Origin of the sequence: Proteus sp. G2669, assembly GCF_009915245.1 — a bacterium.
Lineage (GTDB): Bacteria > Pseudomonadota > Gammaproteobacteria > Enterobacterales > Enterobacteriaceae > Proteus.
In genome coordinates, this window is the sequence record NZ_JAABLX010000055.1 from 403700 (window position 1) to 461370 (window position 57671).

A 57671-nucleotide genomic window follows, 5' to 3' on the forward strand; every position below is an offset into this window, starting at 1 on the left:
TACCTTTAATAACTAATATAATTATATTCCTATTTATTAGATAAGTAATTATTTTCAATACTTGATTAATTTATTTTCTTTCTGACAACGAAAGTTCATAAAGAATAACCTTGTTATAAAAACTAATCTATATTTTTTTACATAATAACAATCATTATTTCACGATTTACCCCCCCGTAAAGAAAAATATTTTTGTTATCATGCAATTACAAATAAATAGTCATTAGAAATATTTTTAATAGATATAATTATATTAATAAAGAAAAAATAATAAACCAACTAACTATAATAAATAACAAAAATGAATTAAAACAATACTTCATTTATTTTTCAAGATTAAAAAATAAGTGGAACATTTAAAATAAATTAAGTTGTTCATTTTCTTTTTCTATTGTCGCCCCTCCTTTTTTAAATGATCTTAAATAACGCTGCTGACAAAGGCGTAATACATTTCTTTTATCTTGTGTGCTCATTGTTGACCAATTAAATCGTTCTTGCCGATTACGATAGCATCCCATGCAGTAACCTTGAGCATTCATTTCACAACGTCCAATACAAGGGCTAGGAATATCAAAAAATTCTAATTGATCTTGCATTTGATTTCCCCCCCCTGTTGTTTGTTACTATAGAGTATAGTTAATGGAGAGATTATCTGCACAATGCACTGATTGAACTGTTAAGGGTGTAGTAAAATTGAACTTTAGGGCTCTAACGCGCTATAGTACTGCGCCATCAGTTTATCTGTAAGGTTTAACATTAAAAAACACGAGAGGTTTATATGCGAGTACTTCATACCATGATTCGTGTAGGCGATTTACAACGTTCTATCGATTTTTATACCAAAGTATTAGGTATGCAACTTCTACGCACTAGCGAGAATGAGGAATATAAATACTCGTTAGCTTTTGTTGGCTATGGTGATGAGAGCACCGGTGCGGTTATTGAGTTAACCTATAACTGGGGTGTAAACAGCTATGAAATGGGAACGGCTTTTGGCCATGTTGCGCTGGGTGTTGATGATGTTGCAGCAACCTGTGAAGCTATTCGTCAAGCTGGCGGTAATGTTACCCGTGACGCAGGCCCAGTTAAAGGAGGCTCAACTATTATTGCTTTTGTTGAAGATCCTGATGGGTACAAAATCGAACTCATCGAAAATAAAAGTGCAAGTCACGCACTAGGTAACTGATTTTTATTTAAACCAGAAAGATAATCTATTTATCTTTCTGGCCTTGCTTATTATTAATTTCCGATATTTTATTTTTATCGGATAAGTACAATTTGATGCCTGAAATAAATAATCCCAATAAGCTTTGTAACCGTTTTCGAGGTTACTACCCTGTTGTTATTGATGTTGAGACAGGTGGATTTAATGCAAAAACAGATGGTTTACTTGAAATTGCAGCCATTACATTAAAAATGGATGAACAAGGTTGGTTAAAACCTGATAATACGCTACATTTTCATGTTGATCCCTTTGAAGGTGCTAATCTAGAACCTGCTGCCTTAGAATTTACAGGCATTGACCCAACAAACCCACTTCGTGGCGCAGTCAGTGAATATGAAGCCTTGCATGCAATTTTTAAAATGGTACGCAAAGGAATGAAGGATGCTGATTGTAACCGCGCTATCATTGTAGCGCACAATGCAAATTTCGATCATAGCTTTGTCATGGCTGCGGCTGAACGAACAGGGTTAAAACGAAACCCTTTTCATCCTTTTGCCACCTTTGATACAGCGGCGTTAAGTGGATTAGTTTTGGGGCAAACTATTTTAGCTAAAGCCTGTATCACTGCAGGAATACCTTTTGATAGCAAACTCGCTCATGGTGCGTTATATGATACGAATCGCACATCATTACTTTTTTGTGAGTTAGTTAATCGCTGGAAAAAGCTCGGTGGATGGCCATTACCAACACCTTAATTCTATTATTTCAATGATAACAATATGAATAACAGAAAAAAGCCAGTTCATCACTGAACTGGCTTTTCTTATTGAATACTTAATTTATTTTTATTTCTTTTAATATCAATCTGTTAAAAGAAAAAATAATAATTAGGCTTCTTCTTCACCACGATATTTATCAGCAGTCTCTTTTAGTAACTTCTGTAATTCACCGCGCTGATACATTTCTAGAATGATGTCACATCCACCGACTAATTCACCATCTACCCATAATTGTGGGAAAGTTGGCCAGTGTGCATATTTTGGTAATTCTGCACGAATATCTGGGTTTTGCAGGATATCAACATACGCAAAACGCTCACCACAAGCAGAGATAGCTTGAACTGCCTGAGCAGAAAAACCGCAACTTGGTAATTTTGGTGAACCTTTCATGTATAAAATAATTGGGTTTTCATTGATCTGGCGTTCAATTTTTTCAATAGTCGTCATTTGTAAGTCCTTACAGCCTTTTATATTCAATATGCTTTATAGGGGAAAACATGAAAGAAGAATACCACTTTATATTGGAAAGCTCTATATAAGTTTAGTTATCAATATAAAACAATAGGTTGGTGTTAAATCGCAATACTATTGACGAGAAAGTGCACGATGATGCATAGAAAATAAATCAATACGTTACAGATGTTTATGAGTGTGTTTTATCTCATTATTTCACTACCTACTACCAACACATTTACGAGCTAAAATACGAATAAAATAAAAAGCCTCAATTAAGAGGCTGAGAACATTTCGATTGAGAAAACTCTCAGTGCTCGAATCGATTAGCTTAATTATATGAATTATTATTGTATGGTTCCGTTGTCTAAAAGGATCAAGCAACCCAGAGTATTAGCAATATCAGTTATTTCACCTTTTATTTTTGCAGTTTGTCCTTTCTTAATTTTAAGAACATTTTCTTCTTCACTTGGTTTTAAAGTATATGAAGCACTAGCTTTATTATTAAATGAAATAGCAATGACTTTAGGTGGTGTTGGTTTATAGAGGTCATATCTGACTACTTCTTCCAAACTTGCAATAGTGGTCACTCTTCCTTCAAAAATAACCCACTTTCCTCTCCATTTTTTCTTAGCTGCTATCTCATTATCACTAAAGTCCTTACATATTTCTGCATAAGTCGCTTCAGTTACTGGAGATTCCATCGATGGAACTATTTGGTTTACAGCACTATTAACAGAACGAATTGCCTCGTTTATTTTACACCCTGATAATAATGTGATTATAGATAATAATAACACCGTCTTCTTCATACAAATTCCTTTATAAAGTCAAAAAAAAATAGATAAAATATAAATCCAATAAGATAAAAATCTATTTTAATTAAATAAAACAACGCCCTCGCCAACATTATGGATAAATGTATGACTCTTTCTAAATAGCTTAATATTTTGATCTAAAAGTATAGAACATGAAAAAATAGTACTATAACTTTTCGTTATCTTATTTTAAATAAGAAAAATCTTGCCACCCTAGGCTTCCATAAATAAATAAAAACAAGCTAGTCATATTCCGATTTATTATCCCTATAAAATTAATATAATTATTTTTAGCTTATAGTTTAAAAGTAGAATTTATTATAAAATCCAAGATTAAATATTTAATTTATTTCTTTATTTGAATTATATTTAGCTATATATTCTTTCATATTAAAAAAATAGCAAGAAAAGAAATAACAATTTTCATATCAATATCAACACATTAAATTTCATAATCTATACATTAAGATAAAACGCTACCTTCTTAAAAGGATATAATGTATATAAATGAGTTTGTTATAAACCCTGATGAGTATTAATGATGGACATGATTTTACTGTTTCTTTTAGTGGGATGTATCACTGGCTTTTTTGCTGGATTACTTGGTATTGGCGGCGGTGCAATCATTGTTCCAGTGGTCATGTATGTGGTCAGCCAGCAAGCCATCCCAACAGATATGGTGATGAAGATAGCCTTATCTACCTCATTCTCTGTTATTATATTTTCCACTGCATCTTCGGCGTATTCCCATAACAAGCATAAAGCCATTTTATGGCAACAATTTCCTTTATTATCCATTGGCACTATCATTGGTATGCTTGTGGGGACATTTCTAGTACAAAAAATGTCAAACACGATATTGCAAATCGTGTTCTGTATTTTCATGGTATATACCATCTATGGTTTATTAACTAAAAAGAAAGAAGCGGAACGCATTGAAAACGTAAAAGATCCTGTTGTTTCAAAACCTGCCTTAACAAGTGGTGGCTCTTTAATTGGTTTTATATCCAGCTTTATCGGCATTGCTGGTGGCACTATTACTATCCCTCTTTTAAGTCATTGGGGATTTAATACACGTAAATGTATTGCAACCTCTTCAATGATTGGTGTCATCATTGCTTCTATCGGCACAATCATGGGTATTGTCTACGGTTGGAATCAAACAAATATTGATGATTATTACTTGGGTTTTATCTATTTACCTGCCTTTATCGGAATAAGCATAACTAGCATACTCTTCGCACCTATCGGTGTTAAAGTTGCTTATCGCCTACCAATTCCTAGAGTTCGTCAAATATTTGCATTATTCCTATTCTTAGTCGTAGTGAAAATGATGTATACGCTTATTACAGGATAAGCGCCTGTTCTGAAAATCATATTCCGTTAAATTATTCTATAAAAACAAGCAATACTAAAATCTAACATTTCTAATAATGTTAGATTTTAGTAAGTTAGGGTATTTATAGATAAAATAAAATGAACGAATCTCATTAGGTAATCTTCACCTAATTAAAACAAATATATTTAAGTATCACGGATAGCTTATTCTTTTCTCACTTTGACTTGTAAAGCAAAAACAGGATCCGTTGTACCACACATAGTACGCCCTACTGTGGCTTTTATTTTTATCCGTACATTGCCACTTTTAGGTGCTGTTCCTTGTAAATGAGCAAAAATGATAGGACGCTCGTCTTGATGCATGACATGCTTTTGCCAATCTTCATCTGTAATAAGAGAAAGCCACTCCCCATCTTTATTTTTGATCATTAATGTCACAGTAACCCATTCAGGACTTTCCACAATATAATATGGAGCTAAACCAGAAAATACCCCAATTTCAATCTGTTGATCATAATTTTGATTAACAACAGCTTCTGGCATATAGATTTTTTCTTGTGATTCTGACGGTGTAAATAAAATACTGGTACTGCATGCAATACCATAGAACATGCTACAGCCATTTAGCACACCACAAAAAATAAGCAAAAATAGACTCTGAACTAAATTTTTTATAGAAAAATACTTAAAAATTATACTTCCATGCATGCTTTTATCACTCCATTGAAAAAATTTAAACTATTATCGGAGAATTTAAATCAACCCTTATATCATCTCAAATATCATTTTATTGTTTAGCATTAAATACCGTTCCTTGCTGCCAATCAAGGACTGAAATTCCTATTTTATTTGCTAATTTAATAACCACAGGAAGAGTTTCATCTACTTTAGAGTAAACAAAACCAATAACTGGGATTTTGGTCATAAAGTTATTAATTAAAGGCCCATCACACCACACACTATCATCTATTTCATCATCAGGTAATTCGCAAAGGCATGGATATAAATAAGAAATTTCTTGATAAAAACGCAACATTGATGGGCTTAATTCTTGAATATCTTCATCTTCATATTTTTCGAAGTATTCACACGCTTTTTCAAAATCATCCGGAATAGGAAAATCAAATAATGCAATATTATAACTCATTTTAACTCCTACACTCTATTTGCGTAAATTTAATCTACAATATCGCTACGACGATAAATGTATAAATAATAAGGCTTATGTGAATACATTATTTCTATATCCCCTTCTTTAGCCTCAATACTCTCTATATCAGAAAATACAAATATTTTATTCTCACTTAATGACTCATATTCGATTACCTCTAACTCCTTACAGTTATTTACCTCTGTTAACAATGCTTTTTTATCTTTAACTAAAGGATAAATATTTTTCATTTTCTGAGCTAAAAGATCACAGACCGAATCAATGTCATCGCCACCAAAATAGGATAGCTCTACGCCAATTAATTTACCTTTATAAAATTTTAATGCATTTCTATCAGAGTCTTTCTCAAACGGAGGCTCATTATTAAAAAAACAAGTGACAATATCTTCCTCTGTTTCACACACGCCATTTTTTATAAAAGGAATATCATCAATTGATCTTCCAAAATCTAATTTCAAAGGTTCATTACTTTTAAAACCAAAACCAGATAAAAATACTATCATGCCAATAGCTATAAATAGCTTTTTCATATTGTATATTCCTTTAAAAACAAGTTCATTACCCTATATGAGCTGTAACTACTTCTCCTGAACCACACAATGTTAATTGATTCATTAAGCTATCGTAACAGCATTAAATTGTTATTTTTTTATTTTTACCTATCTCATTATAAATGCGATTTTGCTACTTTACGTGTAAGCAAGAGGGATATACTCTTATGAGTATTACTAATCTATATGGCTTATAACTATAGATAAAATATATTTAGCTGTTATTTCAGCAGGTTTTTGTTAAAATAATTAGCAAAATAGCAACAAATTAGTGATTCATTTGCCTCATTTTATCAATTTAGATGAAATGATTTCAGGCACAAAACCCGAAATAGATAGTATAAAGGAGTACGCAATGTCTTTCGAATTACCAAAATTACCTTATGCGTTAGATGCTCTTGAGCCACATATCTCTAAAGAAACATTAGAATTCCACTATGGTAAACATCACCAAACCTATGTAACCAACTTAAATAATCTGGTTAAAGGTACTGATTTAGAAAGCAAATCTTTAGAAGAAATCATTAAATCTACTGATGGTGGCATCTTCAATAACGCGGCTCAAGTATGGAACCACACTTTCTACTGGAACTGTTTAGCACCAAATGCAGGTGGCGCACCAACAGGTAAAATTGCTGATGCTATCAACAAAGCATTTGGCTCTTTTGAAGAGTTTAAAAAGCAATTTAATGATGCAGCCGCTAAAAACTTCGGTTCTGGTTGGACTTGGTTAGTTAAAAAAGCTGACGGTTCAGTTGCCATTGTTAACACCTCTAATGCGGCAACGCCAGTTTCAGGTGCAGACAAACCTCTGTTAACTGTGGATGTATGGGAACACGCTTACTACATCGACTACCGTAATGCCCGCGTTAAATATTTAGAAGAGTTCTGGGCACTGGTTAACTGGTCATTTGTTGAAGCTAACCTAGCTTAATTGAACTTAGTGATCAAAAGTGAATGATTGTGATTCATTTTTGGTGACATAATAACAAAGGGCCTTGAGCCCTTTGTTATATTCAGATATTCGATAATTTATTATTACAATTGATCGGATATTTTATAAAGCAGTGATTAGAACAACATAGTTGAAAATAAAACAATCATAACAAGCGCTGCTACTGCTGTGCTCAAACCAAATTTCAGATCCGTATCCATCTATATCTCCCTCAATATGATTATAATACACGTTATTAACCATAACCTTGTCATGGTTAATTATTATCACATATCAAAATTTGCTAAAATAGCGACCAGTGCACAATTTATAACATTGATTAATACTTTCACTTTTGAGCTAGATCATACAAAATTCATAGCTAATCGCTAAATTATTGCCAGTGTTTGCCCTATGTATGACTATACTGGCAGTTAAACCACAAAATTAGATAAAAGAGACCAATGAAGGTCAGGAGTTTTCCACACCATGGCAACAATAAAAGACGTGGCAAAACGCGCAGGCGTATCAACCACGACTGTTTCTCATGTGATCAACAAAACACGTTTTGTTGCTGAGAACACACGGGCAGCAGTTTGGGCCGCTATAAAAGAATTAAATTATTCGCCTAGTGCCGTTGCGCGTAGTTTGAAAGTCAATCACACCAAATCTATTGGCCTGTTAGCCACGTCCAGTGAAGCTCCTTACTTTGCTGAAGTGATTGAAGCAGTTGAAAACAGTTGTTATAGCAAAGGCTATACACTGATTTTATGTAATTCACATAATAATCTTGATAAACAAAAAGCCTATTTAGCGATGCTGGCACAAAAACGCGTTGATGGGTTATTAGTGATGTGTTCTGAATATCCCGATCATCTTCTGACTCTTTTGGAAGGCTATCGTAATATTCCCATGGTTGTCATGGATTGGGGTAAGGCCCGTGGCGACTTTACAGATACTATTATCGATAACGCTTTTCATGGTGGTTATATCGCTGGCCGTTATCTTATCGAACGAGGTCATCGTGATATCGGTATTATTCCTGGACCATTAGAGCGCAACACCGGTGGTGGTCGTCTACAAGGCTTTCTAAAAGCCATGGAAGAAGCCAAAATCACAGTAAAAGATGAGTGGATTGTACAAGGTGACTTTGAACCTGAGTCAGGTTATAAAGCGATGTATCAAATGCTAAATCAAAAACAACGCCCTACTGCAGTTTTTTGTGGCGGTGATGTGATGGCAATGGGTGCAATCTGTGCTGCAGATGAGCTAGGTTTACGTGTTCCTTTTGATATTTCAATCGTAGGTTATGACAATATTCGTAATGCACGTTATTTTACCCCTGCACTAACCACAGTCCACCAGCCCAAAGAACGTTTAGGTCAAATGGCCTTATCAATGTTGCTTGATCGCATCGTTAACAAACGTGAAGATGCCCAAACAATCGAAGTACACCCTCGATTGGTTGAGCGTCGTTCAGTTGCTGATGGTCCTTTTATCGACTATCGTCGCTAATTCCTATTCAGTTATCTGATGTCTAGCGAAGCCATTCCTCATTTAAGGTTTGGCTATTTCCAAGATAATCTAACAACCACGTTAAAGCAGGCGATTCACTTTTATCAACCCACGTCAGACAGCATGGACTGTCTGGCAATGGCTGTGCAAGTTTTAAAGTAACTAGCTTTCCTTGGGCTATCAATGGCTCAGCACGATGCCAAGGTACCATTCCTACACATAATCCTGCCAACAAACACTCAAGCCCCATATCCCATGTTGGTACAACCATTCTACGTTGGTTATTTAACGCCCAAGTGTCACGCTTTGGTAAACTACGTGATGTATCCTCTAAACATAAGCTAGGATAAGGTCGCATTTCATCATCGGTTAATGGATGTTCTGCTTTAGCTAATGGGTGATCAACATGACAAACACAGCGCCAAGGCATAAAACCCATATCCCTGAAACTATAACGTTCACCAATCGGTGACGCTCTTGTTGCACCAATGGCTAAATCAACACGACCATTAACTAAGGAGTCCCACACCCCATTAAACACTTCTGGGTAGACATACAACTCAATATCAGGAAAATGGCGATAAAAATCGAGAATAAGTTGTTGTGTTCTTTCGGGTTTAACAATGCCATCAACTGCTATACTAAATTGACCACGCCACCCATTGGAAACCTGTTGACATAGGTGTCGAGTGTCATTCATTTTTTTGATAACAGATCGCGCTTCTTTGATGAAAATTTTACCCGCATCGGTTAATTCTACATCACGGTGACGGCGCTCAAATAAAGGAACGGCGAGCCATTCCTCTAATTGCCGAACAGTATAACTAACGGCGGAGGGCACTCTGTGCAATTCTTGAGCAGCGGAGCTAAAACTTCCTGTTCTTGCGACTGCATCGACAACTTCTAAAGAGTATTCTGACCACATAGAGTTTATTCCTTTGAAAATTTTTCACAGCATTAACCAAATATTCCCGTTTCACAAGTAAAATAAGTCTTAGTTACAATACATAAAATGTTCTACATCACATAGCATAGAAAATAAAATGAATACTAAAACGTCCACACAATCAAAAACACCTATGAGCTTCATGGTGTACCTAGCAGGTTTGAGTATGCTGGGTTACTTAGCAATTGATATGTACTTGCCTGCATTCGGTATGATGCAGCGTGAACTTGCTATCAGCGAAAGCGCTATCAGTAATAGCTTAAGTATCTTTTTATTTGGTTTTGCTGTTGCTCAGTTACTTTGGGGACCACTTTCTGACAAAGTTGGTCGTAAACCTATTCTTCTTATTGGATTAAGCCTTTTCTCTTTAGGCTGCCTTGGTATGTTGTGGGTTGAAAGTGCAACGGGTTTACTTGCGATGCGCTTCTTACAAGCTTTTGGTGTCTGCTCTGCGGCTGTTATTTGGCAAGCATTAGTTATTGATCGCTTCGATGAATCTCGCGCTCAACACGTTTTTGCTTTAATTATGCCACTGGTTGCATTATCACCTGCACTCGCCCCTTTAATTGGTGCATCACTATTAAATCACGGCGGCTGGCGTATGATTTTTATGCTATTAATGGCAGTAACACTTGTTTTAATGTTACCAACATTAATGCTGAAAAATATTAAACAAAAATCAGTCTCCGATGCAAACCAATCTACTGCGTCATTTATGACATTACTGAAATCCCCTCTCTATACAGGTAACGTATTAGTTTACGCTTCTTGTAGTGCAGGTTTCTTTGCTTGGTTAGCAGGTTCACCTATTATTCTTGAGAAGATGGGTTACTCACCACAGGATATCGGTTTAAGCTATATTCCACAAACTATTGCCTTTATGGTCGGTGGCTATGGTTGTCGTATTTTACTGTCAAAAATGACGGGTAAAGCATTATTACCACTGCTGTTAATTGGCTATGCTGTTAGTATGACTGCATTATACCTTGTTGCTAAATTTACTGAGCCAACATTAACCACGATCTTAATTCCGTTCTGTATTATGGCTGCAATGAATGGTGCTTCTTATCCAATCGCTGTATCTAATGCTTTATCGGCTTATCCTGAAATCAGTGGTAAAGCAGCCGCATTACAAAATGCACTACAACTGGGTCTTTGTAGTTTAGCAAGTTTTATCGTGTCTGCATTTATCAGCCAACAACCGCTTATTAACACCACAGCAATTATGGCGTTAACAGCGATCCCAATGGCGGTTGGCTACTTTATTCAGCGTAATAAATCCGTTAGCAAACACACAGTTCAAACAGCAGAATAACCGCACCTCTCCTTTTAGGAATATTCTTAAAAAGGCCGTTTTATAAAAAATGGCCTTTTTCTTTTCTAGAGAAAAATAATCTACGTCTCTATACTTATCTATACGCTGTAGTGGCGTTTTATTTATTTTTCTTTCGGATTTTGAGGCATTAAACAGATTATTAGCTGATTATGTCAGATTAGTTGTCTTATTAATTCTATTCGTTCAATCCATATTGAACACAATACCATTTTAATACTGTCAATCTGTACACGTCCTTTTTTAGCTTTATGTCTCAAAACCCGCTTAGTTTACGCCGGAGAGTATATGAGTACATCTTGTGTAGAAGAAGGCCGAAAGACCTCTAATGATCCTTATAAAAGGATCGCTATAGAACTATTAACTCATGCAGATATTCGAGTAAATGGCTCTGAACCTTATGATATTCAGGTTCACAATCAAAATTTTTATAAAAGAGTATTGCAACAAGGCTCATTAGGTCTCGGTGAAAGCTATATGGACGGTTGGTGGGATTGTGAGCGACTTGATATATTCTTTCATAAAGTATTGCGTGCAGGCCTTGAAAATAAGCTTCCGCAAAACCTACGTGATATTTTCAAAATTGCAACGGCCCGTCTTTTTAATCTACAAACACAAAAACGTGCATGGATGGTTGGTAAAGAGCATTACGATCTTGGTAATGATTTATTTACATCTATGCTTGATCCTAATATGCAATATTCCTGTGGTTATTGGAAAAATGCAGATAACTTAGCACAAGCTCAAGAACACAAATTAGATCTTATTTGCCGGAAGCTAGATTTAAAACCCGGAATGACTTTATTAGATATCGGTTGTGGTTGGGGTGGGCTTGCCGCTTACGCAGCAAAACATTTTGGTGTTTCTGTCACAGGTGTCACCATTTCTGTTGAACAGCAGAAATTGGCACAGGCACGATGCCAAGGACTGGATGTTAATATTATTTTAGAAGATTATCGTGATTTACATGAACAATTTGATCGCATCGTTTCTGTTGGGATGTTTGAGCATGTTGGCCCTAAAAATTATGCAACCTACTTTAAAGTAGTTCGCCGTAACTTAAAAGAAGACGGTCTGTTTTTACTGCATACCATTGGATCTAATCGCGATAAAGTGAATGTAGATAGTTGGATAAGTAAATATATATTTCCTAATGGCTGCTTGCCATCAATTCAAAAAATTGCACATGCCATGGACGGTAAGTTTGTAATGGAAGATTGGCACAACTTTGGTGCTGATTATGATAAAACACTGATGGCATGGTATCAGCGCTTTTTAACCTGTTGGCCAGAGATTGAATCAAATTACACACCGCGCTTTAAACGCATGTTTAGCTATTATCTAAATGCCTGTGCTGGTGCATTTAGAGCCAGAGATATTCAATTATGGCAAATCATGTTAAGCCCTAAAGGGCAAATTGGTGGTTTACAAATTCCACGTTAATTTTTATTAAAAACAAAAAAGCCAGTTTAATCAATAGACTGGCTTTCTTTTTAATCTGGTTTAAAAAGCAATAAAGCTAATAAGTCATAATGTTATTATTACTCTTCGTTTTCACTTTGCTGTGCTGCTAATAAAGCTTGTTGCTGTGCTTGCTGTGCCATAACACGTTCAACTGTATCCACAATCGCTTGAGTTTGAGGATCAAGTTCAATATTCACTTTATCGCCAAGGCGTTTACGACCGAGTGTCGTTCTATCTCGTGTTTCTGGAATAAGATGAACACAGAATCGGTTATTAACCACATCACCAATAGTCAGACTAATACCATCAATACCGATAAAGCCTTTATGCAAAATATATTTCATCAACGATTTATCGAAGATGCGAAACCAAATTTGTAAATTGTTTTCTGAAGTAATAATTTTGGCAACTTCGGCGGTTGTGACAATATGGCCAGACATCACATGCCCGCCTATTTCATCACCATATTTAGCTGCGCGTTCAATATTAACTTCAGAGCCCACGTTTAATTCACCAAGGTTAGTGAGGCGTAACGTCTCTTTCACTAAATCAAAGCTAATGTGCGTACCTTCGATTTTAGTAACCGTTAAACAGCAACCATTGTTCGCAACAGAGGCTCCTGTCTCTAAGTTACCGACTAACTCTTTCGGTAATTCAATGATATGGGTACGAAAATCGCCTTTATCTTCTATAGCAATAACTCGCCCTTTTCCCTGAACAATACCTGTAAACATCTTACATCTCCTTGGGTAGATAAACTGGTAAACTCAATTTAGGCTTATGCTAGTTAGAATAACATAGCTCTTATTAATACAAAGGAACAATTATCGTATTTATTCCTTGCTGAGAATTGCCGTTAAATATAACGTAAAAACACCTAATAAATTATCAAAATCCTGTGTTTAAAAAGCTAAGCATCTTTCGTTGCTAATTAAACTTTTATCATTAGAATATGCCTTCTTGAGGATCTCTTTACGCCATTTTAACAATACGGCGTTTGTTCTCTTCCTTTCCTTCCTTTTTCTTATAATAAATAAAGGTGTATGCGTGCAGAAGTACATAAAAGAAGCGCGTAGCTTACTTGCTTTAGGTATCCCCGTTATCATCGCGCAATTTTCCCAAACGGCAATGGGTGTGGTTGATACTGTTATGGCGGGTGCTGTAAATGCGACAGAAATGTCCGCAGTGGCAGTAGGCACGTCTATTTGGTTACCAACGATTTTACTGGGTCAAGGCATATTAATGGCATTGACGCCAATCGTTGCACAATTAAATGGCTCAGGACAACGAAAACATATTGCGGATCGTACACAGCAAGGTTTTTGGCTCGCGACGTTCTTATCAATCATGGTTATAGCTATACTTTATAACAGCCGATTTATTATTGAAGCACAGCATGATATTGAACCTGAATTGGCGGAAAAAGCTATTGGCTTTATCCACGCCATTATGTGGGGTGCTCCTGGCTGTCTTTATTATCAAGTTTTGCGAAGTCAATGTGAAGGGTTATCCAAAACGAAACCCGGTATGATCATTGGTTTTATTGGTTTATTAATTAACATCCCTGTTAACTACGCCTTTATTTACGGTAAATTTGGTGCGCCACAATTAGGGGGGATAGGTTGTGGTGTTGCAACTGCCTCTGTTTTCTGGGCAATGTTCTTGATGATGCGTTATTACGTGCGTAGAGCACCAACACAGCGAGATGTAATGCCAGTAAAACGGTTAGTGCCTCCGCAATTCCACACTATAAAACGTATTACTTTTTTAGGCCTACCTGTTGGCTTGGCATTATTCTTTGAAGTAACACTTTTCGCCGTTGTTGCATTATTAGTATCACCTTTGGGCGTTACTGCAGTGGCAAGCCATCAAATTGCACTGAATTTTAGCTCATTGATGTTTATGTTCCCTCTATCATTGGGTATAGCAGCAACTATCCGTGTGGGTTATAACTTGGGGCAACGTTCTACAGAACAGGCTCGTATTTCAGCGATTACAGCCCTTGCAGTTGGTTTAATACTGGCAAGCTGTACCGCCGTTTTCTCTATTATCTTTAGAGAAAAAATTGCCTTAATGTATAACGATAATATTGAAGTTGTGACATTAGCCTCTCATCTAATGTTATTCGCTGCCCTTTACCAGTTATCAGATTCAGTACAAGTTATTGGCTCAGGTGTGTTACGTGGGTATAAAGATACGCGTTCTATCTTCTTTATTACTTTTATTGCCTACTGGGTCATTGGTCTGCCTTCAGGTTATATCTTAGGGCGTACTGATTATTTTGTTGAAGCGATGGGCCCTGCCGGTTTCTGGATTGGCTTTATTCTTGGTTTAACCGCATCAGCGATTATGATGGGTTCCCGTATTTGGTGGATCCAGCGTCAATCTGATGAAGTGGTGTTATTACGCTCAGAGCGTTAAACAAAAAGGTTAATTTGGCAAGAGAATGACACAAATATCAACAAATAGCTTTAAATACGAGCAGTTGAGTATAAATTTGTGTTTTTCCTCTTGCCAGAATCAGATCATCTCGTTAATATTCGTTCCCGTTGTTACCCAGAATAGATAATGCGTCCATAGCTCAGTTGGTTAGAGCACCACCTTGACATGGTGGGGGTCGGTGGTTCGAGTCCACTTGGACGCACCATTTATTTTTCAACAACATCTCAATACAGTGCGTCCATAGCTCAGTTGGTTAGAGCACCACCTTGACATGGTGGGGGTCGGTGGTTCGAGTCCACTTGGACGCACCATTTCTCTTTTTTTCTGATTTTTACTCATCTTACCTACCCTACGAAATAATTAATTCGGCTTGCAAAAATTTATTGCGCAACAAAACGTTTAAAAAACAAGCAATCAGCACCGTATTTTGATCACATCACTTAAATTTACCTTTTTTCGATTTTCTTCATAGAAATTAACCTCTATAATACGAAACATAATTTTGTTGAAAGGTTTCAGCGTATTGATTTACGGGCATCTTTAGAAAACAGAACAAATGAATCGTGATAGACTATAATGTAAGATGTCTACCAACCTTTGATACAAAATAGTGACAAGTTTTTTATGATGTTGCTGGATCATTAACATGTTGCGCAACTTATCCATTAGAGATGAGTTTACATATTCTGTTTCGCACAGTTGATTAAAAATAGCGACATTAATCCTTATTCATCCATTACAATACAACCATTAAATAGACTGCCATGAAAAAGACAAAAATTGTTTGCACCATCGGACCAAAAACCGAATCTGAAGAAAAACTGAATCAATTACTGGACGCGGGCATGAATGTTATGCGTCTAAACTTCTCTCACGGTGACTATGAAGAGCATGGCAACCGTATCAAGAACCTGCGTAACGTTTGCGCTAAAACAGGCAAAAAAGCCGCTATTTTATTAGATACTAAAGGTCCAGAAATTCGTACCATCAAATTAGAAGGTGGTAACGATGTCGCTTTAGTTGCTGGCCAAACTTTCACTTTTACTACAGACAAATCTGTTGTTGGTAATAAAGAGCGTGTAGCTGTAACTTATGAAGGTTTCGCAAAAGATTTAACCGTTGGTAATACTGTATTAGTTGATGATGGCCTTATCGGTATGAAAGTAACAAAAGTTACTGATACTGAAGTCGTTTGTGAAGTTTTAAACAACGGTGACTTAGGTGAAAACAAAGGCGTTAACTTACCTGGCGTTTCTATCGGTTTACCTGCATTAGCAGAAAAAGATAAACAAGATCTTATCTTTGGTTGTGAACAAGGTGTTGACTTTGTTGCAGCTTCATTCATTCGTAAACGTTCTGATGTTGAAGAAATGCGTGCACACTTAAAAGCACACGGTGGCGAAAACATCATGATCATCTCAAAAATTGAGAACCAAGAAGGTTTGAATAATTTCGATGAAATTTTAGAAGCCTCTGACGGTATCATGGTTGCACGTGGTGACTTAGGTGTTGAGATCCCAGTTGAAGAAGTTATCTTTGCACAAAAGATGATGATCGAAAAATGTAACGCAGCGCGCAAAGTGGTTATCACTGCAACGCAAATGTTAGATTCAATGATCAAAAATCCACGCCCTACTCGTGCTGAAGCGGGTGACGTTGCGAATGCTATCTTAGATGGTACTGACGCAGTTATGCTGTCAGGTGAAAGTGCGAAAGGTAAATACCCAGTAGAAGCGGTAACTATCATGGCCACGATTTGTGATCGTACTGACCGCATCATGAAATCACGTCTCGAAGTAAGCCAAAAAGGTGCAAAACTGCGTGTTACTGAAGCAGTGTGTCGCGGTGCGGTTGAAATGGCTGATAACTTAGATTCACCACTTATCGTTGTTGCTACTTTCGGCGGTAAATCAGCACGTTCTATCCGTAAATATTTCCCAACAGCACCAATCTTAGCATTAACAAACAATGAAGAAACTGCTCGTCAACTTCTGTTGGTTAAAGGTGTAACAACTCAATTAGTTAACGAAATTTCTTCTACTGATGACTTCTACCGTATCGGTAAAGAAGCCGCATTAGCGAGTGGTTTAGCTCATGCTGGCGATCGCGTTGTTATGGTAACAGGCGCATTAGTTGATAGCGGAACAACAAATACTTCATCTGTTCACGTTCTGTAATTCACATAGTACATTAATTATTCAAAACGCCACTTTTTAAGTGGCGTTTTTTATTATTCACCCATATTTTATTTATTTCTTCTCTTTTCTTTTCCACTTCTTCTATCCTTTTAGTAAGCCTTTTATTCATATACGCTAAATAAGGATATAAAATGTCTGATGACACAATAAATACTAATGTTTTTGCTTGTACTACCCTCGCGATTAAAGATAAAAAAAATCGTATTTACCATGGTAGAACAATGGAATTCTCAACAGACAAACCCGCTTCAATCTTTGCATATTATCCTAAAGCACATACTTTCCAACAGAATGCTCCTGACGGTACACCAGGACTAAAATATGCCGTTAAATACCCTTTTATTGCCATTACAGCGCCAATTAATTTAGAAGGGACAAAAGACGTACTTGAGGGCGTCAATGCTCAAGGCCTTTCTTTTAGCTTGAATATGCTTCCTGATTCAAAACTCGATGATATTACCCCGCAAGATTACGCAACATCAGTACCTATTGCGGCCATCGGTGAATGGGCTTTAGCACAATATGCAACCGTTGAAGAGTTAAGACAAGCCATTCCTAAGACGGCTTTTTGGTCACAAAAACTATTACTTTTACGCAATTTACCCAGCCCTTTTCATTATGCTTTTTATGATAAAACTGGAGCTTGTATTGTTGTTGAAGTTTCTGATGGTCGTTTGCATATTTATGATAATCCGACTTATTGCATGACCAATGGCCCATTATTTCCATGGCATCTTATTAACTTAAATAATTACACTCATCTTTCTAATGTTAATATTTCCACCAGCACATTGGGAAATGTTAAAGTCAAACAACCAGATAGCGGGATTGCTTTAGCTTCCTTACCAAGCTCTGATACTTCTGTCGATAGATTTATTCGTGCGGTTTACTATACAACGTATTATCACCAGGTGTCTGATCCTGATATACAACTCGTTGAATTAGCACATATCATGAACCGTTTCGATCGTCCTAAAAATTCCACAATCGATCCATTACTAGGCCATGACACGTTAAAAGCGCTTCATACTAGTGAATTTTCAGTGTGGACAACGCTCACTGATTTAGAACGAGGAATACTCTTTTTTAGAGGGTATAACAATCTTAACTTCCAAAAATTTACGCTTGAAGCATTTAAAAATGAGGCAGAACCTATTTTCATAAAAGTAAATTTAGAAGGTAATTTATAGATAAAAGCATGAGCAATAATAAAAAAGAGCAGATAATATGTTTTTCTATCAGACTTTTATGAATAAAATTCTTTTGTGAAATAACACGCATTTTTTGTACTGAATATTTGCGTTTTAGGTGTTATTTTTTCTATTGTTCAGTTAATGAGTAAGTAGAATATGGTAAATAAACCCAGCATTTTCTTATATCTGTGCCATACTTATTAATGGCTTCATATAAATGCTACTTGTTCCTTTACACAAATTAATAATAGAGGTTGTAACTATGAAAGCGAAACTTGTACTAGGTGCGGTAATTCTGGCTTCAGGCTTATTAGCAGGTTGTTCTTCTAGTAATAATGCACAGTTAGATCAAATCTCTTCTGATGTAAGTAGCCTGAATTCTCAAGTTCAACAACTAAGTAGTGATGTACAATCTGCTCGTGCTGAAGCTAAATCAGCTTATGACGAAGCCGCTCGTGCTAATCAACGTTTAGATAACCAAGTCACTACTTATAAAAAGTAATTTGACTCACCGATAAGCTCAAAAGCTTTAGGTAAGCATTAATCACAAAGCCCTAACATAGTTAGGGCTTTGATTTATATCAGATTATATTCTTTTAGATTTTCTTGAAGCTTGGAGAATTCCTCAATTTTATATTCTATTTTTTCTTTCAATGCTTTTTTATGATTATTCAATTCATCTTTGTATTTTTCATGCATATTACTAAGAAAATCAATAAATTTACTATTTTCATTGTTTACAGTACTCTTTTCATTTCCTGTTTTATATTCAATAATAAAATTATCTTTAATTAAACACTCTATTTGTGATTTCAAGTACAAATTCAACCCTGGATGAATTTTGTTTTTTATGAAGGCACTAGCTTGTTCATGTACTTCATACAATGCCGCCAACATTAAGTTGACTTGCTTATTTGGATGACCATCAGTAAACGATAGCCTATTATTCTGTTGTTTTAAAAGCTCATTCTTGACTAAACTAAATAGTTTAGTGGTATTTCCAGACAGTGAATTCTGTTTAAATCGAGAACTGATAGTGGCCTCAAGCGACAGTTTTTTTTCATTTATGGTGTCATATTTATGATTAATCGGTACCGTAATACGATTAATCAATTTTGCACATATCCAGTTTATATTTTCTTTTTTACGTTCTTCACTACCTAACAACAATGTTTTGGCACTATTTTTAATTGATATTAATAAATCGGATAGCTGGCTAAATTTGTTTTCAATACTAGAAGTAACACGTTCAAAAGTACTAACCATGTTATTTGAATCAATTTCATAACTGCAATTTACCTATATCAACAAAAGATATTTTTGATATTAAGGAAGTAATCGTTAATTTAATGTTAAATAATACACTTTTATGATTTTAAATTGTTTTTATATAAATTAGCTACTCATAAAAAAAACAGATGCTTATAAGCATCTGTTTTTTTTCTATAACTTTATGAGATATCTAATCAATAGTCACATCCATAGGTATACCCGAGCGACGAATAAGCTCTGCATCGACTTTATTTTTATCGACTTTGCCACTTTCATACCAAGCATTAAATTGCTTCGTAAATGTAAAAGGCATGGTTTGTGGGTCGTCATCTTCATTGCGGGACAGTGGCTGATGAACTTCAATAAATTGTCTACCGTCTGCAGTTTCAGTAAATTTAATCGGTTTATTGATAACCTGAACTCGGCTTCCTTTAGGCACTACATTAAATAATGTCTCAATATCATTTGGACGTAAACGAATGCAGCCTGAGCTAACTCTTAAACCGATACCAAAATCAGCGTTAGTACCGTGAATAAGGTACTCCCCCCTACTATGAGCCAATCTTAACGCATAAGCCCCCATAGGGTTTTCAGGGCCAGCAGGAACAACCGCAGGTAATGTTATTCCTTTTGCTGCATAATTTTTGCGAATATTGGCCGTTGGTGTCCAAGTGGGATCTTTTATAAGTTGAGAAATAGAAGTCACCATTTCAGGTGTTTCACGCCCTAATTGGCCAATACCGATAGGATAAACATCAACTGTACCACCTTCTTTGGGATAATAATAAAGGCGCAATTCGGCAAGATTGATAACAATACCTTTTCGTACAGTATCAGGTAGAATCATCTGCAACGGAATAGTTAATGTTTTACCGGCATCGGGTAGAAGAGGATCAATACCTGGGTTTGCTTCCATCATATTGAGCAATCCCACTTGATATTCAGACGCTATCGCTTCTAGTGAACGCTTGTCATCCGGCACAATGTAAGATTGATTATTACCAATAATACGCTGGCCATCATCAGGTAATAGGTATTCTGTAGCATAAGATAAGTGACTACTCATCCCTAATAGCGATGCACCCAAGAGAGTTAACCATTTTTTCATCGTTTATCCCGTGTGTTAGAAATAAAATAAACTGACTATTATGATGATAACATTATCATTGTTATGCTATTCATATAATTAGTCAGTTTAGATCATTAATGAGGGATCAGGTAACATTTACGCCACAGTGTATTCTGAAAAACGCCTAATAAGCGTTGTCACCATTGCATGTAAACCTTGTGTTCTAGATGGTGTTAAGTGACTTTCCAGGGCTAATGATGAGAAATAATGTTTTACATCCGTCACTAAAGCTTGCTCAACTGTTTTACCTTGAAATAAGATAATAACCAAGGCAACTAGTCCTTTAACAATGCCTGCATCACTATCACCAGCAAGGATAAGTTGCTTACTCTCATTAAGAGAAACAGCGATCCAAACTTGGCTTTGACAACCTTCAATAAAGTTAGCTGAAATGCGTTGTTCATCTGTTAAAGGAGGAAGACGCTCACCTAGCTCCATCATATAAAGATAACGTTGTTCCCAATCCTGACAACGAGAGAAATTGCGTAATAATTTTGCTTCATCTGGCAAATTAGCAACTGCCATGAATAACCTCTTTGTTTTAATCTTTAACCTAATAGCATTTCGATACGCAATAGCGCATTAACCAGTGCATCTATATCGTTTTTATTGGTATACAACCCAAGAGATGCGCGACACATTGCTGGAACTTGATAATAATCCATAATTGGCATAGCACAATGATGCCCGGTACGGATCGCAATACCATAATTATCAAGAAAAGCCCCCACGTCATAAGCGTGATGTTTACCTAAATTAAAAGCTATCACACCTTGGCGAGAATCATTGCCATACAGCGTTAATGATTTTACTTTTTGTAGCTGCTCTTGTGCATACTTCATTATACTATTTTCATATTCCGCAATATTATTCATGCCTAAATTTGAAAGATAATCTAATGCGGCACCTAAGCCAATCATCCCCATAATGTTAGGCGTACCGGCTTCAAAACGCCAAGGCGCATCCGCATAGGTAATATCACCATTGATATGGACATGTTTTATCATTGCACCACCGCCTTCCCAAGGTGGCAATTCATCGAGTACTGCTTTTTTACCGTACAACAAACCAATCCCTGTCGGTCCATAAAGCTTATGAGCACTACAAACAAAAAAGTCACAATCAAGTTGTGAAACATTAATGGATTGATGCATTGCGCTCTGCGCACCATCAACCAAAATATGTAATTCACCACCTTGTTGAGAAGCATATTGCCGAGCATCATAAATAATTTGTGCAACAGGATTCACTGTACCTAATACATTTGATTGATGCGTAATACTAAGTAATTTTGTTCGTTCATCAATTAAACTAGGCAACTGACTTAAGTCCAGCGTACCATCTTGCAATAATGGTAAAATACGGACATGAAAACCATACTGTTTTGCCAGCATATACCACGGAACAATATTCGCATGGTGTTCCATTTCTGTGATGATGATATTATCACCATCGTTTAGGAATCGTTGGCTATAAACATTCGCAATTAGATTGATCCCTTCCGTTGTTCCTTTAACAAAAACGATCTCTTCTTCGCTATTGGCACCTAAAAAATCACAGGCTTTTTTACGGACATTTTCAACTAACGTTGTCGCATTCGCACTTAACGTATGAATGCCGCGATGAACCGCGGCATATTGTGTTAAGGCAAACTGCTTTTCATGTTCAATGACGCAAGCCGGTTTTTGAGCACTTGCGGCACTGTCGAGATAAATCAATGGTTTTCCTTTCACTTGTTGTGAAAGGATTGGAAAGTCATCTCGCGCTTTTTCAATGGAATGCGTCATAATGCCTTATTTTATACCTCTAATAAGCGCTGATTAATTCTGTCTAATACAAGCGATTTAATCACACTATTTTCTATCGATTCAGTTAACTCAGCGGCAAATGCATGAATAATCATTTTACGAGCGTCACTTAAAGTAATACCCCGTGAACGTAAATAAAACAATTGTTCATCATCAATTCTACCTACCGTGGCACCATGACTACATTTCACATCGTCGGCATAAATTTCAAGCTGTGGTTTAGTATCAATTTGCGCTTTATCACCCAACAACAGATTGTTATTAGTCATTTGACCGTCTGTTTTTAATGCTTGTGGCGTAACAGTGATCATACCGTTAAATACGGCTTTTCCTGCATCCATTGCAATACTTTTATGTAGTTGGCGACTTTGGCAATTTTTCTCACCATGAACTAACCAAGTACGAGTATCCGCAATTTCACCTGCTTTAGGTAATACAACGCTATTCATCGAAAGCTCTGTATTTTCACCTTTTAGCGCAGAACTCGTGTGATGACGGCTGAGTTTAGCACCCAATAAGAAAGCATAACTATTAACACGAGCATCACGACCTATAGTCATATCATTATGTGCAAAGTGCTGACTTTCTGCATTTTCAAAACTTAATTTTATATGGCTAAAAGAGGCATTATCACCAATCGTTGCCGTTAATCTTGCGCCTGTAAAATGACGATTTTCATTGTTACTGCTGATATAGTGCTCAATGACCTGCATTTGTGTATTAGCACCCACATCAAGATGAAAACGATAATTCGCGTTATTCACCTCTGCACCATGCTCACCTTGTGTAATATTAAGAATATAAAGCGGTTTATCCGCAATAACACCGTTTTTCAGTGTAATAAGCAAAGGATGTGGCGCTAAACTTTCAACTAAATGCAGAAAAATTTCACCATTGACGGCTTCTGGTAACTCGCTCTGGTTATCAAGTAAGGTTACTTGATAAGGGCCAAATTCTTCACTACTTTCTGTTGGCGAAAACGTACCATTCACCATCACAATACGATAGCAATCAAGCGCTAAAGCATGTTTAGCAATTAAATTTTGCACATCAAAAGGTGACAGCTGTTGATAACTTTGGCTTAACGTCTCATCTAATGGCGTATAGTGCCAATCTTCATGACGATAAACAGGAAAACCTACTTTCTCAACTTGCAACCAATGATTGTGAGCGTTGAGGTTATCGTCACCTTTACGTTGATGATATAACTCAGAAAACGTTTTTAGTGCTTGTTGATTACGTAGTTCAACTTGGCGCTGTTTTTCACGCTTTTCATTGAGGGTCAATAAGCCAGCCATAACCTTGTTCCTCCAATTTTTGCGCCAATGAAAAATCACCTGATTTAATGATTTTTCCCTGATAAAGCACGTGCACAAAATCAGGTTTAATATAATCAAGAATACGTTGGTAGTGTGTTACAACAATAAATGCACGTTTACCATCACGTAGGCTATTAACACCATTAGACACGATTTTTAATGCATCAATATCAAGTCCTGAGTCGGTCTCATCTAAAATGCATAGTTCAGGCTCTAGTGCGGCCATTTGCAAAATATCGTTACGTTTTTTCTCACCACCTGAAAATCCCACGTTAACAGAACGTGTTAACAAATCTTGAGGCATATCCAGTAATTTGATTTTATCTTCAATAAAATCTTCAAAATCAAAGCGATCTAACGGCTCTTGCCCACGATATTCTCTTACTGCATTCACTGAAGATTGTAAGAAAAACTGATTACTAACACCGGGTATTTCAACAGGATATTGAAATGCCATAAAAATACCTTCGCCTGCGCGATCTTCAGGTTCTAATTCTAATAAATCTTTATTTTTGAAAGTAATAGAACCTTCATCTACTTCATATTCTTCACGACCAGCAAGTGTTGCAGATAAGGTACTTTTACCTGAACCATTTGGCCCCATAATCGCATGAACTTCACCTGCACGAACTTGCAAATCTAGTCCTTTCAGGATTTCATTGCCTTCAACACTGACATGTAAATTTTTAATATCTAACATAATATATGCCTTCGGTATCGTTACACCCAGAATTTGATTAATACTTAACCAACGCTATGTTCTAAGCTGATTGCTAATAATTTTTGTGCTTCTACAGCAAATTCCAGCGGTAATTCTGAGAACACGTCTTTACAAAATCCGTTTACAATCATTGAGATTGCATCATCTTCACTTAATCCACGCTGACGACAATAAAACAGTTGATCTTCACCAATACGTGACGTTGTCGCTTCGTGTTCAAGCTGTGCTGAGTTATTCATTACCTCAACATATGGGAAAGTATGTGCGCCACATTGCGTACCAATTAACATGGAATCACATTGTGTAAAATTACGGGCATTTTTTGCACTAGGGAGAACTTTCACAAGTCCACGGTAACTATTTTGACTTTTACCCGCAGAAATACCTTTAGAGATAATGGTTGATTTGGTATTTTTGCCAATATGGATCATCTTAGTACCGGTATCTGCTTGTTGATTGCCATTAGTTAGAGCAACCGAGAAGAATTCAGCAGTAGAATTATCCCCTTTTAAAATCACGCTTGGGTATTTCCAAGTGATTGCAGAACCTGTTTCTGACTGTGTCCACGACATCTTGGCGTTTTCGCCTTCACAGATAGCGCGCTTAGTTACAAAGTTAAGGATGCCTCCTTCACTATCGCCACCAGAGAACCAGTTTTGTACAGTAGAATATTTTACTTCAGCATCTTTATGGATAATGACTTCAACCACAGCGGCGTGAAGTTGATAACTGTCACGAACCGGCGCTGAACAACCTTCGATATAACTGACATAACTGCCTTCATCAGCGACCAGAATAGTTCGTTCAAATTGACCTGTTTGAGCCGCATTAATACGGAAATAAGTCGATAATTCCATTGGGCAACGTACCCCTTTTGGAATATAGACAAAAGTTCCATCAGACGCGACTGCGGCATTTAGTGCGGCAAAATAGTTATCATGGCTTGATACAACGGTGCCTAAATATTGACGCACTAAATCAGGATATTCTTGAATAGCTTCGCTAAATGAGCAGAAAATAATGCCATGTTCAGCAAGCTCTTCACGATATGTTGTTGAAACTGAAACAGAGTCAAAAATCGCATCAACTGCAACCGCTTGCCCTTCTCTTACAGGGACACCCAGTTGGTTAAAGGCATCTTCAACTTCTTTAGTTAAATAATCTTGCGCAGCTTGTTTATCACTAGTTACTGCTTCATTTGCACCACCAGCACAACTACCGTTAGCACAACATGAACTGCAAGAAGGTGCAGAATAGTAGCTATAATCTTGATAATTAAGCGATGGATAATCTGCTTTTAGCCAATGCGGCTCTTCCATTTCTAACCAATGGCGATAAGCATCTAAACGAAATTCCAGCATCCACTCTGGCTCGTTTCTTTTTGCCGATATTGCACGTACAACCGCTTCATTTAATCCTTTTTCTAAGGTATCGGTTGATATATCGGTATAAAAACCTTCTTTATAGTGGTGATCGCTTAGCCATCCCTGAACTTCATCACCAATTTCAACATTGCTCTGAGACATAATCTGACTTCACTATGTTATACCCCAAAGCTCTCACCACATCCGCAGACGTTTTGAGCTTTAGGATTATTAAATTTAAACATTTGATTAAGTCCTTCACGAACATAATCAACAACAAGCCCATCGATGAATGGCATTGCTTTCAATGAAACAAACAGTTTTGCACCATTATGTTCATACACAATATCATCTTCATTTGGGCCTGTAGCGAGTTCAATAACATAACCATACCCAGTACAACCAGAGGGTTTGATATTTAAGGAAAGCCCCTGTTTTTCAGGGTTTTTCTCAACTAAATGGCAAATATGTTTTGCTGCATTATCCGTCAGTACAATGCCTTGCCAAGCTGTGTCGTTAAGAGAAAAAGTTTCAACGTTGTTTGTCATTTCTGACCTCATTTCGAAAGGAGATTGATATCTTTCCTGACACTAATGGTAATGATAACCCTTATCACTTCAACCATGTCTTTTGAAAGGATATTATGCAAATGTATGTTTTTTGTTCTATTATTGCGTTAAATTTGTTAAATTTTATTTTTAACGCTATGTAATATATCACTTTTATCTTTTTTTATAACAAAAAATAAAACTTTTAATTTTTATTATATTTCGCACAATAAGCATATAAGTTGCAATATAAATACACTTTATATGTTATCACTGAAATCGAGAGAAAAAAGCATAAAAATATGTATCTACACGATGATGTTTACTGTGCACACGTTTCATTTTTATGCTTGTTATGCGGGATAAGATAGCACCACTGATGGAATAACTTCTTATTGTATTGTGTGTTTGCTGAACTTATTTATTAATTGAAATGGTTTGAATATGTTCTCTTGTACATTCAATAACTTGTTTGTATTTCCGCTTGTTTGATTGGCTGTTTATTGTACTAATAAATTGTAATTGCCAAACGCGATTTGTGCTTAGATCTGCCACTAAAACACCTTCATAGCTTACATTTTCTCTTGCCATATTCCCTTCAAAAAGAACATGTCTGCTTTCAACACTCGGAATGGTTAATGGCTTTATTGATGTAGAAATTTCATTCATACCATCAATTATCGCAATATTATCAACGATGCCTTGTGCTCCAGCATCCACATCGTAAGTCATTGCATCGGCCATTTTAAAATAAACCAGACGAACTTCTGATAAATCGCAAATAGGCTTTGACTTATAAACTATCATTTCTGTTGTAACGTCCTGAACATTATCAGGCAATATTTTAAAATAGTTTTCAGTATCTTCTCTGCTCATTGAAAATGAAGTGGGATACGCCATATTAAAACCAGAAATAGTTTGTACTGGAATATTACTTACATCATTACTCGTTTTAGAGGTAGAATTATTATCACATCCGGTGAGTAATAAACCTGCAATTAATAATGCTGCGGTGTTGAATTTTGAAATAGTTAACATTGTGAGCGTCTTTTCTTTTATTATGAAGATAATGATTATCATTAAAAATAAAATCTAAATAAAGAATAATTTCTATTTTTGTTCTCTATTTTTATTCTTTTTCTCATTATCTATAAATAAAAACGCACAAAGCGAGTATTTCACTTTGTGCATTTAATTTTTTTACTTTCTTAAGAAATAACTGATGTGGTTAATCTTGAAATACATACTTGACGATCTTCATCATCAAATATTTCTATTGACCAAACTTGGTGAGAACGCCCTAAATGAATAGGTTTACATACCCCTCTCACCTTACCTTCTCTGGCTGAACGAATATGATTAGCGTTAATTTCTAAACCCACAATTTTCTGTTCACCTTCGGTACAAAGATACCCAGCAACCGATCCTAGGGTTTCAGCTAAAACAACAGAAGCACCACCATGCAGCAAACCTAGAGGTTGTTTTGTACGATGATCAACAGGCATTGTTCCTTCAAGATAATCATCGCCGAGGCACGTTAATTCAATACCTAAATGGCTCATCATATTATTTTGGCCAATATGATTAAGATGCTCGATTGTCGTTTCACGTTTCCATATCATGGCATAATCTCCAATAGCGCCTGTAGTGGGTGTTTAAGCTCAATATTATCAATACGTTTTACTTGACTACGACACGAATACCCTGTGCTTAAGCAACGCATTGTCGGCAATGTTTTTAGTGCATTACCCCATGAGAGTTGGTAAATGCCTAATGAGTTTTCATAATTGTTCAGTTCATGTCCATAAGTACCAGCCATTCCACAACATCCTGTGCTTACAAATTCGAGTTGTTGCCCATAACGTTGGAAAATTGTCTGCCACTGTTTCATGCTTTGTGGTAGTGCCGTTACTTCCGTACAATGCCCGAAAAGATACCATTTTTCAGCATCATCGCGAACAGCTATTGGTTCACTCACTAATTTATTTAACCATTCATGAACGAGTTGAACCTTAAAATCACCCCGTTTATCACCCAAAATTTCACGATATTCATCGCGATAACAAAGCACTAATGCGGGATCAACTCCCACCATTGGAATATCTAATTTTGCAACACGATTAAGCATGGTTGACGTTTTTTGTGCCGTTTTACTAAATTGTTGTAAAAAGCCTTTAATATGTTGCGCTTTTCCATTGGGTGAAAAAGGCAATAAAACAGGTTTAAACCCAATTTTTTCAATAAGTTTGATAAAATCCGCGACCACTTTTGCGTCGTAATAGCTGGTAAAAGGATCTTGCACCACCAGCACATAATGACTTCGTTGCTTATCAGATAAACGTTCTAAATCTTCTAACGTCATATCTAGAGCGTGGTGACCTGCTAATTGTTGTTTTAATGTTGGCGATGACAGTAGCGGTAAATCTACCATTCCTATAGTATGTTTACTTAATGACTGCACCAAAGGTTGCTTCATAAAGAAATTAAAGAATCCTGGCGCTTTAGCCATGATAGGGGTTGTTAATTCAACATTCGCAACAATATGATCTTTTAATGGCCGTAAGTAGCGCTGGTGGTACAATTCAGTAAATTTAGAACGAAATGACGGTACGTCAATTTTAATCGGACACTGAGTTGAACAGGCTTTACAAGCTAAACAGCCATTCATAGCCGCTTTCACTTCATGAGAAAAGTCATATTCGCCACGTTTGGCTTTCCATGTATTACGTGTTTTTTCAATCAAACTTCTTAAGCTAGGTTTGTTATTTTCTAGGCTAGATCCAAGTTGTTTTGGGTTAACACCTTGCTCTGTTAATAAACGTAACCACTCTCTTACTAGCGCAGCTCGCCCTTTAGGTGAATGAATGCGTTGCCCACTAATTTTCATAGAAGGACACATTGGACTTTTCGCATCGAAATTAAAGCAAAGCCCATTACCATTACAGTCTAAAGCTCCTTTAAAATCTTGACGAACAGATAAAGGGATGGTGCGATCAAAGGTGCCTCGTTTAATGGTATCAACTTGTTTCATAGGTTCATCAACCTCTAACGGAGGACAGATTTTCCCAGGATTAAGCCTATTTCGAGGATCGAATATCGTTTTGATTTGACGCAGTTCATGATAGAGCGTTTCACCGAAAAATTCAGGGCTGTATTGCGCTCTAAAGCCTTTTCCATGTTCACCCCAGAGTAACCCACCATATTTGGCTGTTAACGTGACAATGTCGTCTGAGATAGATTTCATCAACAATTCTTGTTGTGGATCGCACATATCAAGTGCGGGTCTTACGTGTAATACACCTGCATCGACATGCCCAAACATGCCATAATTGAGTTGATGACTGTCAAGTAACGCTCTAAATTCGGTAATATAATCAGCAAGATGTTCTGGTGGTACACAAGTATCTTCCACAAAGGGAATGGGCTTTGCTTGCCCTTTTGCATTACCTAATAAACCCACCGCTTTTTTACGCATGGCATAAATACGGTTAATATCCGCTAAATCATCACACACTTGATAACCGATAACACCACTTTGCCCCTCTTTCATTAATGAATCTAAACGTTGACATAATGATGTAACTTGAGAATGAATTAATACTTCATCATCACCCGCAAACTCAACAATATTAAGGCCTTGCATATCTTTATCTGGTACATCTGTGATCAATTCTTTGACGGAATGCCACACAATATCTTCACGAGCAAGATTCAAGACTTTGGAATCAACAGTTTCAACAGAAAGTGCATTGGCTTTAACTAAAAAAGGCGCGTTACGCAATGCAGAGTCAAACGAATCATATTTTACGTTGACTAAACTGCGCTGTTTGGGAATTGGCGTAATATCCAACGTTGCTTCAGTAATAAAAGCCAGCGTGCCCTCTGAACCGGTTAAAATTCGGGTTAAATCAAAGCGTTTCATGTCATCACTAAAAACATGACGCAAATCATATCCCGTTAAAAAGCGGTTTAATTTAGGGAATTTTTCAAGAATAAGTTTTCGTTGTTCTTTGCAACGGGATAAAACAGTTCGATAAACCTTTCCAATAGCAGAGCTTTCTTGTGCGATATTCTCGGCTAATGCCGTATCCATGGCGCGGGTTTCAAGCAGTTCACCACCTAACAAGACAGCCCGAACACCAAGGACATGATCAGAGGTTTTACCATAAACCATAGAACCTTGCCCTGAGGCATCGGTGTTAATCATTCCACCTAATGTGGCTCGGTTACTGGTAGAAAGTTCAGGTGCGAAAAAAAAGCCATAGGGTTTTAAAAACAGATTGAGCTCATCTTTTATCACACCAGCTTCAACTTTAACCCAACGTTGTTCTGGATTTATCTCAATAATACGTTTCATATAACGAGATAAATCAACCACTATACCATCAGTCAATGCCTGCCCATTGGTTCCGGTACCTCCGCCTCTTGGTGTCAAAGAAAGCGAATGAAATTTGGGTTCATCGACTAGGCGTGCAACAATAGTTACATCAGCCGTTGAGCGAGGAAAAACCACCGCCTGTGGCAATAACTGGTAAATACTATTATCTGTTGCCATAGTGAGTCTATCAGCATAACTGCTGGAGATATCACCGGTGAAGCCATTTTTTCGAAGAGTATCAAGAAATTCTGTTGTGAGTTCACTAACTTGCGGTGCTTGCGATATACGTGGGATCATTTGTTATAGCTCTTTAATCTAATAGTCCACATTGCTTAATTTTTGATATTGAAATGTATGCTAAGAGGTACTTTGCCTCATTTTGTACTTTCAGACCGATACCTGTTCACCTTATCATACAATTCTGGCAAATTGCGTAGTGATATAAACAACGTGATATTTGCAATGCTTATTCATCTGCTTCTAGCATTTTTATTCGTGTAGGGATTTAAAACCATGGAAAAACCGCAGATCCATACAGATATACCCAAAGTTTTATTCACTGTTCTTTTTATTTCTTTTTTTATTATCGCCAGTTTTTGGATACTCAATCCCTTTATTGTGGGTTTTATTTGGGCTGGAATGATTGTTGTTGCCACATGGCCTTTACTCCTTATTATTGAAAAACGAGTAAAATATCGTTGGCTATCTACCATGATAATGATGATCTTGATATTACTGATCTTTGTTATCCCTATTATCTTGTTAATTAGTAGTGTTATTGATAATAGTGCTCCACTCATTGAGTTAGCTAAATCACCTTCGAATATTCAGCCTCCTCAATTATTATGGCTTAATGATATCCCAATGATAGGAAGCAAACTTTATGATACATGGCACTCTATTCTCGTTTCTGGTGGCAATGCGTTAATCACCAAAATTCAACCTTATGTTGGGCAAGCCGCCAACTGGTTTTTTGCTCAAGCCCTAAATATCGGTCGATTTGCTCTGCATTTAGGTGTGATGTTGTTATTTTCTGGCTTACTGTTTTTACAAGGTGAGAACGTTGTTGCTTGGTTACGTCATTTTGCTATTCGCTTAGCAGGCCAACGTGGTGATGCGGCTATTTTACTAGCATCAATGTCTATTCGTGCCGTTGCCTTGGGTGTGGTATTAACCGCCTTAATTCAAGCAATTGTCGGTGGTATTGGCCTTGCAGTATCAGGTGTTCCTTATGCCACAGTGCTTACCGTTGTCATGTTCATTTGTTGCCTTGCACAAATAGGCCCTTTATTAGTGCTAATCCCTTCTGTTCTATGGCTATTTTGGACTGGTGATACAACTTGGGGCATTGTCATGGTGATTTGGGGAGGAGCTGTGGCAACTATGGATGGTATATTACGCCCATATTTGATCAAAATGGGGGCCGATTTACCGATGGTATTAATTCTAACGGGGGTTATTGGCGGAATTTTGACATTAGGTATGATTGGATTATTTATCGGTCCTGTTGTTCTTGCTGTTGCACATAGTTTATTAAATGCATGGATAAATGAAGTACCAAAGCCTAATCCTGATCTAACTGAAACAGTAGAATTTATGAATAAAAACTTTATTGAAAAAGAATAAATAATAATGGGCATGTAAGTGTAGCTACTTACATGCTCTAAAATTAATAGACTAAAGTTTAATAAAGATTATCAATTTAAGAATGAATTATTATATTTTTATATTCAAACTTACAATTTGAAACAAATTACATTCTTTTAAACCTGTTTGTTACCAGCTAGTTATATTCACTTTGAAATAGGCTAATATTATTTTTATTGAGATAATTCTTAGAGCATAATTAACTCATTTCTCTTAATATAAATATCAACGAAACAAATGTTTCACCGAATTAATGATTTCGCCTTTCATATTAATAGATTAATTGGCGGAATTAAAGAATATAAAATATTGCTGTGTGTAGTCTTTGCCTGTCAGCCCATGATAGGCTTTTTTTTTGCCTATTATTTAATAATTGTATAAAAAAAGCTCACATTATTTTGTGAGCTTTAATTTATGACCTTTATATTAATTCTATTGTGCTAATTTCACCCAAGTTTTAATTACGGTATCTGGATTTAAAGATAAACTATCAATCCCTTCTTCCATTAGCCATTGTGCGAAATCTTCATGATCAGAAGGTCCCTGTCCACAAATACCCACATATTTACCGTTACGTTTAGCCGCTTGGATTGCCATTGATAATAATGCTTTTACTGCATCATTGCGTTCATCAAATAGTGCAGAAACGACACCCGAATCTCGGTCAAGACCTAATGTTAATTGGGTCATGTCGTTAGAGCCAATAGAGAAACCATCAAAGTGTTCTAAGAATTTATCCGCTAATAAGGCATTTGATGGAATTTCACACATCATAATCACTTTTAAGCCATTCTCACCACGTTTTAAACCGTTTGCAGCCAATTCTTCAATAACTTCTTCAGCTTGGCGTACCGTACGAACAAATGGGATCATCACTTCAACATTATCTAAACCCATATCATTACGAACACGTTTTACCGCTTCACACTCAAGCGCAAAACAATGACGAAAATCATCGGATATATAACGACCTGCTCCACGGAATCCTAACATTGGGTTCTCTTCATCCGGCTCATAACGGTCACCACCAACTAAGTTGGCATATTCGTTAGATTTAAAGTCAGACAAACGAACAATCACACGTTTAGGCCAGAATGCTGCCGCCAATGTCGCAATCCCTTCTGTTAATTTACTAATGTAATATTCAACAGGAGATTCATAGCCAGCCATCATCTCATTAATTTCAGCTTTTAATGCTTCGCTTTGATCGTCATACTCTAATAATGCGCGAGGATGGACACCAATCATACGGTTGATAATAAATTCTAAACGCGCAAGACCCACGCCGTCATTTGGTAAACCAGCGAAATCAAATGCACGATCAGGGTTACCAACGTTCATCATGATTTTCAGACCAAGTTCAGGCATGTTATCGATTGCGGAGCTTTGAATAGAAAAATCCAGTTTGCCATCATAGACAAACCCCGTATCACCTTCAGCACAAGAAACTGTAACGACTTGCCCTTCTGTAATACATTCTGTGGCATCACCACAACCTACAACAGCAGGAATACCTAATTCACGTGCAATAATCGCAGCATGACATGTTCTACCACCACGATTTGTCACAATCGCAGAGGCCTTTTTCATAATAGGTTCCCAATCTGGGTCTGTCATGTCAGTAACCAGTACATCACCCGCTTCAATTCTATCCATTTCATTTAAGTTATGAATAACTTTGACTGTACCTGTACCAATTCGATGACCAATAGCACGACCTTCAATGATTACAGTGCCACTTTCATTTAACTGATAACGCTCCATCACTTGCTGGTTAGATCGAACGGTTTCAGGACGAGCCTGTACTATATACAAACGACCATTATGCCCATCTTTAGCCCACTCGATATCCATTGGACGACCGTAGTGTTGTTCAATCAATACAGCTTGTTTTGCCAATTCTTGAACTTCATTATCAGTCAAAGAGAAACGATTGCGCAGTGCTTCTGGCGTATCTTCAATACGTACTTGTTTACCGTGCTCTATACTGTCTGCGTAAACCATTTGGATCTTTTTAGAACCTAAGTTACGACGAACAATTGAAGGTAGGCCTTTTGCTAGAGTTGGCTTGTGCACATAAAATTCATCAGGGTTTACTGCTCCCTGAACAACCATTTCACCTAAACCATAAGCTGATGTAATAAAGACAACTTGATCGAAGCCTGATTCAGTATCGATGGTAAACATCACACCTGAAGAGGCAAGATCAGAACGCACCATACGCTGAACACCTGCAGATAACGCAACACCGCGGTGATCGTAGCCTTGATGGACACGATAAGAAATTGCTCGGTCATTAAATAACGAGGCAAATACGTGTTTAATCGCAACGAGAATGGCATCAATACCTTGAACGTTTAAAAACGTCTCTTGTTGGCCCGCAAAAGAAGCATCAGGCATATCTTCTGCTGTTGCTGATGAACGAACGGCAAAAGAAGCTTCTGACTCACCTTCACTTAATGTGAGATAAGCATCGCGAATATCTTTTTCAAACTGAGGCGTAAAAGGTGTATCAATTACCCACTGGCGAATTTGATTACCTGCTTGGGCCAGTTGATTAACATCGTCAACATCAACACTATCAAGCAATTCATAAATACGCTGATTGATACCACTCTGTTCCAGAAAATCATTAAACGCTTGCGCTGTGGTAGCAAACCCATTAGGAACAGAAACTCCCAGTTCCGCGAGGTTTGTGATCATTTCACCGAGGGAAGCATTTTTCCCACCAACACGATCAACGTCATTCATACCTAATTGGTTATACCAAAGTACATTGCACGGGGTGAGGCTATTGCTGGACATTGAGAACAATCCTTTTTTAAACAATTATGAGAGAGAGAAAAAAAGAAAAACCCGCTGTCAAAACGACAACTTAAATAAGCGTATCACAATGTTATAGTGAATATAGAAAGGTGAATCGATCAACCAGAAAACTTTATTTTTTTATCCTTTATAATCACTAAAAATGCTATAGATAATGTTGTTTGATTCGCTAATTCAGCTAAAAAAAGGTGAGCGTTATGATATTAAGCTTAAATTCTATTAATTGTGATAATAATGAACCCATTGATAGAACAGTCTTTTTTATCTCTGATGGTACAGCTATTACAGCAGAAGTTTTAGGCCACGCTGTACTTTCTCAATTTCCATTAAGAATGAAAAGTTATACATTGCCTTTTGTTTCTACAGTGGAAAGAGCTGAAGAAATAAAACAGAAAATCGCTGAAATTTATAAAAAGAGTGGCTCTAAGCCCCTTGTTTTTTATTCTATTATTAGCCCCGAAGTTAAACAGGTAATAAATAGTAGTGAAGGCTTTTGTCAGGATATTGTGCAATCTCTTGTATTACCGCTTGAAAAGGAGATGGGTATTCAAGCCTCACCAAAATTAAATAAAACACACGGGTTAACAGAGAAAAATCTTAGTAAATACGATGCCCGTATTGCAGCTATTGAATACACGCTTTCTCACGATGATGGAATATCATTACGTAATCTCGATCAAGCACAAGTTATCTTAATTGGCGTTTCTCGTTGTGGTAAAACACCCACCAGCCTCTATTTAGCTATGCAATTTGGTATTCAAGCAGCCAATTACCCATTTACTGCTGATGATATGGATTTTTTAAAACTCCCTACTGAATTAAAAGAGTATCAACATAAATTATTCGGTTTAACCATTGCACCAGAGCGCCTGGCTGCTATCCGAGGTGAACGTCGTGAAAATAGCCGTTATGCTTCAATTCGCCAATGCAGAATCGAATTAGCCGAAGTGGAAGCCCTTTTCAGAAAAAACAATATTCCTTATCTCAATACCACTAATTATTCTGTTGAAGAAATTTCAACTAAGGTAATTGATTCTATGGGATTAGCGAGAAGAATGTTCTAAGTCTTAACCTTATTTTTTTTATTGGTTTTTCTCTAATAACGCTGTTGAAATTAGCTGAATTTCGTTTATTGTGATCTTAATCACTGGGTAGACTTACCCTGTATATTTATTGAGATGAATTATGTTAAAGACAGACGAACTACGGACTAAGGCTTTAGACAGTCTGGTGACACCAGAAACCTTAGCAAAAGAGTTCCCCATTTCTGATGAGATAATCCAAAATATCACATCAGCACGTAAACGAATTGAAGCTATCCTTACTGGTGAAGACAAACGACTTTTAGTGATCGTGGGTCCTTGTTCTATTCATGACCCCAAAGCAGCCAAAGAATACGCCACGAAACTTAACCAGCAAAAAGAACGCTATCATGACCGCTTAGAAATTGTCATGAGAACCTACTTTGAAAAACCACGTACAGTTATTGGTTGGAAAGGCTTAATCTCTGATCCTTATCTTGATAATTCTTGCAATGTTAATGAAGGTATCCGCCTTGCAAGAAAATTATTAATTGAGATAAATACATTAGGTTTACCAACTGCAACCGAGTTTCTTGATATGGTAACTGGTCAGTATATTGCTGACTTAATTAGTTGGGGTGCTATCGGCGCAAGAACTACAGAGAGCCAGGTTCATCGTGAAATGGCATCTGCGCTTTCTTGTCCTGTGGGCTTTAAAAACGGTACGGATGGTAATACTCGTATTGCTATTGATGCAATTCGTGCTTCTCGCGTTGGTCACACTTTCTTATCACCTGACAAAAATGGCCGTATGACAATTTACCAAACTAGCGGTAATCCTTACGGACACATTATTATGCGAGGTGGTAAAAAACCAAATTATCATGCCAGCGATATTGCAGATGCTATTGATGCACTAAAACAAGTGGATTTACCTGAACATCTTATTATCGACTTTAGTCATGGTAATTGTGAAAAGATCCATCGTCGCCAATTAGAAGTGGCTCGCAATGTCAGTCAACAAATTAAAGATGGCTCACAAGCTATTGTTGGCGTGATGGCTGAAAGCTTTTTACAAGAAGGCTCACAAAAAGTCTTGCCAGAAAAACCTCTTGTTTATGGACAATCTATTACTGATCCATGTTTAAGCTGGAATGATACCGAGCAATTGCTTGAATTATTAGCACAAGCCGTTGAGAGTCGATTTTAATAAACCTATTTATTAAGGGGATAATTCTATCCCCTGCTATTTTTCTTCTCTATTCATTCTGTATTGATCTTATTTTTTAGTAAAAAGATAAGCCTCTTTTATTCCTTTGTTTTAAATTTCATCACATACCGTTTTATCACTCACAATATGACTTAAATTTACCTGTTTACGTTAAAAAAAGCTTGTCTAAATACATTTGTTAACGATAATGATTATCATAATGATAACGCTTATTACTCTTAGTGTATTATGAATAAAAAAGCTAATAATTTGGATAGTTCATTGGTTAAACAGAACTCTCATTCTTCAATAATTCAATCTATTAATAGTATTGAATTATTGGGTAAAGATGGCGTGGTTTACATTCAACATAACGGAGAGTTGTATCAACTACGTCAGACCAAATCAGGAAAACTGATCCTGACTAAATAATCATTTTTGACAATAACTCGCAAGCCACCTATCAATTCAGCTAGGCAGCCAGCTAAATAACTCCATATACAAGGACTTTTTATGGACATTTATGGTATGTGTATGCTGAAAAAACATTTCAAATATTCAGGTATAGCAACAGCTCTTTGTCTGTTGTATTCCCCTATTGCCTCTGCACACCCAGAAAAAACGAACACGGACTCTCTTACTGTTGTTGGTCATAAATATCACGAACTAGAACATAACTTCCAATCTACGATTGAAACCTCAACACCTCAGGCAAAAACAGCGTCAACAACAGGTGAAATGTTAAAAGAAGTCGCAGGTATCACTCTCTCAGGAACAGGCGTGACTAATGGTGCCAATATTCTAATGCGAGGATATGACCAAAAAGGTGTCAAAATTCTCGTTGATGGCATTCATCAACCACTCGAAAACACCATGAATAATTTAGGGGGCATATTTCTTGACCCGTCTTTAATTAAAAGTATTAATGTCAAACACGGTTCCGCCTCGACTATTCATGGTGAAGGCGCTATGGGGGGAGTTGTCGCTTTTAATACTCTCGATCCTCAATCAATATTGAAAAAGAATAAAAACTTAGGCGCTAAATTATTCAGTTCTTATTCTTCTGCTGATCGCCATTTTTCTTATGGTGGGATAATTGCAGGTCAACATAAACTATTCTCTGGTTTGATTTCTTACACTCAACGTCAGCGTGGCCCTATCTTATTGGCTGATGGGCAAAAAATGGATAACAATGAATCCATTAATAACTACTTTGCTAAAATCTATCTCTATCCTACAAATAACCAAACCTTTATTTTCTCAGCTCGCCATTATGATAATTCAGGTGAACAACGAGAAGTATTACATCGTATGGGTGGATATGGTAAAAAAGAAAGTAATCAGGTATATCGAGATACTCAGCAAAAAAATTACTCTCTAACTCATCACTATGCCCCTGAAAGTAATTCTTGGATTGATTTAACAACCTATCTTTATTACTCACAGTTTGGTATTAAGCAAACTTTTTTAACCGATGTAAAACTTACAGAATATGACCGTAAAAAAAATGAAAAAGGTGATATCGGTCTTTTCGAAGCTCGAACACAATCAACTTATGGTGGGAAATTAGAGAATTACACTAATATTACACCTCATAATAATCTTAATTTATCTGTCATTATTGGTACTGAAGTTTACCGACAGAAAATGAAACCCAACAACAAGGCTAAAAACTTCCCATTGGCAAAAATGGATTATGCCGCAACATGGTTACAGAGCACACTGTCGACACCACTATTCCCTTTATCCTTAACTGCGGGTATTCGCTATCACTATTATGAAAGTGTTCCAAATAAAGAAATTGATAGTGTCATTTATAATCATGCAGTTAGAAATGCAGATACAAGTAAACTCATGCATAAAGCAAGTTATCGAGGTACCACTGAAAATGTAAAATTAACATTTTCCGCAACACCGTGGTTACAGCTTTACACGTCATACTCGACTGCATTTAGAGCACCGACATTAAGTGAGATGTTTAATGATTCCGTTCATTTTGATAAAAACCGATTGGTAAGGTCTTATTGGATACCTAATCCTTACTTAAACCCAGAAAGAAATAGGACTTGGGAATATGGAGGAAAGATCTCATTCCAACAGTTATTATCAGAAAGTGATGCACTAGAAATTAAAGTAGCTTATTTCGATACATTATCAAAAGACTATATTTCTTATGCTGAATGGATGGGAACGATTTTTGGAAGAATGAGCCTAAAAGCCTATAACATTGCGAATGTTTATATTGAAGGTACCGATATTGCTTTACGTTATACCCACTCTTGGCTCTCTGCTGGATTAAGCTATAACCGAACAAACACATTCCAACTTACAGATAGTGAAACCATCTCCCCCGTAAGACCAGAAATTCTTACCGCCTTTATACAGATTCCTATTGCCAAAACACCTTTCTCATTAGGTTGGTCAGGACAATTTGCCAGCGCTACTGACTCTAAAAGTGGCTACAGCGGCATTGTTGCTCCACATAATAAGGGTAAAAAAGTCACTCGATTACAAGAAGTTGTTCAACAATTTCCTGGATATGCTGTTCACGATTTTTCACTCAGCTATCAATCTAAGAAAAATAAAGATCTACAAGCAACACTTATGTTGGCAAATGCTTTTAATTATGAGTATTTCTCAACACGAGGTGTGCCACAAGAAGGCAGAAATATAAAAATGTCCATCAGTTATCGCTGGTAGATGAGGAGCAATGATTTATATAACAAAGGGCTGTTTTAACAGCCCATTAAAATAACGGAGATCCATCTGCATGTCTCAGTCATCCCTATTAATTAAATTTAGTTTACTGGCTGTTGCTGTTTCTTCTGCTTGTGTGTCAGCACAAGAGAAAACACAAACTAGCGAGGAGAAAAAAACAGAAGTGCTTACCGTTTATGCGACTGGTAATGAGCGTGATAGCTTTACGTTACCCATGATGTCAACCGTTATTAAAAATAACAATGCGTTGTCAGAAACCGCAGGTAGTGCTTCTGAATTACTTCGCCATGTGCCCGGAATTTCTATTTCCGGCGCAGGTCGTACTAATGGTGAAACCATCAGTATGCGTGGATACAGTAAAAATGGAATATTGACACTTGTAGATGGTGTACGTCAAGGAACTGACACTGGCCATATTGACAGTGTTTTTATTGATCCTCTTCTTATAAAGCAAGTTGAAGTAGTTCGGGGTCCTTCTGCATTATTGTATGGTAGTGGAGCACTTGGCGGTGTTATTGCTTACGATACCGTTGATGCAAGCGATCTACTTTCAAAAAACGAACAAGGCGGTGTACATGTTATTGGTCTTGGTAATACCGCGCAACATAGCCAAGGTTTAGGTGTTACTGCTTTTGGTAAACACGATAACCTTGATGGTCTCGTGGCATTATCAGCTCGTGATAAAGGTGATATTCGTTATGGTGGGGGTTATCGTGCACAAAATGATGAAACCATTATTAACCTACTCTCCAAAGGGCGTTGGTTTATTGATGATAGCAATACATTAAGCGGACAATTCCGTTATTACCATAACAATACTAATCAGCCCAAAAACCCTCAAGTTCCCTCAAATCCTACACTTGCTAATGTAGAAACTGATCGTACTACAACACAAAAAGATGCACAGTTAACCTATCAATACAATCCTTCGGATTTACAGTGGGTTAATCTAAAAACGCAGGCTTATTACAGTGAAGTTGATATCAATGCCAAAACGATACAAAAAGGATTTGAAGGTCGAGAACAAAAAACCTATGGCATAAAACTCGAGAATCGCTCTCAAGTGGGGATGGATAGCTTTGCATCACATGGGCTTACTTATGGTGGCGAAGTGTATAAACAGAAACAATCACCAAGTCAAAATACAGAAAGCTTCCCACAAGCAGATATCCGTTTTATGTCAGGCTGGGTTCAAGATGAGGTCACTTTACGTGATTTGCCTGTCTCCTTAATTTTAGGAACCCGTTTTGATAAATATAAAAGCCAAAACGATCGTTATGATGATATTACTGCTGATAAATGGTCATCCAAAGGAGCTATCAGCATCACGCCTACTGATTGGTCAATGCTTTATACTTCTTATTCACAAGCGTTTAGAGCACCTTCTTTAGGCGAAATGTATAACGATGCTAAGCATTTTGATGCGCCATTCCCAGGAGCACCAACAAACTATTGGCGTCCTAATCCCAATTTAAAACCTGAAACCAATTCAACCACCGAATACGGATTTGGTTTTCAATTCGATGACTTATTATCTAATAATGATAATCTGAAAATTAAAGCTGCCCATTTCAATACTCGTGCAAAAGATTATATTGATGCAGATGTCGCTATTTTTCAGGGATATACACAATCAACAAATATTCCAAGAGCAACTATTTGGGGGTGGGATGTTTCTATGAGCTACCAATCCAAATTCTTTAATTGGGACTTAGCGTATAACCACACCAAAGGAAAAGATAATGCCACAAATGCCTCAATTACTTCGATTGAACCGGATACATTGACCAGTCGCTTTGATGTTCCAGTTCCAAGCACAGATTTTTCTGTGGGCTGGGTCGGTCAATTTACCAAGAAAACGGACTTTACTAAACATGACCGTTTTAATCGCCCTACCAATCACCAACAAGCAGGTTATGGCGTCAATGATTTTTACCTTCGCTATGAAGGTAACGCCTCCTTAAAGGGGCTAACAACCTCATTTGTACTAGGTAACGCATTTGATAAAACTTATTATTCTTCTGCCGGTATTCCTCAAGAAGGTCGTAATGCAAAAGTACTTGTGAGTTATCAATGGTAATTAACAATAAAATCAACGATAGATACAATAGGAGTTTCTGTGAATAAACCTCTTTATGAGAGCTACCTGCAAGCAAAAGCGGATAAAAAAGCACCTTATGCCCGTGATCTGGCAGCATACTTAAATGTAAGTGAAGCCGAATTAACACATGCACGCGTGGGACATGATGCAAAACGCTTACGTAACGATGTGCAAGAATTATTAAAAGCCTTAAGTAAAGTGGGTGAGGTTAAAGCCATTACTCGTAACGATATCGCCGTTCACGAACATCTTGGTGAATACACTAATGCACGCTTTAACGATCATGCAGGTTTGATTCTAAATCCTCGAGCAATGGATTTACGCTTTTTCTTCGCTTATTGGTCGAGCATTTTTGCACTCGCTGAAGAAACCTCAAAAGGAACTCGCTATAGCATTCAGTTTTTTGATATGCATGGCGATGCATTACATAAAGTCTATACAACTGACAATACCAATATGGATGAATGGAATGCGCTAATCCAATCATTCTTATCGGAAGAAAATCCAGCTCTAGACATTACCCCTATCGAACCTTATTCAAACACACCTGTTAGTCATGAATTGGCGGAGCAACTTGAACAACAATGGCGTTCAATGACTGATGTTCACCAATTTTTCAAACTACTAAAAGAAAATAACTTGAGTCGTCAACAAGCTTTTAAAGCTGTTGCCGATGACCTTGCTTATCAAGTTGATAACAGTGCACTGAAAACCTTATTAACCCTCGCTAAAGAAGCACAAAATGAGATCATGATTTTTGTTGGAAGCCGTGGTTGTGTGCAAATCTTTACGGGGCAGATTGACCGTTTAGTTCCTCATCAATTTGAGAATAGCGATCAAGTCTGGATTAACGTTTTCAATCCTGCATTTACACTTCATTTAATTGAAAGTGAAATCGCCGAAAGTTGGATCACTCGCAAACCAACTCAGGATGGTTTTGTCACCAGTCTTGAAATCTTTGATAGCAAAGGCCAACAGATTGCCCAGCTTTATGGACAACGTACTGAAGGCACTGCAGAGCAACAACAATGGCGCGAGCAAGTTAATACACTTGCCAAAATAGCCTAATCGGAGAATGAGTTAATGAAAAAATGGCTTCTTTTGATCCTGTGTAGCGTCATGTCGTTTGTCAGTTCCGCCAATGAACGTATTGTCACTATTGGCGGCGATATCACTGAGATCGTTTTCGCGTTAGGTTCGGGTGAACAAATTATTGCAAGAGACAGCACTAGTTTAGTCCCTGAACAAGTGAAAGCACTCCCTGATGTGGGTTATATGCGAATGCTAAACCCTGAAGGTATCTTATCGGTCAAACCAACATTAATTATAACCAGCGAACTCGCTCGCCCTTCTTTAGCACTACGCCGAATAAAAGAGGCAGGAGTCACTGTTAAAACGATTACAGGTACACATTCATTAGAAGCCATTAATGAAAAAATAGACACCATCGCCACTATTTTAAATAAACAAAAAGAAGGTGAACAGCTAAAAGAAAAACTCACCCTATCTATTAGCCAAATACCCACAACACCTATAGATAAAAAAGTCATTTATATCATGAGTCATGGTGGTGTTGTTCCTATGGCCGCTGGTCAAAATACTGCAGCAGATACCATTATTTCACTAGTTGGGGGTAAGAATGCAATGCAAGGCTTTACGAGTTATCGCCCTCTTTCTCAAGAAGGTGTCATTGCGAGCCAACCTGATATTTTACTGGTAACTAAAGAAGGTATTAAAGGTATCGGTGGTATTGAAAAACTTTGGAATTTACCCGGTATAAAGTACACACCTGCAGGTAAAAATAAACATTATGTCGTCGTCGATGATATGGGATTGTTAGGTTTTACGCTTTCAACACCTGAAGTTATGAATCAAATTCGTCAAGCATTGGAGCAATAATGTCTCGTTTTCGTTCACCGTGGATGAGTATTTTAGTTTTACTCTTTTTGCTCACCATTGTTACATTAATTTCTGTGAATAGCGGTGCATTGGCACTCTCATTTCATACATTATGGAATAGCTCTTTTGATGATATGGAGTGGCAGGTTTGGCTTGATATACGCTTGCCTCGTGTGCTTTTGGCTATTCTTGTCGGTGGTGCATTAGCGATATCAGGTGCAATCATGCAAGGATTATTTAGAAACTCATTAGCTGACCCTGGGTTACTTGGCATAAGTAGCGGTGCGGCACTAATGGTTGCTATCGTGATTATACTACCTTTCTCTTTTTCACCTGTATTCGCATTTTACAGTCATATTGTAGCCGCCTTTGTTGGCGGCTTAATTGTGGCAATGATTATCTTCTCATTACATCAATTGAGTGATGGTAATTTAGCGCGGTTATTGCTTGCTGGGATTGCTATCAATGCACTTTGTATGTCCTTTATTGGTGTCTTAAGTTATATCAGTACAGATCAACAATTACGCCAATTTTCGCTGTGGATGATGGGGTCATTAAGCCAAATTGACTGGAAAACCTTATCCATTGCAACCCTTGTGATCATTCCAGTCAGTATTGTGGCATGTTGGCAAAGCCATAAATTAAATCTGTTACAACTTGGTGATGAAGAAGCGCACTATTTAGGGCTAAATGTAAGAAGAACCAAGTTTATTTTGTTACTACTTAGTGCCATTTTAATTGGTTGTGCTGTCGCGCTAAGTGGTGTCATTGGATTTATTGGCCTTGTGGTTCCACACCTTATTCGTATGCGTATTGGTAGTAATCATGTATGGCTATTACCTGCTACCATTTTAGGTGGTGCAACACTGTTACTCGCTGCTGATACATTATCCAGAACACTGGTATCTCCAGCAGAAATCCCTGTGGGGCTCATTACAGGATTAATTGGTGGCCCTTATTTCCTTTGGCTTATCTTACGACAACCCGCGAGAAGGATGTCATGATTCAAAAACAAAACACTTCGTTGCTCTATGGAAATAATTTGACGTATCAAATTGGTGAAAAAACTATTATTGATGATGTGTCTCTTTCACTTAATGCCGGAGAGTTAGTCACTATAATTGGACCTAATGGCGCAGGAAAATCATCATTACTACGTTTATTGACAGGTTATACGACACCAACACAAGGTGTGTGCTATTTTAAGCAAAAGACTTATTCGCAATGGAATAGCCAACAATTAGCACAAAACCGTGCTGTTATGCGCCAAAATAGCCAACTCTCATTTTCTTTTTCTGTAGAAGAAGTGGTTGCAATGGGAAGAACCCCTCATGGGCAACAACATAAAAAAATAGCTATCGAAACAGCTCTACTACAAACGGATTGTTTAAAGTTTAAAGATAGAGACTATCGTCAATTATCAGGTGGTGAACAACAACGAGTGCAACTTGCCAGAGTATTAGCTCAATTATGGCACCCTACACCACAAGAGTCGGTATTATTCCTTGATGAACCGACTTCAGCACTTGATCTTTACCATCAGCAACACAGCTTACGCTTACTAAAGCAATTAGCAAAAACACAACATCTTATGGTTTGTTGCGTTCTGCACGATCTTAATTTGGCCTCACTTTATGCCGATAGAATTCTATTATTGCATCAAGGAAAATTAGTTTGTGAAGGTACTCCACACGATGTACTGACAACAGAAAATATCCAACAATGGTATGGCGCAGATGTGAGTATTGATACCCATCCAGAGCATTCGTATCCACAAGTTTTTCTTCGCCCATAAGTTATCTTAGTTTTACTCAGTTGCCTTCTAGCATGGATTTTCTAGATTGTGACTGAGTTAATTTATTTTTATATGCTTATTTATTGCAAATAAAACACACTAAGTAATATCACCTTAATTGATTAATAAATCTTATTTCTAAATTTTCCTATTTAGTCAAATAAATTGACTTTAAAATACACCTTAATCACTGATTAGCTTGTAAATCACACAAAAAAACATAACAACCTAAAGAATGAATGGTATAACAGCTTTATCAATGAAAAAATAAATCAATAAATTCAATAAAGTAAAATACATTTAAAACGATTTTTTTAATCAAAAATATCTATTAAGCTCTACCTTACTTGAGATATATAGCTTTCACCTATTAATTTGATAATGATTATCAATAACAAAAAGCACTTTTTGCCTACCTGTTATTTTCCCCATGCTTAAAATAGATTATAAATAACATACGTTACTATTCTATTTACTTGGGCACTGTGTCCCCACCATTTTTGTGGGAGGTTTTATGGCTGAAAATGTCGTTAATGATATTCTAAAATGGTTAGAAACCCAGTTACAACGTAACGAAGGTATAAAAATCGATACTATTGCGAACAAAAGTGGTTATTCAAAATGGCACTTACAACGCATATTTAAAGATTTTAAAGGCTGTACATTAGGCGAATATGTCCGCAAACGTCGCTTATTAGAAGCGGCTAAATCATTACAAGAAAAAGATATGTCTATTTTAGACATCGCTTTAATGTATGGCTTTAGCTCTCAAGCAACATTTACTCGTATTTTTAAAAAACATTTTAATACTACACCGGCTAAGTTTAGAGAAAATGGCACAATGCCAGATACTCATTGTTTCATGTCATGCGAAAATCACTAATTGATTTAGCATCATGTTGATGTTACTTGCCATAAAAAAACCAGCTTTAAAAAGCTGGTTTTTTCTTTATTTACAGAAAACTAAGCAATTGCCGTTATAAGCCATTCTTCAAGTTCATTAAGCTCCCCTTTATTATTAGGATAACGCTGTATAAGTTGCTGAATAAGCTCTTTTAAAGACTCAGGTGTATAACGTTTGCCAACTAGCATATCTGATAATGCTTCTAATGGTGCGGGATCTAAACTGTCAGTATAGATTTGACTTCTGATTACATTACCACGCTCAATATCAAAATGTAGTTCAACACCACCCCACTTAAAACGATTATCTAGCAAATGAGAAAATGCAGGGGCTTGTCCAAAATTCCATTCCCAACTACTTTGCTTAGCGAATGTCTCTTCAAAACTAGGTAAATCAGGTAATTTTTGCGGGGAAATAATCTCTGCATCTACTCGTTCACCATAGTATTCAAAAAAGCTTTCGGTAATAGTTTCACAAAGTTTTTCGTGAGTGATATCAGATTTCAGTTCGACCAAATTAGCCACTCGTGAGCGTACAGAGGTGATCCCTTTAGCTTGAAGTTTTTTCGGATCTGGATTGAGGTAATTGGCTAGTCTAGATAAGTTAGCATTTATTAATAATGTGCCATGATGGAAACCACGATCTTTCGTCTCTTTATAAGCCGATCCTGAAATTTTTCTTTCACCCTCTTCTTGCGGTACGACTAAATCATTACGCCCTGATGCTGTTGCTTGTATACCTGCCTTTGATAAACCATCAAGTATGATTTGAGTTGAGATCGTTTTATTATACTCTGGCTTTCCCGCCATAAAGGTAAAACAGGTATTACCCAGATCGTGGAAAACAGCGCCACCACCACTTGAACGACGTGCTAATTTCACGCCATCTTCATCCATTTTTCGCGTATTACACTCTTTCCACGGATTTTGGGCTCGTCCAATAACTACCGTGTTATCATTACGCCACAGAAAAAGTACACGCTGATCCGCTGGCATTTGTCTAAAAATACACTCTTCAACAGCAAGGTTAAACCAAGGATCATAAGATTCGGAAATTAACAGTCGCAACTTACCTGACATAAGGAATACCTATATGAAGAAAATAAGGTATAAGATAGCATAACTCTCAATATATTAGGGTCTTAAATGGCACGAAATTACAATCGACGAGCTTGCCAGAATGTTTTTTTCCAATAGACATTATCAAGAGAAGAACGAGTAACCCCTTTACTAGTTGATGCGTGAATAAATGTGTTGTCAGTATCATAAATACCGACATGAAGTCCATTTTCACCACCACCTGTTTTGAAAAACACTAAATCCCCTGGCATTAAATCGCTTTTACTGATTTGTGTTCCATATTTGGTTTGATCGATAGTCATTCGAGGCAATTTAATATCAAAACGATCACTATACGTTTTATAGACAAACCCTGAACAATCAATTCCTGAAGATGTCATTCCACCATAACTATAAGGTGTGCCATACCACTGCTCAAGTTGTGATTTGAGCTGCACTATCACCATAATAGGATCGGAAAGCTGTGTTTTTAAAGGAGGGGCTGGTGGAATGCGTTTTGACGGACTAGATGAACACCCAGCCAGCAGGATAATACAGAGCAAGAAAGGATAGAAAACGGACTTTCTCATTGCATCCACCATTATTATTACGAGAGATTTTAAAATCTATCTGCTTTTTTAAGCAAAAACAAGTTATTGAAGGTGAATGAATCAAGATTAATAGAATAAATCGCACAATAACCAACAAGATATAGGAAATAAAACCCAAACTCTGAATTTAGTGTGATGTTGACCCTTTAGGTTTCTGGCTAATCAACCAAACACCTACCATAATAAAAGCAACACCTGCAGTTTTTGTCCATGAAGGGTTTTCTTGAAACCAAGGTAATATCACAGCAAGGATATAAACAAAAACATAGCTTAAACTAATAAGTGGATAAGCTTTATTTAAAGGGATAGTGCGTAAAGTGAATAGCCAGCAAACCATAGAAAGGACATAACCGACAAGGCCAGCAAACACAATAGCGATTGGCGTTATGTTCGCCCATAGCCATGAAAAATCAAACCACTGTTTTTCTAACTGTAAATCCGGTAGCTCAGACATACCAAACTTTAATAACAATTGAGCGACAGTGACTAATAGCGCACTTCCCATCGCCCATAAATAGCCTTTCATGCTTGCAGACTCATTAATAAAATGCCAACCATAATCGATGCAATACCAATCCAATGTTTCACATTAACAGGCTCTTTATAAACAAACTGCCCAATTAATGTCACCACAATAAAATTAATACTTAACATAGGATAAGCAATACTTAGCGGAAGAATTTGTAATAGCCGTAACCAAAAAAGCATCCCCAAGCCAAGCATTGCAATGGCAACAAAAAGCCAGAAAATCGTTTTTCTGGCTTTTGTTAATGAATCACTTTGCCAGCTAACCACCGCTTGTTTTTGACATACCTGCCCTATGCAGGTCAAAAAGCTCACGATTAGCAATAAAACAAAGGACATTAATTACGCTTCTCATACGTTAAAATAGCAACTCGATGATTTGTCACCAGCTCTTCAGGTCTTGGCAATTGTGCTAATTTCTTAGGATCTTTAAACGTAATAACAACCGAAACACTACCCTCTTTTCTTGCTTCTTCTAGCCACTGAGCAAAATTATCAGGTTTAATTAATTTATGCTGAGAATCTGGATATTCTTCGACACCATAAGTTAACTCACCTGTTCTTTCATAAAGATAAATATCACTACGCTGTAATTCCCACGCCAACCCAGCACCAATACCCACACTGTTACTTACAATATATTTGCTCGCATTGAGTGTATCAATATTTTGACGAATAAATTCTTGAGGTAGCTTTCCATCAACACTACTGTTAGGTATTGCCTGCCCAATGCATAAACTCACGCCTAACGAGCAAGATGCCGCCCATAACCAATGTTTACCATTAAGCGTAGAGCAAAGATAACCAATAATGCCCCATAATGAGAATGCCACTATAGCTAATACCCATTTAGACCATTCATATGGCATATAAATGGGTTTTGAAGAGATTAATTGGATAACTAAAATAGCGATAACAACAGCAACACCAATAAAGATATTGATATAACCGTTAATACGCAGCGCTTTCATTCTAAATTTGCGTGCGCAATCCACACCATATTTCGCCATTAGCATTGCTAGTGGTGCCATAAATGGCAACATATAAGTCGGTAGCTTACCTTTAGCAATACTAAAAAATAAAAACGGAACAACAAACCAGCACAATAAGAAAAATAGTTCTGGACGTTTACGTCTTTTCTTCCAAGCTCCCATTAATGCGCCAGGCAATAAACCAAGCCAAGGTATTACCCCTAGTAATACAATAGGGATATAGTACCAGAATGGGGAACTATGCTGAGCATCTTCACCAGAAAAACGCTGAATATGTTCAATCCAAAAGAAATAATGCCAATAATCAGGCTCTGCTTTTGCAATAGCTAACGCCCATGGCAAACTAATCAATGCAGCACTAAACACCGCAAGTAAGCCATAGAGCAACATTTGAGTAAATTGCTTTTGATAAAGAGTAATAGGTATCATCACAATGACAGGGATAGCTAAGGCTAAAAAACCCTTAGTCATAAATGCCATACCACAAGCCAAACCTAATGTTATCCACGCTAATATTCGTGTTTTTATCGTCGTCGCTTTCAGTGCCCAAAAACAGCAGACCATACTCGCAGTAACCCAAAGTGCTAACATAGGATCTAACACACTGTAAGTGCCTACGCTAAACACTAAAAACATAGATAAATAAATTAAGCTAGAAACAAAAGCAACTTGGCGGTTACGCCACATCATTCTTGCCAGTAAATAAACAAGTAATGTGCTTAATAGAATAGAAATTACTGAACCAAAACGTACAGCAAAATTTGTGTGGCCAAATATTAATTGGCTAACATTATTGATCCAATAACCTGCAACAGGTTTTTCGAAATAGCGAATGTCGAGCATATGAGGAACTATCCAGTTCCCGCTCACCACCATTTCGCGGCTAATTTCCGCATAACGGGTTTCATCTGGTTGCCATAATAACCGGCTGTTCAATGGAAATAAGTAGGTAAGAACAAAAAAAAGAGCCAAGAGGATGGCCCCGATTTTACTCGCCCGGTTATTCAACATAGTTTCGTTAGACCTCTTGTTGGCACCCTAACCAGCCTTCTCGACCTGGAAAGTCAGATCGAACAACTTTACCCATCGGAAGCGTTTCTTTATCTTGTGGTAATAAATCGCTTAACGGACAGAATTCGATGCCTTCATTTGCAATCATTGCCAGTAACTGCTCAAACTGAGCCGCTTTTGACATTCCTTCAACTTCGGTATGGATAGTATAAACAGGTATTCCACTGTCTTTTTTGATTTCATCAATAATAAATTGATTAAAATCCTCATCCTTTACCTTTGTGCCGACGACTTCATCATAAGTTGGTAATGTTACTGGAATTTGCACCGTACCGATAGAACCATTTTCTAAAATTGGCCTAAAAGGATGCGTTCCTCGGCAATCGCTATTGTAATCGAATTGAAAAGTTTCTTTAACTGTTAATACGCGCTCATCAGCACGCCACCCAGCAACTGCTGAACATTTTACAGGGTTTTCAAGTGCTTTTTCCAGTGCTTCTACACCTAAACGAACTTGTTGCATTAATTCTTCTGTTGACCAACGAGCGACTTTTGCTTGCCAACCTTGGTGATCCCATGAATGTAACCCTACTTCATGCCCTGCATTTTGGGTTTCTTTCATCAAATAACCTAGATTCTTAGCAATTTTTTTGCCTGGCCATGCCGTTCCTGCTAATAAAATATCTAATCCATACAACGATGCAGCGTTAGATCTCAGCATTTTCCATAAAAACTTTGGTTTTAAAAGGCGCCATAAATGGCGCCCCATATTATCTGGACCCACGCTAAAGAAGAAGCTGGCATGAATGTTATGTCTGGCAAATACATCCAGTAGCTGTGGAATACCTTGCTTCGTTCCTTGATAAGTATCCACATCAACTCTCAAGCCAACTTTCTTCATTATCTGATCCTATTTATCGCCTAATTCTTCAACCGCACCACGTAAGAAGAAGTCTAATGTTTCCTCTACAGTTTGACGGGTTTCAATACTTGGTTTCCAATCCAATAAACGCTCTGCGTTTTTAATACTTGGCTTACGGTGTTCAACATCTTGATAGCCTTTACCATAGTAACTGCTACTTTCAATTTTCTTAAAGCCTGCAAATGGAGGGAAATGGCCTCGTAACTCATGTTTTTCAAAGCAATCTAACAGCATTTCTGCCAATTCGCGAATACTTGCTTCGTTAGTTGGGTTACCAATATTGATAATTTGGCCATCACATTTGTTATCACGGTTTTCAATAATACGGAATAATGCTTCAATACCGTCATTGATATCAGTGAAACAACGTTTTTGTTCACCACCATCAACCAATTTAATTGGCGAACCTTCAACTAAATTTAGAATTAATTGTGTAATGGCGCGAGAACTACCAATACGTGCTGAATTTAAGTTATCTAAACGAGGTCCCATCCAGTTAAACGGACGGAATAATGTAAATTTAAGACCTTCTTTAGCACCATAAGCCCAAATAACTCGGTCTAATAGCTGTTTAGATACAGAGTAAATCCAACGTTGTTTATTAATAGGACCAACAATCAGACGTGAATTATCTTCGTCAAACTCTTTGTCATCACACATACCATAAACTTCTGATGTGGATGGGAAAATAATACGTTTATTATACTTAACGCAATAACGTACAATTTTTAAGTTTTCTTCAAAGTCTAATTCAAAGACACGTAATGGATTACGGGTATACTCGATAGGCGTTGCAATAGCCACTAATGGCAGAATAACATCACATTTTTTAATGTGATATTCAATCCATTCTGTATGAATGCTCACATCACCTTCAATAAAGTGGAAACGTGGATTACCAATAAAACGTTCAATTGCAGATGAACCGATATCCATACCATAGATATCATAGTTATCATCTTTCAATAGACGCTCTGTTAAATGGTTACCAATAAAGCCATTCACACCTAAAATCAGAACACGTTTACGACGTTTAACTTGTGCCGTAGCTTTTGGTCCAACGCGAACATCTGTCACAATGCCCATTTCAGCCGCTAAACGACTTCCTTGAACATAAAGACCATTTTCACTTTGACCTGTTAACACTTCGATTGCGCCTTTTTCACACGCAATCACTAAAGGTTCTGTTGATATAACTGTACCAGGGCGTTTACCTTGATTATCTGCAACAGCACGAGAGCGCCAGATAATCATTTTACGTTCACCTAAGAAAGTAAATGCACCTGGGTATGGTTCAGTAACGGCACGCACTAAATTGTGGACTGTTCTTGCGTCTGCATTCCAGTCGATTAAGCCATCATCAGCACAACGACGACCAAAGTAAGTAGCTTGGCTTTCATCTTGTGCAGTTGTTGAATAATCACCTGATGCAATATGTGGTAATGCACTTGAGAGTAAATTATTCGCTGCTTCTCTTACTTTTTCATGTAAAATCAGAGAAGTATCATTATCTGTAATGGTAACTTTTTCTTGAGCAACAATATCACCCGCATCAGCTTTTGCTGTCATTTTATGCAGAGTAACACCTGTTTCTGTCTCACCATTCACAATAGCCCAGTTAATTGGTGCACGACCACGGTATTTTGGTAATAAAGAACCGTGTAAATTAAATGCGCCTTTTGGTGCCAAATTCAGGATCTCATCACTTAACATGTGACGATAATAGAAAGAAAAAATGACATCAGGTTTCATTTCACGAATACGTTCAATCCATAATGGGTGATTGACATTTTCAGGCGCGAATACTGTCAATCCCATTTCTGCACTCACTCGAGCCACAGATGAGAAAAAATGATTTTCGTTTGGATCGTCAGTGTGGGTAAATACAGCTTGAATATCATAACCCGCTTTTTCAAGTGCTTTTAAACCAACACAGCCGATATCGTGATAGGCAAATACTATTGCTTTCATTAGTCTTTTTCCTGATCTTCGTTGGGTTTGTTAACACCAACCACTTTTTGGATAAAATACCGAGGACGCGCTCTTACATCATTATAAATCCGGCCTATATATTCACCTAATAAGCCCATTGCAACGAACTGCGCACCGATAAACATAAATAAGATTGCGAAAAGTGTGAATACACCTTCAGCGGCCCACATTGCACCGAAAATAATACGCAAAACAATGAGAAGTAATGCTAAAACAAAGCCAGAAACAGCGATCACACTGCCGACAATGCTTAATAAACGTAACGGTGCTGTAGTAAGGCAAGTTAAAAGGTCGTACATCAGATTAATTAGCTTTAAAAAGCTATATTTTGAATCACCATATTCACGCTCTGCGTGTGCGACATCAATTTCAATAGTACGACGAGCAAATGTGTTCGCAAGAATAGGAATGAAGGTACTTCTTTCGTGACACTGTAACATTGCTTCAACAATATGGCGACGATATGCACGTAGCATACATCCATAATCTCCCATAGAGCGACCTGTCGCCTTGGTTATCATGGAGTTAATCATTTTTGAAGCTGTTTTACGAAACCATGAATCTTGACGATTGCGACGACGGGTCCCCACAACATCATAACCTTCTTCTGCAGTTGTAACGAGTCTTGGGATCTCTTCAGGTGGGTTTTGTAAATCTGCATCTAATGTAATGACTAAATCACCATCAGCTTGATTGAAGCCAGCCATAATTGCAGAGTGTTGACCGTAGTTACGATTCAAAATAATTGCAATTACATGATTTTCTTCTATTGCAGCCGCTTCTTCTAACATTTTGGCTGAATTATCACTACTGCCATCATCAACCAGGATCAGCTCATACTCTTGTTTTAATTGCTTACAGCTTTTTATAGTACGCTCTAAAAGTTGAGGAAGGCTCTCTTCTTCATTATAAACGGGGATTACAACCGATACTTTTTTGATTTTATCAAATGTTGACACTTAGATATGCTCCGAAAGAATTTCATTGATCGCATCTACAACGCGAATAACATCTTCATTACTCATATCAGGAAACAATGGCAGCGAGCATAACGTTGCAGAGTTCCACTCTGATTGAGGAAGGGATAAAGCGGGATAGCGCTCACGATAATATTTTTGTGTATGCGCCGCACGGAAATGAAGTCCTGTACCAATTTCCTTTTGCTTCAATTTTTCCATAAAGGTATCACGATCGATACCGCAAATGTTTTTATCTACTCTCACCATAAATAGGTGATTAGCATGCAAATGAGGATACTCAGGAATACTCAACATCTCTAATGGTGAGTCTTTGAGTTTTTCACGATATAGTGCCACTAATTCAGCACGTTTCGCGTTCATTTCCTCTAAACGCCCTAATTGCACCACAGCAATAGCAGCGTGAATATCAGATAAATTATATTTATAGCCAGGTTCAACAACTTCAGCTTGAGGCTTACGCCCTTGAATTTGTCTATCAAAAGCATCAACACCTAAGCCATGAAATTTTAAGCAACGTACTCGATTGGCTAATTCGTCATTATCAGTAACAACCAAACCACCTTCAGCACAAGTCACGTTCTTAATAGCGTGAAAAGAGAAAATAGAGGTTCCTTTTTCACCAATCCATTCATTTTTATAGCGTGTGCCAATCGCATGTGCCGCATCTTCAATAAGAGGAATTCCCGCATCTTGTGCAACTTTTCGTAATGCATCCAGATCACAAGGCGCACCTGCATAATGAACCGGAATAATTGCCTTCGTTCTAGGAGTAATCGCCTTTTTGACATCTTCTGCACTTACCATCAAAGTATCACGATCAACATCAATCATCACCGGCTCTGCACCTAGTAACGTAATGATATTAATGGTTGACACCCATGTTTGTGACGGCGTGATAACTTCATCACCAGCGCCAATTCCCATAGCCATTAGAACAACATGCATACCTGCAGTGGCCGAGCAAATTGCAATAGCATGTTTGCTACCAAATTTTTCACAGAAGTCTTGCTCTAATTGATGGTTTTGAGGGCCTGTTGTGATCCAACCTGAACGCAATACATCTTCAACGGCTTTGATTTCTTCATCGCCAATCGCTGGGCGAGAGAAAGGAAGGAAGTGACTCATAAAAATGTAGCCTAATTAATGAATGAATAAAAACAATTATATACAAACTATTGTTCATCGACATCCGTCTTATTAAGAAAACATTAAAAAAACCTTAATAATTACTTGGGGATAATCGTCTCAATAGCCATAATATTAAAAAATTTGCCAATCAATATGATCAACATCATTGATGCATTTGATATTTGTATTAAATGTAGTTGATAATAATTTTTCGTCCAATAAGAGCGCAGATGATCCAGAATCAACCAAATATCCATTTTTTATTAGCCAAACTCTGTCTGCTTTTTGATAGGAATGATTTAAATCGTGTGTACTCATAATAACAGTGCCGCCTTGTTGGCAAAATATATCAAGCCATTTGTCCAAAATCGCCAATTGTACGACATCTAGATTATTCGTTGGTTCATCAAGTAACATTAACTTTCCTTTTAAATCGTAACTTGACCATAATTGAATAAATGCGCCAGCGATCCTGATCCGTTGCCATTCTCCCCCAGACAAATGATGAATATTTTTTGATAATAAGTTATCAATCTGAAAATCACTCAACAATACATTTAGTTGCTCAACATCCATTTCAGACACTTTGTAATATAAAGCGAGATAATGAAAAACGGGCATAAATGACAAAGCCTCTAATTGTTGTATAACAATACTTTGCATTCTAGAAAGATCATCATATTTATAATGTCTTATTGAGGTTTCGTTTAGAATAATTCCACCACTAAATGAAAGCTCTCCCGCTATAGCCATTAAAAGCGTGCTTTTTCCTGCACCATTTGCGCCAATTAAGTGAATACGTTCACCATAATCCACAAGCTCTGTAAATGTATGGAGTCGATTATCAACATTCAAATTATCAAGCTTAAGTAGCGCCATATTACAAACGCCCCATCTCTTTCGTTACTAATAACCAGATAAATAGAGGAGCACCAAGTGTTGCCGTAATCACACCTATCGGAACTTCTGCACCATTTAGCATCAAGCGAGATAAAAGATCAGCAAGTAATAACAATCCACTCCCCGTGAGTGCACACGCAGGTAACAATGTTTTATAATGAGTTATGCCACTCAATCGTAATAAATGAGGCACAACAAGACCTATAAAACTAATAGCACCAGCTATCGCCACACTTAGCCCTATCAATAATCCGACAGCTAAGATAAATCCATTGCGCCATCGATTAACTGATACCCCTAATTGCTTTGCCCTAAATGAACCTAATGATAAATAATTCAAAGTATCTGCGTGTGAAATTAGGATAGCAACTATCGGAATAAGAGCCCAAAATAATGCTTGATGACGCCAATCAATCCCCCCAAAGCTCCCCATCAACCAATACATTAATTGTCTTAAATCTAAAGCTGAACTGAAATAAACTAACCAAGTCATGACAGCACTCGCCATAACACCTAATGCAACACCAATTAATAGCAGCTGAGCATTAGACAGTTTTTTTATTTGAGCAAAACACATTAACAAAATGGTAA

The 57671-nt window shown here is 37.2% G+C and carries 53 protein-coding genes and 2 tRNA genes (1 of these 55 cut by a window edge); 24 read left to right on the top strand and 31 right to left on the bottom strand.

Going from position 1 to position 57671, the window contains the following annotated elements; translation table 11 throughout:
• Positions 1 to 356 precede the first annotated feature (356 nt).
• Positions 357 to 596, bottom strand: a complete 240-nt coding sequence (locus GWI68_RS19380) for a DUF1289 domain-containing protein (protein WP_166541347.1) — start codon at positions 594 to 596, stop codon at positions 357 to 359.
• Between the two features lie 182 nt (positions 597 to 778).
• On the opposite strand from GWI68_RS19380, the gene gloA reads away from it, so the two are divergent.
• Both gloA and rnt read left to right on the top strand, forming a co-directional pair.
• The gene (gene gloA / locus GWI68_RS19385) at positions 779 to 1186 is read left to right on the top strand and encodes a lactoylglutathione lyase (protein ID WP_036937247.1); all 408 of its coding nucleotides are present in this window, start codon (positions 779 to 781) and stop codon (positions 1184 to 1186) included.
• 95 nt (positions 1187 to 1281) lie between these two features.
• Positions 1282 to 1920 carry a ribonuclease T gene (rnt, locus tag GWI68_RS19390; RefSeq protein WP_166541348.1) on the top strand — a complete coding sequence of 213 codons (639 nt, stop codon included), beginning with the start codon at positions 1282 to 1284 and terminating at the stop codon, positions 1918 to 1920.
• A gap of 132 nt (positions 1921 to 2052) precedes the next feature.
• Here rnt and GWI68_RS19395 read toward each other — a convergent pair whose 3' ends face one another.
• Together GWI68_RS19395 and GWI68_RS19400 are read right to left on the bottom strand one after the other, a co-directional pair.
• On the bottom strand, positions 2053 to 2391 hold the full coding sequence (locus GWI68_RS19395; protein ID WP_072070287.1) for a Grx4 family monothiol glutaredoxin: 339 nt from the start codon (positions 2389 to 2391) through the stop codon (positions 2053 to 2055).
• A 353-nt stretch (positions 2392 to 2744) separates the two neighbouring features.
• Positions 2745 to 3209, bottom strand: coding sequence for a hypothetical protein (locus GWI68_RS19400; RefSeq protein WP_166541349.1), 465 nt, complete (start codon positions 3207 to 3209; stop codon positions 2745 to 2747).
• A gap of 544 nt (positions 3210 to 3753) precedes the next feature.
• Here GWI68_RS19400 and GWI68_RS19405 point away from each other — a divergent pair.
• The gene (locus GWI68_RS19405; protein WP_227336807.1) at positions 3754 to 4572 is read left to right on the top strand and encodes a sulfite exporter TauE/SafE family protein; all 819 of its coding nucleotides are present in this window, start codon (positions 3754 to 3756) and stop codon (positions 4570 to 4572) included.
• Between the two features lie 185 nt (positions 4573 to 4757).
• Here the strand turns inward: GWI68_RS19405 and GWI68_RS19410 are convergent, their stop codons facing one another.
• The 3 genes from GWI68_RS19410 to GWI68_RS19420 form a co-directional block, all read right to left on the bottom strand.
• Entirely contained in the window at positions 4758 to 5201 is a 444-nt protein-coding gene (locus GWI68_RS19410) for a hypothetical protein (protein ID WP_166541350.1), read from the bottom strand.
• A gap of 139 nt (positions 5202 to 5340) precedes the next feature.
• On the bottom strand, positions 5341 to 5700 hold the full coding sequence (locus GWI68_RS19415; protein WP_166541351.1) for a hypothetical protein: 360 nt from the start codon (positions 5698 to 5700) through the stop codon (positions 5341 to 5343).
• Positions 5701 to 5729: 29 nt separating this feature from the next.
• A complete protein-coding gene (locus GWI68_RS19420; protein WP_166541352.1) occupies positions 5730 to 6254 on the bottom strand; it encodes a hypothetical protein in 525 nt (174 codons plus the stop codon).
• 376 nt (positions 6255 to 6630) lie between these two features.
• On the opposite strand from GWI68_RS19420, the gene sodB reads away from it, so the two are divergent.
• Together sodB and purR are read left to right on the top strand one after the other, a co-directional pair.
• Entirely contained in the window at positions 6631 to 7209 is a 579-nt protein-coding gene (gene sodB, locus GWI68_RS19425) for a superoxide dismutase [Fe] (RefSeq protein WP_166541353.1), read from the top strand.
• Positions 7210 to 7698: 489 nt separating this feature from the next.
• Complete coding sequence (gene purR / locus GWI68_RS19435) at positions 7699 to 8724, top strand: HTH-type transcriptional repressor PurR (protein WP_036937255.1); 1026 nt, start codon at positions 7699 to 7701, stop codon at positions 8722 to 8724.
• A gap of 22 nt (positions 8725 to 8746) precedes the next feature.
• Here the strand turns inward: purR and punR are convergent, their stop codons facing one another.
• Positions 8747 to 9649, bottom strand: coding sequence for a DNA-binding transcriptional activator PunR (punR, locus tag GWI68_RS19440; protein WP_166541354.1), 903 nt, complete (start codon positions 9647 to 9649; stop codon positions 8747 to 8749).
• Positions 9650 to 9767: 118 nt separating this feature from the next.
• Here punR and punC point away from each other — a divergent pair, with 118 nt between their 5' ends.
• Positions 9768 to 10985, top strand: a complete 1218-nt coding sequence (gene punC, locus GWI68_RS19445) for a purine nucleoside transporter PunC (protein WP_166541355.1) — start codon at positions 9768 to 9770, stop codon at positions 10983 to 10985.
• Positions 10986 to 11291: 306 nt separating this feature from the next.
• Positions 11292 to 12446 (top strand): cyclopropane fatty acyl phospholipid synthase, encoded by a 1155-nt coding sequence (gene cfa, locus GWI68_RS19450; RefSeq protein WP_109408698.1) that lies wholly within the window; start codon positions 11292 to 11294, stop codon positions 12444 to 12446.
• A gap of 98 nt (positions 12447 to 12544) precedes the next feature.
• On the opposite strand, the gene GWI68_RS19455 is transcribed toward cfa, so the two are convergent.
• Positions 12545 to 13201: a riboflavin synthase subunit alpha gene (locus tag GWI68_RS19455; protein WP_109408697.1), complete on the bottom strand. Its 657-nt coding sequence runs from the start codon at positions 13199 to 13201 to the stop codon at positions 12545 to 12547.
• A 313-nt stretch (positions 13202 to 13514) separates the two neighbouring features.
• Between GWI68_RS19455 and GWI68_RS19460 the strand changes: the two genes are divergently transcribed.
• The 6 genes from GWI68_RS19460 (at position 13515) to GWI68_RS19485 (ending at position 18802) form a co-directional block, all read left to right on the top strand.
• Positions 13515 to 14888, top strand: a complete 1374-nt coding sequence (locus tag GWI68_RS19460) for an MATE family efflux transporter (protein WP_109408696.1) — start codon at positions 13515 to 13517, stop codon at positions 14886 to 14888.
• 149 nt (positions 14889 to 15037) lie between these two features.
• Positions 15038 to 15114 (top strand) — tRNA-Val (locus GWI68_RS19465).
• Positions 15115 to 15143: 29 nt separating this feature from the next.
• A tRNA-Val gene (locus GWI68_RS19470) sits at positions 15144 to 15220 on the top strand.
• Positions 15221 to 15673: 453 nt separating this feature from the next.
• Complete coding sequence (gene pykF / locus GWI68_RS19475) at positions 15674 to 17086, top strand: pyruvate kinase PykF (RefSeq protein WP_109408695.1); 1413 nt, start codon at positions 15674 to 15676, stop codon at positions 17084 to 17086.
• A gap of 152 nt (positions 17087 to 17238) precedes the next feature.
• Complete coding sequence (locus GWI68_RS19480) at positions 17239 to 18297, top strand: linear amide C-N hydrolase (protein WP_166541356.1); 1059 nt, start codon at positions 17239 to 17241, stop codon at positions 18295 to 18297.
• Between the two features lie 265 nt (positions 18298 to 18562).
• Positions 18563 to 18802 (top strand): major outer membrane lipoprotein, encoded by a 240-nt coding sequence (locus tag GWI68_RS19485; protein WP_036937280.1) that lies wholly within the window; start codon positions 18563 to 18565, stop codon positions 18800 to 18802.
• A gap of 74 nt (positions 18803 to 18876) precedes the next feature.
• Here the strand turns inward: GWI68_RS19485 and GWI68_RS19490 are convergent, their stop codons facing one another.
• The 11 genes from GWI68_RS19490 to GWI68_RS19540 form a co-directional block, all read right to left on the bottom strand.
• Positions 18877 to 19566: a hypothetical protein gene (locus GWI68_RS19490; protein ID WP_166541357.1), complete on the bottom strand. Its 690-nt coding sequence runs from the start codon at positions 19564 to 19566 to the stop codon at positions 18877 to 18879.
• Between the two features lie 196 nt (positions 19567 to 19762).
• Positions 19763 to 20680 (bottom strand): L,D-transpeptidase family protein, encoded by a 918-nt coding sequence (locus tag GWI68_RS19495; RefSeq protein WP_166541358.1) that lies wholly within the window; start codon positions 20678 to 20680, stop codon positions 19763 to 19765.
• A gap of 117 nt (positions 20681 to 20797) precedes the next feature.
• Positions 20798 to 21226 carry a cysteine desulfuration protein SufE gene (gene sufE / locus GWI68_RS19500; RefSeq protein WP_166541359.1) on the bottom strand — a complete coding sequence of 143 codons (429 nt, stop codon included), beginning with the start codon at positions 21224 to 21226 and terminating at the stop codon, positions 20798 to 20800.
• 23 nt (positions 21227 to 21249) lie between these two features.
• Positions 21250 to 22488 carry a cysteine desulfurase SufS gene (sufS, locus tag GWI68_RS19505; RefSeq protein ID WP_166541360.1) on the bottom strand — a complete coding sequence of 413 codons (1239 nt, stop codon included), beginning with the start codon at positions 22486 to 22488 and terminating at the stop codon, positions 21250 to 21252.
• A gap of 11 nt (positions 22489 to 22499) precedes the next feature.
• Positions 22500 to 23807 carry a Fe-S cluster assembly protein SufD gene (gene sufD / locus GWI68_RS19510; protein ID WP_166541361.1) on the bottom strand — a complete coding sequence of 436 codons (1308 nt, stop codon included), beginning with the start codon at positions 23805 to 23807 and terminating at the stop codon, positions 22500 to 22502.
• Positions 23782 to 24528 (bottom strand): Fe-S cluster assembly ATPase SufC, encoded by a 747-nt coding sequence (sufC, locus tag GWI68_RS19515; protein ID WP_072070316.1) that lies wholly within the window; start codon positions 24526 to 24528, stop codon positions 23782 to 23784. Before sufC ends, sufD begins: the two co-directional genes overlap by 26 nt.
• 44 nt (positions 24529 to 24572) lie before the next feature.
• Complete coding sequence (gene sufB / locus GWI68_RS19520; protein WP_109408688.1) at positions 24573 to 26075, bottom strand: Fe-S cluster assembly protein SufB; 1503 nt, start codon at positions 26073 to 26075, stop codon at positions 24573 to 24575.
• Positions 26076 to 26092: 17 nt separating this feature from the next.
• On the bottom strand, positions 26093 to 26461 hold the full coding sequence (gene sufA, locus GWI68_RS19525) for a Fe-S cluster assembly scaffold SufA (RefSeq protein ID WP_166541362.1): 369 nt from the start codon (positions 26459 to 26461) through the stop codon (positions 26093 to 26095).
• A 417-nt stretch (positions 26462 to 26878) separates the two neighbouring features.
• Positions 26879 to 27499, bottom strand: a complete 621-nt coding sequence (locus GWI68_RS19530) for a hypothetical protein (protein WP_166541363.1) — start codon at positions 27497 to 27499, stop codon at positions 26879 to 26881.
• Between the two features lie 170 nt (positions 27500 to 27669).
• Positions 27670 to 28083 (bottom strand): 1,4-dihydroxy-2-naphthoyl-CoA hydrolase, encoded by a 414-nt coding sequence (gene menI / locus GWI68_RS19535; RefSeq protein ID WP_072070326.1) that lies wholly within the window; start codon positions 28081 to 28083, stop codon positions 27670 to 27672.
• Positions 28080 to 31136, bottom strand: a complete 3057-nt coding sequence (locus GWI68_RS19540; RefSeq protein ID WP_166541364.1) for an FAD-binding and (Fe-S)-binding domain-containing protein — start codon at positions 31134 to 31136, stop codon at positions 28080 to 28082. The genes menI and GWI68_RS19540 overlap by 4 nt, the downstream gene beginning before the upstream one ends.
• 216 nt (positions 31137 to 31352) lie before the next feature.
• On the opposite strand from GWI68_RS19540, the gene ydiK reads away from it, so the two are divergent.
• Positions 31353 to 32465 carry an AI-2E family transporter YdiK gene (ydiK, locus tag GWI68_RS19545; RefSeq protein ID WP_109408683.1) on the top strand — a complete coding sequence of 371 codons (1113 nt, stop codon included), beginning with the start codon at positions 31353 to 31355 and terminating at the stop codon, positions 32463 to 32465.
• 453 nt (positions 32466 to 32918) lie between these two features.
• Here ydiK and ppsA read toward each other — a convergent pair whose 3' ends face one another.
• Positions 32919 to 35291: a phosphoenolpyruvate synthase gene (gene ppsA / locus GWI68_RS19550; protein ID WP_166541365.1), complete on the bottom strand. Its 2373-nt coding sequence runs from the start codon at positions 35289 to 35291 to the stop codon at positions 32919 to 32921.
• A gap of 218 nt (positions 35292 to 35509) precedes the next feature.
• Between ppsA and GWI68_RS19555 the strand changes: the two genes are divergently transcribed.
• From GWI68_RS19555 to GWI68_RS19600, 10 genes are all read left to right on the top strand, one after another.
• On the top strand, positions 35510 to 36376 hold the full coding sequence (locus tag GWI68_RS19555) for a pyruvate, water dikinase regulatory protein (RefSeq protein ID WP_166541366.1): 867 nt from the start codon (positions 35510 to 35512) through the stop codon (positions 36374 to 36376).
• Positions 36377 to 36497: 121 nt separating this feature from the next.
• A complete protein-coding gene (locus tag GWI68_RS19560; RefSeq protein ID WP_072070331.1) occupies positions 36498 to 37544 on the top strand; it encodes a 3-deoxy-7-phosphoheptulonate synthase in 1047 nt (348 codons plus the stop codon).
• A gap of 249 nt (positions 37545 to 37793) precedes the next feature.
• Positions 37794 to 37976 (top strand): hemin uptake protein HemP, encoded by a 183-nt coding sequence (hemP, locus tag GWI68_RS19565; RefSeq protein WP_166541367.1) that lies wholly within the window; start codon positions 37794 to 37796, stop codon positions 37974 to 37976.
• A gap of 81 nt (positions 37977 to 38057) precedes the next feature.
• A complete protein-coding gene (locus GWI68_RS19570; protein ID WP_166541368.1) occupies positions 38058 to 40244 on the top strand; it encodes a TonB-dependent receptor in 2187 nt (728 codons plus the stop codon).
• Between the two features lie 70 nt (positions 40245 to 40314).
• Positions 40315 to 42342 carry a TonB-dependent hemoglobin/transferrin/lactoferrin family receptor gene (locus tag GWI68_RS19575; protein WP_166541369.1) on the top strand — a complete coding sequence of 676 codons (2028 nt, stop codon included), beginning with the start codon at positions 40315 to 40317 and terminating at the stop codon, positions 42340 to 42342.
• Positions 42343 to 42381: 39 nt separating this feature from the next.
• Positions 42382 to 43431 (top strand): ChuX/HutX family heme-like substrate-binding protein, encoded by a 1050-nt coding sequence (locus GWI68_RS19580; RefSeq protein ID WP_166541370.1) that lies wholly within the window; start codon positions 42382 to 42384, stop codon positions 43429 to 43431.
• 15 nt (positions 43432 to 43446) lie between these two features.
• The gene (locus GWI68_RS19585) at positions 43447 to 44262 is read left to right on the top strand and encodes an ABC transporter substrate-binding protein (RefSeq protein WP_166541371.1); all 816 of its coding nucleotides are present in this window, start codon (positions 43447 to 43449) and stop codon (positions 44260 to 44262) included.
• Entirely contained in the window at positions 44262 to 45266 is a 1005-nt protein-coding gene (locus GWI68_RS19590) for an iron ABC transporter permease (protein WP_109408675.1), read from the top strand. The genes GWI68_RS19585 and GWI68_RS19590 overlap by 1 nt, the downstream gene beginning before the upstream one ends.
• On the top strand, positions 45263 to 46057 hold the full coding sequence (locus tag GWI68_RS19595) for a heme ABC transporter ATP-binding protein (RefSeq protein ID WP_166541372.1): 795 nt from the start codon (positions 45263 to 45265) through the stop codon (positions 46055 to 46057). Before GWI68_RS19590 ends, GWI68_RS19595 begins: the two co-directional genes overlap by 4 nt.
• A 514-nt stretch (positions 46058 to 46571) precedes the next feature.
• A complete protein-coding gene (locus GWI68_RS19600) occupies positions 46572 to 46940 on the top strand; it encodes a helix-turn-helix domain-containing protein (protein ID WP_072070346.1) in 369 nt (122 codons plus the stop codon).
• A gap of 80 nt (positions 46941 to 47020) precedes the next feature.
• Here the strand turns inward: GWI68_RS19600 and GWI68_RS19605 are convergent, their stop codons facing one another.
• The 11 genes from GWI68_RS19605 to btuC all read right to left on the bottom strand — a co-directional run.
• Positions 47021 to 48040 (bottom strand): lipoate--protein ligase A, encoded by a 1020-nt coding sequence (locus GWI68_RS19605; protein ID WP_166541373.1) that lies wholly within the window; start codon positions 48038 to 48040, stop codon positions 47021 to 47023.
• A gap of 77 nt (positions 48041 to 48117) precedes the next feature.
• Positions 48118 to 48609: an NlpC/P60 family protein gene (locus tag GWI68_RS19610; RefSeq protein WP_036913240.1), complete on the bottom strand. Its 492-nt coding sequence runs from the start codon at positions 48607 to 48609 to the stop codon at positions 48118 to 48120.
• A gap of 148 nt (positions 48610 to 48757) precedes the next feature.
• Positions 48758 to 49156, bottom strand: a complete 399-nt coding sequence (gene arnF, locus GWI68_RS19615; protein WP_166541374.1) for a 4-amino-4-deoxy-L-arabinose-phosphoundecaprenol flippase subunit ArnF — start codon at positions 49154 to 49156, stop codon at positions 48758 to 48760.
• A complete protein-coding gene (gene arnE, locus GWI68_RS19620; RefSeq protein ID WP_166541375.1) occupies positions 49153 to 49494 on the bottom strand; it encodes a 4-amino-4-deoxy-L-arabinose-phosphoundecaprenol flippase subunit ArnE in 342 nt (113 codons plus the stop codon). Before arnE ends, arnF begins: the two co-directional genes overlap by 4 nt.
• On the bottom strand, positions 49494 to 51158 hold the full coding sequence (gene arnT / locus GWI68_RS19625) for a lipid IV(A) 4-amino-4-deoxy-L-arabinosyltransferase (protein ID WP_166541376.1): 1665 nt from the start codon (positions 51156 to 51158) through the stop codon (positions 49494 to 49496). The genes arnE and arnT overlap by 1 nt, the downstream gene beginning before the upstream one ends.
• A 7-nt stretch (positions 51159 to 51165) precedes the next feature.
• The gene (gene arnD, locus GWI68_RS19630; protein WP_109408669.1) at positions 51166 to 52059 is read right to left on the bottom strand and encodes a 4-deoxy-4-formamido-L-arabinose-phosphoundecaprenol deformylase; all 894 of its coding nucleotides are present in this window, start codon (positions 52057 to 52059) and stop codon (positions 51166 to 51168) included.
• A 9-nt stretch (positions 52060 to 52068) separates the two neighbouring features.
• Positions 52069 to 54051, bottom strand: coding sequence for a bifunctional UDP-4-amino-4-deoxy-L-arabinose formyltransferase/UDP-glucuronic acid oxidase ArnA (arnA, locus tag GWI68_RS19635; RefSeq protein WP_166541377.1), 1983 nt, complete (start codon positions 54049 to 54051; stop codon positions 52069 to 52071).
• The gene (arnC, locus tag GWI68_RS19640; protein ID WP_109408667.1) at positions 54051 to 55031 is read right to left on the bottom strand and encodes an undecaprenyl-phosphate 4-deoxy-4-formamido-L-arabinose transferase; all 981 of its coding nucleotides are present in this window, start codon (positions 55029 to 55031) and stop codon (positions 54051 to 54053) included. The genes arnA and arnC overlap by 1 nt, the downstream gene beginning before the upstream one ends.
• Positions 55032 to 56177 (bottom strand): UDP-4-amino-4-deoxy-L-arabinose aminotransferase, encoded by a 1146-nt coding sequence (gene arnB / locus GWI68_RS19645; RefSeq protein WP_109408666.1) that lies wholly within the window; start codon positions 56175 to 56177, stop codon positions 55032 to 55034. It abuts the gene before it with no gap.
• 135 nt (positions 56178 to 56312) lie between these two features.
• The gene (locus tag GWI68_RS19650) at positions 56313 to 57059 is read right to left on the bottom strand and encodes an ATP-binding cassette domain-containing protein (protein ID WP_166541378.1); all 747 of its coding nucleotides are present in this window, start codon (positions 57057 to 57059) and stop codon (positions 56313 to 56315) included.
• Position 57060: 1 nt separating this feature from the next.
• Positions 57061 to 57671 carry the 3' portion of a vitamin B12 ABC transporter permease BtuC gene (btuC, locus tag GWI68_RS19655; protein ID WP_166541379.1) on the bottom strand. It continues 397 nt past the right edge of the window, so only the last 611 of its 1008 coding nucleotides appear in the window; the start codon falls outside the window, past its right edge — the gene reads right to left on this strand; it ends in the stop codon at positions 57061 to 57063.

What these genes read in the sequence shown, in the direction of transcription:
- GWI68_RS19590 (WP_109408675.1), top strand. Translation starts at nt 44,262, where the DNA reads ATGTCTCGTTTTCGTTCACCGTGGATGAGTATTTTAGTTTTACTCTTT.
- sufE (WP_166541359.1), bottom strand. Translation starts at nt 21,226, where the DNA reads ATGGCAGTTGCTAATTTGCCAGATGAAGCAAAATTATTACGCAATTTC.
- ydiK (WP_109408683.1), top strand. Translation starts at nt 31,353, where the DNA reads ATGGAAAAACCGCAGATCCATACAGATATACCCAAAGTTTTATTCACT.
- GWI68_RS19650 (WP_166541378.1), bottom strand. Translation starts at nt 57,059, where the DNA reads ATGGCGCTACTTAAGCTTGATAATTTGAATGTTGATAATCGACTCCAT.
- sufA (WP_166541362.1), bottom strand. Translation starts at nt 26,461, where the DNA reads ATGACAAACAACGTTGAAACTTTTTCTCTTAACGACACAGCTTGGCAA.
- GWI68_RS19400 (WP_166541349.1), bottom strand. Translation starts at nt 3,209, where the DNA reads ATGAAGAAGACGGTGTTATTATTATCTATAATCACATTATTATCAGGG.
- purR (WP_036937255.1), top strand. Translation starts at nt 7,699, where the DNA reads ATGGCAACAATAAAAGACGTGGCAAAACGCGCAGGCGTATCAACCACG.
- arnD (WP_109408669.1), bottom strand. Translation starts at nt 52,059, where the DNA reads ATGAAGAAAGTTGGCTTGAGAGTTGATGTGGATACTTATCAAGGAACG.
- ppsA (WP_166541365.1), bottom strand. Translation starts at nt 35,291, where the DNA reads ATGTCCAGCAATAGCCTCACCCCGTGCAATGTACTTTGGTATAACCAA.
- sufB (WP_109408688.1), bottom strand. Translation starts at nt 26,075, where the DNA reads ATGTCTCAGAGCAATGTTGAAATTGGTGATGAAGTTCAGGGATGGCTA.
- GWI68_RS19540 (WP_166541364.1), bottom strand. Translation starts at nt 31,136, where the DNA reads ATGATCCCACGTATATCGCAAGCACCGCAAGTTAGTGAACTCACAACA.
- hemP (WP_166541367.1), top strand. Translation starts at nt 37,794, where the DNA reads ATGAATAAAAAAGCTAATAATTTGGATAGTTCATTGGTTAAACAGAAC.
- GWI68_RS19395 (WP_072070287.1), bottom strand. Translation starts at nt 2,391, where the DNA reads ATGACGACTATTGAAAAAATTGAACGCCAGATCAATGAAAACCCAATT.
- GWI68_RS19570 (WP_166541368.1), top strand. Translation starts at nt 38,058, where the DNA reads ATGGACATTTATGGTATGTGTATGCTGAAAAAACATTTCAAATATTCA.
- sufD (WP_166541361.1), bottom strand. Translation starts at nt 23,807, where the DNA reads ATGGCTGGCTTATTGACCCTCAATGAAAAGCGTGAAAAACAGCGCCAA.
- GWI68_RS19605 (WP_166541373.1), bottom strand. Translation starts at nt 48,040, where the DNA reads ATGTCAGGTAAGTTGCGACTGTTAATTTCCGAATCTTATGATCCTTGG.
- arnT (WP_166541376.1), bottom strand. Translation starts at nt 51,158, where the DNA reads ATGTTGAATAACCGGGCGAGTAAAATCGGGGCCATCCTCTTGGCTCTT.
- GWI68_RS19575 (WP_166541369.1), top strand. Translation starts at nt 40,315, where the DNA reads ATGTCTCAGTCATCCCTATTAATTAAATTTAGTTTACTGGCTGTTGCT.
- arnE (WP_166541375.1), bottom strand. Translation starts at nt 49,494, where the DNA reads ATGTCCTTTGTTTTATTGCTAATCGTGAGCTTTTTGACCTGCATAGGG.
- cfa (WP_109408698.1), top strand. Translation starts at nt 11,292, where the DNA reads ATGAGTACATCTTGTGTAGAAGAAGGCCGAAAGACCTCTAATGATCCT.
- arnB (WP_109408666.1), bottom strand. Translation starts at nt 56,177, where the DNA reads ATGAGTCACTTCCTTCCTTTCTCTCGCCCAGCGATTGGCGATGAAGAA.
- GWI68_RS19405 (WP_227336807.1), top strand. Translation starts at nt 3,754, where the DNA reads ATGATGGACATGATTTTACTGTTTCTTTTAGTGGGATGTATCACTGGC.
- gloA (WP_036937247.1), top strand. Translation starts at nt 779, where the DNA reads ATGCGAGTACTTCATACCATGATTCGTGTAGGCGATTTACAACGTTCT.
- GWI68_RS19610 (WP_036913240.1), bottom strand. Translation starts at nt 48,609, where the DNA reads ATGAGAAAGTCCGTTTTCTATCCTTTCTTGCTCTGTATTATCCTGCTG.
- GWI68_RS19420 (WP_166541352.1), bottom strand. Translation starts at nt 6,254, where the DNA reads ATGAAAAAGCTATTTATAGCTATTGGCATGATAGTATTTTTATCTGGT.
- GWI68_RS19455 (WP_109408697.1), bottom strand. Translation starts at nt 13,201, where the DNA reads ATGTTTACAGGTATTGTTCAGGGAAAAGGGCGAGTTATTGCTATAGAA.
- GWI68_RS19495 (WP_166541358.1), bottom strand. Translation starts at nt 20,680, where the DNA reads ATGAAAAAATGGTTAACTCTCTTGGGTGCATCGCTATTAGGGATGAGT.
- arnA (WP_166541377.1), bottom strand. Translation starts at nt 54,051, where the DNA reads ATGAAAGCAATAGTATTTGCCTATCACGATATCGGCTGTGTTGGTTTA.
- rnt (WP_166541348.1), top strand. Translation starts at nt 1,282, where the DNA reads ATGCCTGAAATAAATAATCCCAATAAGCTTTGTAACCGTTTTCGAGGT.
- GWI68_RS19380 (WP_166541347.1), bottom strand. Translation starts at nt 596, where the DNA reads ATGCAAGATCAATTAGAATTTTTTGATATTCCTAGCCCTTGTATTGGA.
- punC (WP_166541355.1), top strand. Translation starts at nt 9,768, where the DNA reads ATGAATACTAAAACGTCCACACAATCAAAAACACCTATGAGCTTCATG.
- GWI68_RS19585 (WP_166541371.1), top strand. Translation starts at nt 43,447, where the DNA reads ATGAAAAAATGGCTTCTTTTGATCCTGTGTAGCGTCATGTCGTTTGTC.
- arnF (WP_166541374.1), bottom strand. Translation starts at nt 49,156, where the DNA reads ATGAAAGGCTATTTATGGGCGATGGGAAGTGCGCTATTAGTCACTGTC.
- GWI68_RS19600 (WP_072070346.1), top strand. Translation starts at nt 46,572, where the DNA reads ATGGCTGAAAATGTCGTTAATGATATTCTAAAATGGTTAGAAACCCAG.
- GWI68_RS19560 (WP_072070331.1), top strand. Translation starts at nt 36,498, where the DNA reads ATGTTAAAGACAGACGAACTACGGACTAAGGCTTTAGACAGTCTGGTG.
- punR (WP_166541354.1), bottom strand. Translation starts at nt 9,649, where the DNA reads ATGTGGTCAGAATACTCTTTAGAAGTTGTCGATGCAGTCGCAAGAACA.
- sodB (WP_166541353.1), top strand. Translation starts at nt 6,631, where the DNA reads ATGTCTTTCGAATTACCAAAATTACCTTATGCGTTAGATGCTCTTGAG.
- GWI68_RS19415 (WP_166541351.1), bottom strand. Translation starts at nt 5,700, where the DNA reads ATGAGTTATAATATTGCATTATTTGATTTTCCTATTCCGGATGATTTT.
- GWI68_RS19490 (WP_166541357.1), bottom strand. Translation starts at nt 19,566, where the DNA reads ATGGTTAGTACTTTTGAACGTGTTACTTCTAGTATTGAAAACAAATTT.
- GWI68_RS19595 (WP_166541372.1), top strand. Translation starts at nt 45,263, where the DNA reads ATGATTCAAAAACAAAACACTTCGTTGCTCTATGGAAATAATTTGACG.
- menI (WP_072070326.1), bottom strand. Translation starts at nt 28,083, where the DNA reads ATGATATGGAAACGTGAAACGACAATCGAGCATCTTAATCATATTGGC.
- GWI68_RS19480 (WP_166541356.1), top strand. Translation starts at nt 17,239, where the DNA reads ATGTCTGATGACACAATAAATACTAATGTTTTTGCTTGTACTACCCTC.
- pykF (WP_109408695.1), top strand. Translation starts at nt 15,674, where the DNA reads ATGAAAAAGACAAAAATTGTTTGCACCATCGGACCAAAAACCGAATCT.
- sufC (WP_072070316.1), bottom strand. Translation starts at nt 24,528, where the DNA reads ATGTTAGATATTAAAAATTTACATGTCAGTGTTGAAGGCAATGAAATC.
- GWI68_RS19555 (WP_166541366.1), top strand. Translation starts at nt 35,510, where the DNA reads ATGATATTAAGCTTAAATTCTATTAATTGTGATAATAATGAACCCATT.
- GWI68_RS19485 (WP_036937280.1), top strand. Translation starts at nt 18,563, where the DNA reads ATGAAAGCGAAACTTGTACTAGGTGCGGTAATTCTGGCTTCAGGCTTA.
- sufS (WP_166541360.1), bottom strand. Translation starts at nt 22,488, where the DNA reads ATGACGCATTCCATTGAAAAAGCGCGAGATGACTTTCCAATCCTTTCA.
- GWI68_RS19530 (WP_166541363.1), bottom strand. Translation starts at nt 27,499, where the DNA reads ATGTTAACTATTTCAAAATTCAACACCGCAGCATTATTAATTGCAGGT.